Below are 56,318 nucleotides of genomic sequence, written 5' to 3' on the forward strand. Positions count from 1 at the left end.
CCATTCCGTCGTGGCCGGGCTTGACCCGGCCACCCACGCGGCAGCCGCAGCGCCGCGGAGAGCCGCGGATGGCCGGGTCAAGCCCGGGCAAGACGAGTTGATGGGAACAGACGCGCCGCGGAACAGACACGCCGCGGAACAGACACGCCGCGGAACAGACGCGCCGGCCTCTTCCCGTAGTGGCCGGGCTTGACCCGGCTACCCACGTAGCAGCCGCAGCTCCACGGAGAGCCGTGGATGCCCGGGTCAAGCCCGGGCAAGACGAAGTAGGGAACAGAAGCGCCGCGGAACAGACGCGCCGCGCTCAGTCGCCCGGCTGGTCCTGGCCCTCGCGCTTGCCCTCGGCCTCGTCGGCTTGGCGGTCCAGGCCCGCGGCCATGTCGAGCGCGGAATGCCGCATATCCCGGCGGCTCATGATGCCGGCCGCGGCGCGGGCGCTGTCGGCCTGGCGCCTCAGGCGGTCCGATGCATGGGACATGATCTCAACTCGTTGAAATGCCTCACACCGCCAAAGAAATGCGGCAGCGCGGCAAGGGTTCCAAGCTTGGCCGGCGCGTCAGATCACGATTTCCCGCGCCACCCCCCGGCAATCCATCTCGTATTCCAGCTCGACGACCGGCGGCCGGGCGAAATGCCAGGTCAGCCCCCCGGACGCCGCCCCGCGGGCGACGATCTCTCCGGCCAGAAAAGGGTGCAGGTCGTGCACGGTATAGGCCTGGGTCTCCGTCACATCGGCCCAGCCCTTGCCCAGCGCGCCGAGCCTGCGCTCCATCTCGCTTAAGACCCAGCGCGCCTTGGTCTTCAGCCCGGCCGGGCTGATGTCGCCGCGCGCGGTGATGTGGTCGCGGTAATTGGCGTGGCCCTCCGGCGCCTCGCCGGAGCCGGCGACGACGAAATCCTCCGGCCCTTTCCGGGTGGCCGGCACCGTATAGGTGAAGGCGTAGAAGGCGGGCTCGGCCGGCTTGTCGATCTCCGGGCAGACATTGCTGCGCGCCACCGGGTTGACGCCGTCGCGGAAGATCTTCCACTCGGTCAAGGTGCCGACATAGAGCCGGTTGAAGGCGACGAAGCCCTCCTCGGTGAAGGGTGCGGGGGAGCGCAGCTCGCAGGCGGCGAAGGCGGTCTTCGGCCGGCCGAGGCCTTCCAGATGCGCGGCGATGGCGCGGAAGCCCTCGGCGACGGCAACGGGCTTGCGGAACCGCGCCCGCTCCAGCCCGAAGCCGGGCAGGGCGGCCACGCCGGCGGAGTAGGGGAAGACGCCCTTGACGAAGCGGTAGTTGCCGTCCGCGAAACTCAACACCTCGGCCATGCTGTCCCTCGCCCTCTCGTGAAGCCGATTTCATGCTTCGGCCCCGATCTTGCCATTGTCGCCACCCATGAGTAGTGCCAAGTGACAGCCATGATGAGCCCCATGCGCCGCCTTCTCGCCGCCCTTGCCGTCACCGCCGCCCTCGCCGCGCCCGCGGCCGCGGTGCCGCTCACGGAACAAGACAAGGCCGACATCGCCCGCGTCGAGGCCTATCTCAACGGCTTCCGCTCGCTCGAATCCAAGTTCGTGCAGATCGCGCATGACGGCGGCATGGCCGAGGGCACCGTCTATATGGAGCGGCCGAACCGCATCCGGGTCGATTACGCGCCGCCGGTGCCGGTGCTGATGGTGGGCTCCGGCTCCTGGATCACCTTCTACGACAAGGAGCTGAAGCAGGCGAACCGCGTGCCGCTCGATTCCAATCCCTTGTCGGTGCTGCTGGCCAAGGAGGTCCGCCTCGCCGATCCGGTCGAGGTGACGCGCATCACCCGCGAGGCGCAGACCCTGCAGATCACCGTGCGCGACAAGAAGAACCCGCAGGAGGGCGAGCTCACCATGGTGTTCGCCGACAAGCCCCTGCAATTCCGCAAATGGGTGGTCAAGGACCGGGCCGGGCAGGAGACCACAGTGGCGCTGGCCGACGCGCATTTCGACGTAGCGCTCGACCCTAAGCTCTTCACCCATGCCCGCGAGCTCGAGGATCTCCGCATCAAGTGAGAAGCGGCGGCGATTGACAAGCCGCCCGGGTGTGCGAAATCTCGGCCGGAGCCCATGTCTGCCCAGGGGGACCGGCCCGATATGAAGCTGCGTTTCGGCCTCGCCGTGCTCGCCGCCATCGCCCTCGCGCTGCCCGTGGCGGCCGAGGACAAGGTGGTCCACGTCTATAACTGGTCGGATTACATCGACAAGGACGTGCTGGCGGACTTCACCAAGGAGACCGGCATCAAGGTGGTCTACGACACCTACGATTCGAACGAGGTGCTGGAGACCAAGCTGATGGCCGGCAAGACCGGCTACGACGTCGTCGCGCCGACCTCCTACGCGCTGGCGCGCCAGATCCAGGCCGGCGTGCACCGCAAGCTCGACAAGGCCAAGCTGCCGAACCTCAAGCACATGTCGCCGGTGATCGCCGAGCGCATGGCGCGCTACGACCCCGGCAACGCCCACGCCGTGGTCTATATGTGGGGCACCACCGGCATCGGCTACAACGCGAAGAAGATCGCCGAGCGGATGCCGGACGCGCCGACCGGTTCGCTCCGCATGCTGTTCGATCCGAACGTGGTGAAGCGCTTCGCCGATTGCGGGGTCAACGTGCTGGACGATGCGGCCGAGCTCTTCCCGGCGGCGCTGAAATATCTCGGCCTCGATCCCGACAGCAAGCAGATGGCCGATCTGGAGAAGGCCGAGAAGGCCCTGATGGCGATCCGGCCCTATATCCGCAAGTTCCATTCCAGCCAGTACATCGAGGACCTGGCGAACGGCGATACCTGCCTCGCCTTCGGCTGGTCGGGCGACATCCTGCAGGCCAAAGCCCGCGCGGCGGAGGCGAAGTCGGGCGTCGAGATCGTTTACAAGATCCCGCGCGAGGGCGCGCAGATGTGGTTCGACAGTTTCGCGATTCCTGCGGACGCGCCGCATCCCGACGCCGCGCATGCCTTCATCGACTACATGATGCGGCCGGAGGTGATCGCCCGCTGCACCAACGCCGTCTCCTACCCGAACGGCAACAAGGACGCCGACAGGTTCGTCGAGGCCGCGATCAAGCAGGACCCGGAGATCTATCCGCCGCCGGCGCGGATCGCGACGCTCTTCACCATCTCACCCTACGCCCAGCGCCAGCAGACCCAGCTCAACCGCATGTGGACGCGGATCAAGGCCGGGCAGTGAGGTGACCGCCCATGTGGAGCTGGCGGGCGTCACCAAGCGCTATGGCCGGGTGACGGCGGTCGATCGCGTCGACCTGCAGATCCCCAAGGGCGAGTTCTTCGCCCTGCTCGGCCCCTCGGGCTCGGGCAAGACCACCTTGCTCCGCCTGCTCGCCGGCTTCGAGCTGCCGGACGAGGGCCGGGTGGTGATCGCCGGCCGCGACGTGGCGCAGGTGCCGCCCTATCACCGGCCGGTCAACATGGTGTTCCAAGCCTATGCGCTGTTCCCGCATCTCTCGGTGGCGCGGAACGTCGCCTTCGGCCTGGAGATGGAGCGCGTGGGCAAGTCCGAGATCCAGGCCCGCGTCGCCGAGGCCCTGGCGCAGGTGGAGCTGTCGGGCTTCGAGGACAGGAAGCCCGACCAGCTCTCCGGCGGCCAGCGCCAGCGCGTCGCCATCGCCCGCGCCATCGTCAAGCGGCCGGAGCTGCTGCTGCTCGACGAGCCGCTCGCCGCGCTCGACCGGCGCCTGCGGGAGAAGACCCGGGCCGAGCTGCGGGCCTTGCAGCAGCGCCTCGGCCTCACCTTCGTCATGGTGACGCACGACCAGGACGAGGCGCTGGCGCTGGCCACCCGCATCGCCGTGCTGGACCGCGGCCGCATCGTCCAGGTCGGCACGCCGGCCGAGCTTTACGAGCGCCCGGCCAGCCGCTTCGTCGCCGAGTTCCTCGGCGATTGCAACCTGCTGGAGGCGGCCATCGTCGAGCCGGGCGTGGCCGCGCTTCCCGGCGGTGCCCGCCTGCATTTCGCCGGCGACGCGGCGCCGGGCAGCCGCGTCACCCTGGCGATCCGGCCGGAGAAGATCGCCATCGGCGCCGATGGCCGCAACACCGCGGTCGGTACGATCGAGGCGGTCGAGTATCTCGGCGATATCAGCCACCTGCAGGTCCGCCTGCCGGACGGCACCGCGCTCGAGGTGACCCGGGTCAACGGCGCCGGCCCGCCGCTCGTGGCCGGCGACCGGCTGATGCTGACCATTCCGCTCGAGGCCATCACCGTGCTGCCGGCATGAGCGCGAACTGGGGCCTGCGCCTCGCCGTGCTGCTGCCGGCGCTCTGGCTCGTGCTGTTCGTCGCCTGGCCGCTCCTGATCGTGGCGGAGATCAGCTTCTCCGAGGTCGTCTCCGCCATCCCGCCTTACCTGCCCGTGTTCGGCTGGAGCGAGAGCGGGCCGAGCGTCAGCGGCAATGTCGAGAACTACCGCCTTCTCGCCTCCGACGCGCTCTACACCGCCTCGCTCTTGACCAGCCTCCGCATCGCCGCCGTCGCGACCGCGCTCACCTTGCTGATCGGCCTTCCCATCGCGCATGGCATCGCGCGGGCTGAGCCGCGCTTCCGCGGCGCGCTGCTGCTGCTGGTCATCCTGCCGTTCTGGACCTCGTTCCTGATCCGCGTCTATGCCTGGATCGGCATCCTGAAGAACGAAGGCCTGCTGAACGAGCTGCTGCTGGCGCTCGGCCTGATCGACCAGCCGCTGACCATCCTCACCACCGAATGGGCGATCCATCTCGGCATCGTCTACGCCTATCTGCCGTTCATGGTGCTGCCGCTCTACGTGGCGATCGAGCGCATCGATCCCGCGCTACGCGAGGCCGCGGCCGATCTCGGCGCCCGCGGCACCGCCACCTTCTTCCGCATCACGCTGCCGCTGGCCCGGCCCGGCATTGCGGCGGGCTGCCTGCTGGTCTTCATCCCGGCGATGGGCGAGTTCGTCATCCCCGATCTGCTCGGCGGGCCGAACACGCTGATGATCGGCAAGACGCTCTGGGTCGAGTTCTTCGCCAACCGCGACTGGCCGGTCGCCGCGGCGCTCGCGGTCGTGCTGCTGGTCCTGGTGCTGGTCGGCATCGCCGCGCTCGACCGCGCGCAGCGCCGCGCCGGCGAGGGCCTGGCCTGATGCGGCGCGGCAACAGTCTGTTCGGCGTCACCGTGCTGACCGCCGGCTTCGCCTTCCTCTACCTGCCGATCGTCCTGCTGGTCATCGGCTCGTTCAACGCCGGCCGCCAGGTCAATGTCTGGGCCGGCTGGTCGGCGCGCTGGTATGGCGAAGCGCTGCGGAACGAACAGCTCGTCGCCTCCATCTGGGTCAGCCTGCAGGTCGCGCTCGCCGCGGCGACGCTGGCGACCGTCGTCGGCACGATCGGCGCCTTCGTGCTGACCCGGCTGCCGCGCTTCCGCGGCCGGGCGCTGTTCCGGATCGGCTTCCTCACGCCGCTGGTGCTGCCCGAGGTGATCCTCGGCCTGGCGCTGCTGCTGCTCTTCGTGCGGCTCGATCTCGACCGCGGCATCGGTACGGTGATCCTGGCGCATGCGACCTTCGGCGCCGCCTTCGTCGCTGTGGTGGTGTCGAGCCGGCTCGCCAGCTTCGATCCGGCGCTGGAAGAGGCGGCGATGGATCTCGGCGCCACGCCGATGCGCGCCTTCCTCCGGGTGACCTTGCCGGTGATCGCGCCCGCGGTGCTGGCCGGCTGGCTGCTTGCCTTCACGCTGTCGCTGGACGACCTGGTGATCGCGTCCTTCGCCAGCGGGCCCGGCGCCACCACCTTGCCGATGCGGATCTACAGCCAGGTCCGCCTCGGTGTCAGCCCGGAGATTAACGCCATATCAACCATGATGATCGCGGCGGTGACCGTCGCCGTGATCGGCGCGAGCCTGGCGGCCAAGCGGCGCCGCTGAGCGGTCGCGCGCCGATTGCATCACTTCTGGCGTGAGGGCGGAATTTCGTTAGGGATTGCGCGCGATCCTGCCGCCATGAATTCTTTGAACTCCCCCGCGCGTCGCAACCGTTCCGAGTGGCTGCTGGCCGCCATGTTCGTGCTGGTCGCCGCTGCCGCCATCGGCGTGGCCTGGGGCAATTATCGCCGCAGCGTCGAGTGGTTCGAAACGACGAAGCTCGAGGAGAAGCTGACCGCGCTCAAGCTGGTCGAGGCCTTCGTCGGCACCTATACCGACTATCGCATGCGGCACCTGGCCAAAGGCGCGCCGGTGCCGGCGACCTTCCGGGCCCACTCGATCGACCTGTTCAACAAGAAGAACACCAGCCTGAACGCGCTGCGCATCGAATGGCTGGGCATCCCTGGTCGCGAGATCGCCATCGCGCCGCGCGATCCCGATACGATCGACGCATTGAGCGAGGCGGCGCGCACGCGCGATGCCGCGCCGATATCGCATTGGCGCATAGCCGGCGGCGAGACGTTCTTCCGCACCATCTCGCCCTCGGTGGCGACGCAGGCCGCCTGCGTCGAGTGCCACAACCAACATCTGAACGGCCGGCCCGCCTGGGCGCTGAACGACGTCATGGGCGCCTTCGTGATCGATGTTCCGGCCGACCGCTTCCTGGCCGAGGCGCTGCGCGACGCCGTCGCGATCGGCTGCCTGGTGTTCCTGATCGGCGTCGCCGTCCTCGCGGCGGCCGTCTTCCGCCTGCAGTACCAGCGGCGCCATGCGGCCGTCGCGGCGGCGATCGCGGCGGAGCGCGAGCGCGCGGCGGTCGAGGCGAAAGACGCGGCCGAGGCGGCCAATCGGGCCAAGTCGGAATTCCTCGCGCTGATGAGCCACGAGCTGCGCACGCCGCTCAACGCCATCAACGGCTTCTCCGAGGTCATCGCCAAGGAGCTGTTCGGGTCGATCTCCGAGCGCTACCGGGGTTATGCCAACGACATCCACCAGAGCGGCAAGCACCTGCTGACCGTCATCGGCGACATCCTGGAGATCGCCAAGGCCGATGCGGGACGCCTCGAACTGGTCGAGGAGACGGCGCATCTGAACGACATCGTCGTCCCCTGCCTGAAGACCTTGGCCGGCCGCGCCATGGCGGGCGGCGTGCACCTCGACGCCGCCGACCGGCCCGACGTGCTGGTCACAGGCGACATCACCAAGCTGCGCCAGATCCTGCTGAACCTGGTCTCGAACGCGGTCAAGTTCACGCCGCCGGGCGGCAGCGCCACGGTGCGCGCCGGGCTCGACCGGGACGGCGCGCTGCGCCTGGTGGTCGAGGATACCGGCATCGGCATCGCCGATTACGACCTGCAGCGCGTGCTGCGTCCGTTCGAGCAGATCGAATCGCAATTCCAGCGCAAGCACGAAGGCACCGGCCTCGGCCTGCCGCTCGCCAAGGTGCTGACGGAGCTGCATGGCGGCACGCTCGAACTTGCCAGCACGCCGGGCGAGGGAACCCGCGTCACCGTCATTCTGCCGGCGACGCGGATCCGACTGCGCGAGACCAAATCGGCAGCGAACGAGCGCACCGATCCGCCGATAAGCGCCTTGGCGCGGGCTTAGCCTGCGCCCAGCGGCTACTCCGCTGCGGCCGCCGCCTGGTCGGAGAGCGGGTGCGCCAAGCGATGCACCATCTCCTTCGGGCAGACCTGCCAGAACCGGTCGCGCTCGCGCTCCCAGTCGGCGAGCAGGCTCTGGGCGAAGATCGAGCCGGTCTCGCGGGCATGCTCCGCGATCAGCTCGCGCAGCACGCCGTCCCAGTGCGCCGAGGCGATGCGCTGGTAGACCACGCTCTCGTCGTTGATCAGCACCGGCAGCTCGTCCTCCGGGTCGTAGACATAGGCCATGCCGCCGGTCATGCCGGCGGCGAAGTTGTCGCCCACCGGGCCGAGGATCGCCGCTACGCCGCCGGTCATGTACTCGCAGCCATTGGCGCCGCAGCCTTCCACCACGGTCAGCGCGCCGGAATTGCGCACCGCGAAGCGTTCGCCCGCCTGGCCGGCGGCGAACAGCTTGCCGCCGGTCGCGCCGTAGAGGACCGTGTTGCCGATGATGGTATTGTCGCGCGCCACCAGCTTGGACGAGGCCATCGGACGCACCACGATGGTGGCGCCGGAGAGGCCCTTGCCGACATAGTCATTGGCATCGCCGCGCACTTCGAGCTTCATGCCCTGCACCGCGAAGGCGCCGAGCGACTGGCCGGCGGAGCCGCGTAGCCGGACGGTGACATGGCCTGGCTGCAGCCCGGTCATGCCGAACTTCTGCGTGACCAGCGAGGCGAAGCGCGTGCCGATGGCCCGGTGCGTGTTCCGGATCGTGTAGGCGAGCTGCATCTTCTCGCCATGGGCGAACAGCGCTTCGGCATCCTTGATCATCTGGGCGTCCAGCGTGTCCGGCACCTCGTTGCGGCCTTGGAGCGTGCAATGCCGCGCATTGTCGCCGGCATCGGCCATGGTGAGCAGCGGGTTGAGGTCGAGGTCTTCCAGATGCGCGCTGCCGCGGCTCACCTGCTTCAGGAGGTCGGCGCGGCCGATCACCTCGTTCAGCGAGCGATAGCCGAGCGATGCCAGGATCTCGCGCACCTCCTCGGCGATGAAGCTGAACAGGTTGATCACCTTGTCCGGCGTGCCTTCGAACTTCTTGCGCAGATCCTCGCGTTGCGTGCAGATGCCGACCGGGCAGGTATTGGAATGGCACTGCCGGACCATGATGCAGCCCATGGCGATCAGCGCGGCGGTGCCGACGCCGAATTCCTCGGCGCCCAGCATCGCCGCCACCACCACGTCGCGGCCGGTCTTGATGCCGCCATCGGTGCGCAGCAGCACGCGGTGGCGCAGCTTGTTCAAGGTCAGCACCTGGTTGACCTCGGAAAGGCCCATCTCCCAGGGGATGCCGGCATACTTGATCGAGGTCTGCGGGCTGGCGCCGGTGCCGCCGACATGACCTGAGATCAGGATCACGTCGGCCTTCGCCTTGGCGACGCCGGCGGCGATGGTGCCGATGCCGCTCTCCGCCACCAGCTTCACGCAGACCTTGGCCTCCGGGTTGATCTGCTTCAGGTCGTAGATCAGCTGCGCCAGGTCCTCGATCGAATAAATGTCGTGATGCGGCGGCGGCGAGATCAGCATCACGCCGGGCGTGGCGTGGCGCAGCTTGGCGATCAGCTCGGTCACCTTGAAGCCGGGCAGCTGGCCGCCCTCGCCGGGCTTGGCGCCTTGCGCGACCTTGATCTCCAGCTCCTTGCAGTTGACCAGGTATTCGGCGGTGACGCCGAAGCGGCCGGAGGCCACCTGCTTGATCGAGGAGTTCGCGTTGTCGCCGTTCGGGCGTGCCTTGAAGTTGGCCGAGCTCTCGCCGCCCTCGCCGGAATCCGACTTGGCGCCGATCCGGTTCATCGCGATGGTCAAGGTCTCGTGCGCCTCGGGGCCGAGGGCGCCGAGCGACATGCCGGGCGTGACGAAGCGCTTGCGCAGCTCGGTGATGCTCTCGACCTCCTCGACATCGATCGGGGCGCGATCCGGCCGGAAGTCGAGCAGCGAGCGGATCGACACCATCGGGCCGTCGCGCAAGGCCTGGCTGTAGCGCTTGAACAGCGAGAAGCTCTCGGTGCCGACTGCCGTTTGCAGCATGTGGATCAGCTCGCCTTCCCAGGCATGCCGCTCGCCGCCGCGGCGGTACTTGTAGAGCCCGCCGATCGGCAGGACGTTCGATTCCTGCCAATAGGCGTTGCTGTGCAGCTCCAGCACCTTGGTCTGCAAGCCGGGCAGGCCGATGCCGGAGATGCGGCTGACCATGCCGGGGAACAGATCGGCGACCAGCGCGCGCGACAGGCCGACGGCCTCGAAGTTGTAGCCGCCGCGATAGGACGAGACGAGCGAGATGCCCATCTTCGACATCACCTTGAGCAGGCCCTGGTCGATCGATTCCTTGAACCGTGCCACGCATTCCTTCAGCGGCCGCTGGCCGAACAGGCCGCGGGCATGGCGATCGGCGATCGAGGCCTGGGCGAGATAGGCGTTCACCGTGGTCGCGCCGACGCCGATCAGCACGGCATAGGCATGCACGTCCAGGCAATCGGCCGCGCGCACGTTGAGCGAGGTGAAGGTGCGCAGCCCCTCCTGGACGAGATGCGAATGCACTGCGCCGGCGGCCAGGATCATCGGCATGCCGGCGCGCTCGTCGGAGACGTGCTCGTCGGTCAGGATCAGGTGGACATGGCCGCCGCGCACGGCGATCTCGGCCTCCTTGCGAATCCGCGCGACCGCGCGCTTCAACGCCTCCGGCCCGCCCTCCACTTCGAAGGTGCAGTCGATCTCGGCCGCGCTCTCGCCCATGCGCTCGCGCAGGATCCGGTACTCGCCATTGGTCAGCACCGGACTCTCGAGCAGCAGGATGCGCATCTGGCTCGCATCCTCGTCCAGCACGTTGCCGAGATTACCGAGTCGGGTGCGCAGGCTCATGACGCGCCGCTCGCGTAGCGAGTCGATCGGAGGGTTGGTCACCTGGCTGAACTGCTGGCGGAAATAGTGGTGCAGGCCGCGATGGCGGTCCGACAGCACGGCGAGCGGCGTGTCGTCGCCCATCGAGCCGACCGCTTCCTTGGCATCCTCCACCATCGGATGGAGAATCATCTCCAGGTCTTCCAAGGTATAGCCGGCGGCGATCTGGCGGCGGCGCAGCTCGCCCTTGTCGAAGCTGCCGGCGGTCTCGTCGGCCGCGGCGAAGAAGGAGGCGAGCTCGGCCACGCCCTTGACCCAGTCCTCATAGGGCTGCTCGGCGGCGAGCTTGTCCTTCACCGCGCGGTCGCGATAGAGCCTGCCTTTCTTCAGGTCGACAGCGAGCATCTGGCCGGGGCCGACGCGGCCCTTCTCGATGATCTCGCTCTCGGGCAGCGGCACCATGCCGGTCTCGGAGCCGACGAAGAGCAGCCCGTCCTCGGTGATCGAATAGCGCATCGGCCGCAGCCCATTGCGGTCCATGCCGGCGATCGCCCAGCGGCCGTCGCTGGCGCAGATCGCCGCCGGTCCGTCCCACGGCTCCATGACCGAGTTGCAATAGGCATAGAGCGCGCGGTGGCTCTCCGGCATCGACGGCTTGTTCGACCACGCCTCCGGAATCAGCAGCGTCTTGACCAGCGGCGCGGTGCGGCCGGCGCGCACCAGCACCTCGAACACCGCGTCGAGCGCGGCCGAGTCGGAGGAGCCCGACTGCACCACCGGCTTGATGTCCTCGCCATGCTCGCCGAAGGCCTCGGAGGCCATGCGGATCTCGTGGCTGCGCATCCAGTTGATGTTGCCGCGCACGGTGTTGATCTCGCCGTTATGGGCGAGCATGCGGAACGGCTGCGCCAGCCGCCAGGTCGGGAAGGTGTTGGTCGAGTAGCGCTGGTGGAAGATGGCGAAGGACGAGATGAAGCGCGCGTCGTTCAGGTCGGGATAGAAGACGGCGAGCTGCTCGGCCAGAAACATGCCCTTGTAGATGACGGAGCGGCATGACAGCGAGCAGATGTAGAAGTCGGTGATATGCGCGCGCAGCACCGCCTTCTCGATGCGGCGGCGGATCAGGTAGAGCTCGCGCTCGAAGGCCTGGTCGTCGAGACCCTTGCGGTTCTCGATCATGATCTGCTCGATCTCGGGCCGCGTGGCGTTCGCCTTCTCGCCGATCACCGAGACGTCGCAGGGCACCTGGCGCCAGCCGAAGATGCCGTGGCCGAAGGCCAGGATCTCGGCCTCGACGATGGTGCGGCAGGTCTCCTGGGCGGCGAAATCGGTCTTCGGCAGGAACACCATGCCGACGGCGAGCTTGGCCTCCGACGGGGTGAAGCCGGTGGAGCGGATGTGTTCCTTGAAGAAATCCTGCGGGATCTCGACATGGATGCCGGCGCCGTCGCCGGTCTTGCCGTCGGCGTCGACCGCGCCGCGATGCCAGACCGCCTTCAAGGCCTGGATGCCGGCCTCGACCACGCGGCGCGAGCGCTGGCCGTCCAGCGCGACGATCATGCCGACGCCACAGGCATCGTGCTCGTCGCGCGGGTCGTACATGCCATCGCGTGCCAGGCGGGCGGTCTCGGATTGCCACTGGGTGACGTAGTCGGTCATGGCCGGGTCTCCCCTTACTCGGCGGCCAGCGCCGCGCCGGACATGGCACGGGCGGAAATGTAGCGGTGCATCGCCTGGGCGGCGTCGCGGCCGTCGCGGATCGCCCAGACGACCAGCGAGGCGCCGCGCACGATGTCGCCGGCGGCGAACACGCCGGGCAGCGAGGTCTCGAACTTGCGGAAGTCGATCTTGAGCGTGCCGGCGCGGGTCACGGCGAGATCGGGATCGGCGAACATGGCCGGCAGGTCTTCGGGATCGAAGCCGAGCGCCAGGATGGCGAGATCCGCCTTGAGGTCGAATTCCGAGCCCTCGACCGGTTTCGGCGCGGCGCGGCCGGCGGCATCGGCGAGGCCGAGCTTCATGCGCTGCACCTTCAGCTTGGTGAGCTTGCCGGTGCGGCCGCGGAAGCCGAGCGGCTGGGTCAGCCACAGGAACTCGACGCCTTCCTCCTCCGCGTGCTTCACCTCGCGCAGGCTGCCCGGCATGTTGGCGCGGTCGCGGCGATACAGGCACTGCACCGACTTCGCGCCCTGGCGCACCGCGGTGCGCACGCAGTCCATCGCCGTGTCGCCGCCGCCGATCACCACCACGCGCTTGCCCTCGGCATCGAGCGTGCCGTCCGCGAAGGCCGGCACGGCGTCGCCGAGGCCCGTGCGGTTCGAGGCGGTGAGATAGTCCATGGCCGGCACGATGTTGCCGAGCTCGCGGCCCGGCGCCGCGAGTTCGCGCGCCCGGTAGACGCCGGTGGCGACCAGCACCGCCGCGTGGCGGTCGCGGAGCGTGGCGAGCGAGACGTCGCGGCCGACTTCGCAGTTCAGCTCGAAGCGGATGCCGCCCTCGACCAGCAGCTTCGTGCGGCGCTCGACCGCCTGCTTCTCCAGCTTGAAGTTCGGGATGCCGTAGATCAGCAGCCCGCCGACCCGGTCGTATCGGTCATAGACGGTGACCTGATAGCCCATGCGGCGCAGCATGTCGGCGGCGGCGAGTCCGGCGGGGCCGGCGCCGACGATGCCGACGGATTCCTTGCGCTCGCGGCGTGGCTTGGGCGGCTTCACCCAGCCCATCTCGAAGGCGTTCTCGGTGATGTACTTCTCGATCGAGCCGATGGTGACCGCCTCGAACCCCTTCTCGATGACGCAATTGCCTTCGCAGAGCCGGTCCTGCGGGCAGATGCGGCCACAGATCTCGGGGAAGGTGTTGGTTGCCTGGGCGGTCTCGTAGGCCTCTTCCAGCCGGCCCTCGGCGGTCAGCTTCAGCCAGTCCGGGATGTTGTTGCCGAGCGGGCAGTGCACCTGGCAGAACGGCACCCCGCATTGCGAGCAGCGGGACGATTGCTGCGCTGCCTGGTCGGTGCTGAAGGCCTGATAGATCTCGCCGAAATCGCGCCGCCGCTGGTCGGCCGGGCGCTTGTCGGGCATCCGTTGCGGCACCGACACGAATTTCAGCATCTGCTCGGCCATCTCGACCCCCGAACTCTCGGAAACTGGCGTGATCCGAGCGCCCGGAAGCGATCGGGACCCGCACCTTAATCGGTGCGGGTCCCTGTGGCTATGGCTAAAATGCCATTTAGGTCAGATTATATGTCCTATTTTTCTGCAATCGGACCGGCTGGTCCCTCCCGGGGTCGCCACTGCCCTCCCGGACAGATATAAAAGGTCCGGATCGGTTCATTTTTCCCCTACTTCGAGAGCCGCAGGGTGGAGATGCTCTTGCCGATGGCGCGGAACGCGTCCTGCAGCTCCACGCCGTCATTGGGCAGATAGACGTGGGCCGGGCTGGTGGCGCAGTTCTGCACCAGGCTTGTTGCCGCCGGGGTGTCGATCACGTCCAGGCCCACAGTGTAGACGGTGATCCCCTGCGCCTTCATGGCGGTGCAGAGCGCCTCGGACTGTGCGTAGGAGCTGCCGTGATTGGAGTTCTCGTTGATCTTGTATTGGTTGGCACCGCTGCCGCTGATGGAGTTCTTGGCGATGACGCCATTGTGGTAGATGCTGTTGTACTCGCCGTCCGTCATGATCACGACGGCCTTCAGCAACTTGTCGTCGCCATAGGAGCCCGCCGTGCTGCTGGCCGGAAGGCCGGCGCCCATGCCGGCGGTGAAGGTCGGGGACACCAGATACCAGCCCCAGGCCACGCCGATCTGGCCACCGGTCGAGCCGTTGGCGTTCATGGCGTCGATCCAGGCGTGCAGATCCGCCTTGTTACTGGTCAGCGGCCGGATCGGGCTCGACTGGCAGGGGTTGTACCCGCCGGGGTCGGTGTAGTTCTTGCCGACCGGCGAGACCGCGGGCGATGCGTCGGTGAGGGCGTTGGCCCCCTCACGCTCGGTGACGCAGGTCGAGATGTTGAACGTGACGTTGGAATTGTCGGAATAGCGCCGGAAACGATACTGGGTGCAGCCGAAGGTGTTGCAGCCAGCGGTGGGCGTCCCGCGGACGGCGTTGGCATAGACGCCGGCATTCACCGCGGCCGAATAGGGCACCAGCGCCACCTTGCTGTAGCTCGGCGTCTGCTGGTCCTTCACCACGATGTCGACCAGCTCCTTGGCGGCGGCGCGAAGATCCTCCTCGCGCTGGCCGTCCATGGACGAGGTCAAGTCGAGGACGAGAGACACCTCGACGTTCTGCGAGGCGCGCTTCACCTCCGTCGCCGCGGTGACGGGGATCGCCTCGACGCCCAGCACCCGTGTGAAGGTGGACGGCAGGGTCGCGGCCGCGGTCAGCGTCAGCGTCTCCTGGTCCACAGATGCCTGGATCGACGGCTGCTGCAGGGTCGCACCCAGATAGCCGGGCTGAATGTTGGCGAAGTAGAACTTCGCAATGTCTGCGTCCCGGCTCTCGTGATACATCACCCGCGCACCGGCCAGGGCGGCGGCGTCGAGCGCCTGCGACATGCGCTGCTTGAGCATGTAGCCGCGGGCGGTGTCGACGCCCACGCCGGCAATGCCGATGATGGGAACGGCGGCGACCGCCATCACGGCCGCCATGGTGCCCCGCCTGTCGTCGCGCAGGCGACGCAGGAGATTCCGAATCGAATTGGTTCGCTTGCTCGTCATGGCCGCGACCTCACGCTCTACCTGTCCCTGCCGATACTGGCGAGGTGTCATAAAGAATTGTTAAATCCAGGAAGGTTGTGCAAGTGAAATCGACCTTAATACTTGAGTTTGTCTTGGATTTATATTGGATTTTATGAAATTCGTTTGCATCCGGAGCAGGCGGGGCAGCGCGCAAACCTGCCGGGACGGTGACATTCATCACGCGTTAAGCTTGATGACCGCCACAGCGGGCGGGCGGGGCGCGGGTTACTCTCCCACCATCAGAACAAGGCCACCGGGGACGGCGGCCGGCAGAGACAGGGGAAGAGCCATGACGATCCAGATCACCAGCCGCGAAGCGCTGTACAGCTATCAGAACGCCGATTACGGCAGCACCCGGCCGAGCTTTGCCGGCATGGTCGGCGGCCTCTGCATCTGGCTGGTGGCGGTTACCGTGGTGGTTACCAACCTGATCTGAGCGGCGTCAGGCGACAGAACGGGCGGGCGCATCCTTGACGGCCCCGCCCGGTTTCGGGCCGGTCAGGACTTCCATCGCCGCCTGCACCCCGCCCTTGGCGTGCGGCACCCCGGCCAGCGACAGCCCCATCTCCACCCCGCCCAGCGTGCCGAGCAGCATCAGGTCGTTGAAGCTGCCGAGATGGCCGATGCGGAACACCTTCCCCGCCACCTTTGACAATCCGGCGCCGAGCGACAGGTCGTAGGCCTCCAGCGTCTGCTTGCGGAACGCGTCGGCATCGTGGCCGGCCGGCATCAGCACGGCGGTCAGCGCGCTCGAATACTCGGCCGGGTTGACGCAGAGCAGCTCCAGCCCCCAGGCGCGGACGGCGCTGCGCGTCGCCTCGGCATGCCGGTCGTGCCGGGCGAAGACGTTGGCCAGGCCCTCCTCCATCAGCATCTCGATCGCCTCGTGGAGGCCGTAGAGCAGGTTGGTGGCCGGCGTGTAGGGAAAATACCCGTTCTTGTTGGCGGCCAGCATGGGCCCCCAATCCCAGTAGCTGCGCGGCAGGCCGGCCTGCTTGTGCGCGGCCAGCGCCTTGGCGCTGATCGCGTTGAACGACAGGCCGGGCGGCAGCATCAGGCCTTTCTGCGAGCCGGCGACGGTGACGTCGACGCCCCATTCGTCGTGCCGGTATTCGATCGAGGCGAGGGATGAGATGGTGTCGACCATCAGCAACGCCGGGTGCCCGGCCGCGTCGATGGCGCGGCGCACCGCGTCGACCCGCGTCGTGACCGCGGTCGAGGTCTCGTTATGCACCACCATGACGGCCTTGATGGCGTGCCCGCGGTCCTCCTTGAGGCGGGCTTCGACCAGCCCGGCATCGACGCCGCGGCGCCAGTCGCCGGCGACGAAGTCGACCTTCAGGCCGAGTCGCTCGGCGAGCTCACGCCACAGCGTGGCGAAATGCCCGGTCTCGAACATCAGCACGCGGTCGCCGGACGACAGCGTGTTGACCAGCGCCGCCTCCCAGGCGCCGGTGCCGGAGGCCGGATAGATCACGACATCGCACTCCGTGCCGAAGATCGGCTTGATCCCGGCCAGCACCTTGCGGCCCAGCACGCCGAATTCCGGGCCCCGGTGGTCGATGGTCGGGTGGTCGATCGCGCGCAGGATGCGGTCGGGCACGTTGGTCGGCCCGGGAATCTGCAGGAAGTGCCGCCCGCTCGCCGCGTTGCTGTACCGGATCATCGCGCTCCCCGTCGCTGGTCGACCCCTCGATAGGTCATCAAAGCGCTACGCCGCGCGAAGTCAACGACACGTTCCGGTGTGCCCGGCCGGCGTGCCCGGCTGGTGCGCGCGGCTGGTGCGCGCGGCGCGGGGCGACGTAAGATGCAGGTCGCGCGGGAGGCGCCCGAATGGCGATTGCGACGACGGCTAGGACGCGGCTGCAGGCGCGGCTCGAACGCGAGCTGCGGGGCGCCGTGATGTTCGACGCGGCGAGCCGCGGCCGCTATGCGACCGATGCGTCGATCTACCAGATCGAACCGATCGGCGTCGTCGTCCCGGTCGATCAGGCCGATGCGGCGGCGGCACTGGCCATCGCCATCGATGAAGGCGCACCCGTGCTGCCGCGCGGCGCCGGCACCTCGCAATGCGGCCAGACGGTGGGCGAGGCGGTCGTCATCGACCTCTCCCGGCACGTGAACAAGATCGTTGCCTTCGACCGCAGCCAGGCGACGGTGACGGTCGAGCCCGGGATCGTGCTCGACAAGCTCAACGCCTTCCTGCGTCCGCACGGGCTCTGGTTCCCGGTCGATGTCTCGACCAGCGCGCAGGCGACGATCGGCGGCATGGCCGGCAACAATTCCTGCGGCTCGCGCTCGATCCGCTACGGCAACATGGTGCACAACGTCCTCGGCATCGACGCGACGCTCGCCGATGGGACGGAAGCCTATTTCGGCCAGATCGACGGCAACCTCTCGAATCTCAGCGGGCCGTCGCGCCTGCTCGACATTGCGGGGCGCGTGCGCGCCATCGCCGCGCGCGAAGCGGCCGAGATCGAGGCGCGCTATCCGAAGCTCTTGCGCCGGGTCGGCGGCTACAATCTCGAGACGGTGCGGCCCGAGGGCCACAACCTCGCGCATCTTCTGGTCGGCTCGGAAGGCACGCTCGCCTTCTCGCGCCAGCTGCACCTGAAGCTCGCGCCGCTGCCGAAGCACCGCACGCTCGGCGTCTGCCACTTCCCGACCTTCTACCAGGCGATGGACCTGACGCGGCACATCGTGACGCTCGGGCCGACCGCGGTGGAGCTGGTCGACCGCACCATGATCGAGTTGGCGCGCGGCAACCCGGCCTTTGCCGGCACGGTCGCGAAATTCCTGAAAGGCGAGCCGGATGCGATCCTGCTGGTCGAGTTCGCCGGCGAGGACCCGGCGGAGCAGCTCGGCAAGCTGAAGGACCTGGTCGTGCTGCTCGGCGATCTCGGCCTGCCGGGCGGCGTGGTCGAAGTGACCGACGCGACGCTGCAGCGCGATATCTGGGAAGTACGCAAGGCCGGCCTCAACATCATGATGTCGATGAAGGGCGACGGAAAGCCGGTCAGCTTCATCGAGGATTGCGCGGTGCCGCTGGAGCACCTCGCCGAGTACACGGCGCGCCTGACCCGCGTGTTCGAGAAGCACGGCACCAGGGGCACCTGGTATGCCCACGCCTCCGTCGGCACGTTGCACGTGCGGCCGATCCTGAACATGAAGACGGAGGACGGGCCGCGCCAGATGCGCGCCATCGCCGAGGAGGCGGCGGCCATGGTGCGCGAATACAAGGGGGCCTATTCCGGCGAGCACGGCGACGGTCTCGTTCGCTCGGAATGGATCGCGCCGTTCTTCGGCCCGCGCCTCACCTCGGCCTTCGAGGAGATCAAGGATCTGTTCGATCCGAAGGGGCTGATGAATCCGGGCAAGATCGTACGGCCGAGCAAGATGGACGACCGCGCGCTGTTCCGCTTCAGCGAGCGCTATCGCCCCGAGCCGGTCAGGCCAGCGCTCGACTGGCCGGATGCCGGCGGCTTCCTCGGCGCAGTCGAGATGTGCAACAACAACGGCCATTGCCGCAAGTTCGATGCCGGCACCATGTGCCCGTCCTGGCGCGTCACCGGCAATGAGCGCGATCTCACGCGCGGCCGGGCCAACACGCTCCGTCTTGCGCTTTCCGGTCAGCTCGGGCCGGACGCGCTCACCTCGGATGCGATGTACGAGACGATGTCGCTCTGCGTCGGCTGCAAGGGCTGCAAGCGCGAATGCCCGACCGGCGTCGACATGGCGCGGATGAAGACCGAATTCCTGTACCACTATCGCCAGCGCCGCGGCCTGCGCCCGTTCGACCGGCTGGTCGCCTATCTGCCGCGCTACGCGCGCTATGCCTCGCGGCTCGGCGGCCTGCTCGCCTTGCGCGACAAGGTGCCGGGCCTCGCCGCACTCTCCGAGAAGCTCGCGGGTTTCGCGCGGCAGCGCCCGCTGCCGCGCTGGAGCCGGCGGCCGTTCCGCGCCGTAGCCGATGGCGCGGCGTCGGCCGATGTCGTGCTGTTGGCCGACACCTTCAACACCTGGTTCGAGCCGGAGAATGTGGAAGCGGCGCTGGCGGTCTTGCGTATCGCCGGCTATCGCGTGCATGTGGTCGGCGGCGCCGGCGGGCGGCCGCTCTGCTGCGGCCGCACCTTCCTCGCCGCCGGCCTGGTGGACGAGGCGCGCGCGGAGGCGACGCGGCTTACCGACGCCCTGGCGCCCTATGTGGCGCGAGCGCTGCCGATTCTGGGGCTCGAGCCATCCTGCCTGTTCACCTTGCGCGACGAATTGCAGGCCCTTCTGCCCGGACCGGCCGCGCGCGAGCTCGGCCGGCGCGCGCTGCTGTTCGAGGAGTTCCTCGCCGCCGAGCTCGCGGCCGGGCGCTGCACCTTGCCGCTCGTCGCCTTGGCCCAGAAGCGCGCGCTGATCCACGGCCATTGCCACCAGAAGGCCTTCGATACCGTGCAGCCGACCGTGGCGCTGCTGAAAGCGATCCCGGAACTGCAGGTCGAGGTGATCGAGACCAGCTGCTGCGGCATGGCCGGCGCCTTCGGCTACGAGGCGGCGAATTACGACATGTCGATGCAGATGGGCGAACTCGCGCTGCTGCCGCGCATCCGGGCGAGCGACGCGGAGACGCTGCTGGTGGCCGACGGCACCTCGTGTCGCCACCAGATCGCCGACGGTACGGGCCGCGAGGCCCAGCACATTGCGCAGGTGCTGCTCAAGGCGTTGCGCTAGACTGCGGCAAAGCCATTCGGGGAGAGGCGCTCACATGCAGCGGCTCGCAGTTTTCTGTGTTTTGATCGCCGCTGCAGGCTGCGCCGAGCCGCGCGGCTGGCGCGGCAACCTCGCCGGCGATTACCAGCTGGTGGCGACCTGCGCCGCCGACCTGCTCGGCCCGCAATACGGCGCCATCGGCACCATCCGGGACGACCAGCGCATCGCCATCCTGGCGAGCCCGGCGCGCGAGGGCGCTGTCGTCTACGAAGCGCGGCTGCAGGAAACCGCGCCGCAGCGCATCTTCGCGGAAGTGCGCGAGGGGGGCGACAGTCCGGCCGCGCTGGCCGCCTGGCGCGCCATCCAGGCCTGCGCCCCCGGCGGGCCTGACCGCGTGCACGAGCCCGGACAGCCGGGACAGTGGGACTGGATCACCGGCTGAGCCGAGCACGGAAGGACGTAGCGTGCCGCTCACCTATCGCGAGTTCAACGCGTTCTGCGGCGGCCTGCCGGCAGCCACTTATGTCGTGCAATGGGGCGGGGCGCATGTCTGGAAGGTGGGCGGCAAGGTCTTCGCCATCGGCGGCTGGGCGCGCGGCGAGCATCCGGGCATCACCTTCAAAGTGTCCGATATCGGGTTCGAGATGCTGCGCGAGGCACCGGGCTGCCGGCCGGCGCCCTACCTCGCCTCGCGCGGCATGAAGTGGATCCAGAGCTTTGAGCGCGGCCTCGGCAAGAAGGAGCTGAAGCTCTACCTGAAGGGCTCGCACGCGCTGGTCGCGGCGGGGCTGAGCAGGAAGAAACGCGCGGAGCTTGGCCTCTAGCGATCTCTCACGCGAGCCCTGCCTTCCGGAATCCGTCGATCAGGCGCTCGCGGTCGTCGGGACGGAATTCGAGCAGCTCGTCGGCGGGAAGGCGCATCAGGATGCGAAAGGCCTCGCCGAACTTCTCCAGCGCGTCGTCCATCACGGCGCGGGCCTTGGCCGCATTGCCCACCTGACCAAGAGCCGCGATCAACGTGTAATAGGGCAGGCGGAAATCGGGGAACGACTGGCGCAGCCGCCGTGCCGCGGCGACCGCCCGCTCATAGTCCTCGCTCCAATATTGCGCGAGGGCAACGAAGTGTCGCCAGAGCGGCATGAGGGGATCGAACGGGCTCAGCCGCATGGCGGTCTGCAGCGGTTCGATCGCGTCGCGCGGCAAGCCACCCCAAAGACGGGCGCCACCGCAGGCACCGTGCGCCGCGGCGGAATTGGGGTTGCAGCGCACCGCGATATCGGCCTCGGCAAGGCTCTCGGCATGCCGTCCCGACATCCAGAAAGCGCGGGCCAGCGCGGCGTGGGCTGCCGCGTCCGTCGCGTCGATGCTTACCGCATGCCGCGCATGATCGCGTGCCAGCGGAATGTTCACCGCGCGCAGGTCAGGGCGGAAGATGGTCATCTCGTTCATGTAGTTGAGGGAAAGAGCGGCAGCCGCCGGGGCGAATCGCGGGTCGAGGTCGAGGGCGCGCCGGAAGAAGGTCCGCGCATTCTCGATCTCGACCGCCTCGATCTTGGCGAAATGCCACATCCCGCGGTAGTAGCAGTCCCAGGCGTCGAGGCTGTCGGGCGGCTTGCGCGCGGCGCGCTCGCTCTCGCTGCGTTCCATGGCGGGCAGTATCGCCGCCGAGACGCTGGCCGCGATCTCGTCCTGCACGACGAAGATGTCGGTGAGATCGCGGTCGTAGCGCTCGGCCCAGAGGTGGCTGGCGGTCGCCGCCTCGACCAGCTGCCCGGTCACCCGGACGCGGTTGCCGGCCTTGCGCACGCTGCCTTCCAGCACATAGCGCACGCCGAGCTCCCGGCCGACCTGCTTCATGTCGACGGTGCGGCCCTTGTAGATGAAGCTCGAATTACGGGCGATGACGAACAGCGCGCGCGATCTCGACAGGAGCGTGATGACATCCTCGGCGATGCCGTCGGCGAAGTAGTCCTGCTCGATATCGCCGCTCATGTTCTCGAACGGCAGCACCGCGATCGACGGCTTGTCAGGCAGCGGCAGCGCGGCTTCCAGCCTGGCCTGCTCGTGGCCGGCTCCGTTGGCTTCGCGCAACGGATGCGCGATCGTCTTGAGCCGGTATCTTCCGTCGACTTCACCGGTCGCGGCGTCCGGAGTTCCGGGACGGTCCGATAGCGGCGTTTCGCTGACGGCGCCGACGAACCGGAAACCCTTGCGGGCGACGGTTCGGAGCAGCCGCTGCTCCTGGCCGCTGTCGCCGATCGCCCTGCGCACCGCATTGATGTGACTGGTGATGGTCGATTCGGAAACAATCCGCCCGCCCCAGACGGCATCGAGCAGGTCGTCCTTGCTGACCACGCGCTGGCGGTTGCTGACCAGGTAGACCAGCAGGTCGAAGACTTGCGGACCGATGGCGACGACCTCTGCCCCGCGCGACAGCTCCCGCCGGCCAGTGTCGAGCACGCAGTCCTCGAATATGAATGGCACTCAGGACTCCCCAACCTTGGTGCACAGGCGCACATAGTCGAGGCAACCGGGCGGACACCCGGCCAGGACAGAAGTTGATAGCACGCGATCCGGCCCGCTCCGGAAAAATTCCAGGCGAGCGTGCCCGCCGAGGTGTGCCGAACATCGAGCTGGCTTGAGCCCTACCATCCCTGCGGCGGCCGGCCCCAGGCTCAACGCGTCTTCCTGGTTGGCGGGAAGAGGCCGCAAAAGCGAGTGGCGCACTCGACAGGATTCGAACCTGTGACCTCTGCCTTCGGAGGGCAGCGCTCTATCCAACTGAGCTACGAGTGCGCGATGGCGGCAACCTAGCCGGTCGGCCGCGATTTGCAAGGCACAGCACCCCGGCCGGCGGGCCCGATTGCGCGCGAGGGGGCCGCTGCCTACAGTCGCCGCCGGGTCTCGCGGGGAGGCGGATATGCGGCGATTCTGGCTGATTCTGGCGTGTGTTATCGGCGTAGCCGTACCGGCTGCCGCGGCCGATCTCAATATCTCCGCCTTCTATGGCCGCTGGCAGGGCAACGCGATCTCGGAGACCGACAAGTCGATCACCTTCGCCGTCACCGCGCGCGACATGGACGTGCTGATCCAGCCGGCCGGCAACGGCTTTCGGGTGAGCTGGACCACGATCCGCCGGCAGAAGGGCGATCCGCGGAACCCCACTCTGGAGAAGCGCGCCGCGGAGCTGGTGTTCCGGCCCGCGGCCCAGCCCGGCATCTGGCGTGCCGAGGGGTCGGCGGACCCGATGCAGGGCCAATTCGCCTGGGCCGGCATTCAGGGCCGCACCCTGACCGTGAACGTGATGGTGATCGGCGCCGGCGGCTCCTACGAACTGCAGAGCTTCGCCCGCCGCCTGACCGATATGGGCATGGAGCTCGAATTCGACCGCATCGTCGACGGCGACAAGGTGCGCACCGCCAAGGGCCGCCTCGTCAAGGTGGCCAACAACTGACGTCGCGGCGGCGCGTTCTGGGTCTCGATTTTTCCGGCGCGCAGGATTGCGGCCGGCGCATCTGGATCGCCGAAGGTACACCGGGCCGGCGCGGGCTGAAGCTCGACGCGCTGGCGACGGCGTCCGACCGCCTGCAGGTCGGCTCGATGCCAGGCCAGGTGTTTCCGGCGCTGCGCGCGCATCTCGCCGCGGCGCGCGACGCCGCGATCGGCGCCGATTTCCCGGTTTCGCTCGCCGCCGCGCTGATCGGGGATGGCGGCTGGCAGCGTTTCGTCGCCGGATTTCCGGCGCGCTTCGCTGACCCAGAATCCTTCCGCGCCTGGTGCGCGGGGCAGGTCGATGAGCGCAGCGCCCGGCGCGCTTGCGATCGGGAAGCACGCACGCCCTTCGCCGCGCACAATCTGCGCCTGTTCCGACAGACCTGGTCCGGCCTTGCGCATCTCGTCGGGCCGCTGGTGGCGGATGGGCTGGTGGCGGTGCCGCCCTTGACCGTTGCATCGCCCGACCGCGCCTGGCTGCTCGAAACCTGTCCGGCCTCGGCCTTGCTGCATCTCGGCCTGCGCGAACCGTACAAGGGCCGCGAGCCGGCACGCCGGGCGGCGCGCCGGCGTATCCTCGACGCGCTGGTCGATCGTGCCTGGATCGACGCCCCGGCGCGACGCCTGCGGGATGCGATGGTGGCAGATAATGGCGGCGACGCGCTGGATGCCGCCATCGCCGCCGCCGCTGCGGCGCGGGCCATCGCCGAACCATCCAATCTGCTGCCGCGCGATGGCGCCGAGTCGATCGAGGGCCGCGTCTACTTCACCTGAGCGGCGGCTTCCCGGGCGCGGGCGAGCAGGCCTGCCTTGCCCGGCCTGAAGCCGCCGGCGATCCATTCGCGCTCCAGCCGCTGCAGCAACTCGCCGACCGCCGGACCCGGTGCGAGGCCGAGCTTCAGCAGATCGGCACCGCGCAGCGGGAAGGCGGGCGGGCGCCAACTCCCGGCCGCATCGAGCGCCGCGCGCCAGTCGGCACCGTCGGCGCCGGCCAGCAGCACGGCATCGCGAAAGCCCTCGGCGCCGCGGCGATAGCGCTCGACGCGCGCGGCGATCGGCGGCGACGGCAGATGCGTCATCGCTGCCAGCCGTTCGCGCTCCTTGACCGAGAGCCTCAGCCGCTCGGCGAGGGCGAGGGCCGCCGCTTCATCGGTCGGGAGCAGCGCGGCGAGGCGCCGCATCGGCTCGGCCTCGCCCAGCTCGCGCTCGATCGCGACCAGCCGGTCCAGCCGTTCGAAGCGGGTGAGTGCGGGGCTGACCGGCGCCAGGATGCCGCGCGCCGACATCAGCCATACCGTCTGCGGCGCCGCCTCGGCCTTGAGCAGCTTGCGCATTTCCTGGGCGACGCGCTCGGCCGACAGGCCGGCGATCCTCGCGGCGGCGGCGGCGCAGGCATCGAGGCCGGCCATGTCGGGCTCGCCCTGGCCGTAATGCGCGTGGAAGCGGAAGAAGCGCAGGATGCGCAGCGCATCCTCCTCGATCCGCTGCGCCGGTGCGCCGACGAACCGCACCCTGTGCGCGGCGAGGTCGGCAAGGCCGCCGGTCGGGTCGTAGACCGTGCCGTCGGCATCGGCATAGAGCGCGTTCATGGTGAAGTCGCGCCGTGCCGCATCCGCCGCCCAGTCGTCGGTGAACTCGACCCTGGCGTGGCGCCCATCGGTCTCGACATCGCGCCTGAGCGTCGTGATCTCGTAGGGGCGGTGCTCGGAAACGGCCGTCACCGTGCCATGGGCCATGCCGGTCGGCACCGCCTTCAGACCGGCCTGCTTCAGCGCTGTCATCACCGATTCCGGCGCAAGGTCGGTTGCGATGTCGACATCGGTGACGTTGCGCCCGATCACCGCGTCGCGCACGCAGCCGCCGACGAAGCGGGCCGCGCCGCCGGCACGCGCGAGCGCGCCCAGCACCGCGCCGGCGGCCGGTGCCGTCATCCAGTCCGGCGGCGCGATTTTGCGGGCCGGCGTCATCGCGCGATGTGGCTCCCCTGCTCAGCCGCCATTCAGGCGGCGGTACAGGTTCAATAGCATGCCGGCGGTGGCGCCCCAGATGAAATGCCCGCCATAGGGAATGGCGAGGAAATGGCGCACGCCGTTGTTCCAGCTGCGCGAGCCGCGCTTGTGGTTCTTCGCCTCCATCAGGAAGGCGAGCGGCGCCTCGAAGATCTCCGCCACTTCGTGCCGGTCCGGCGTCAGCTCGAAACCCGGCGTCACGAAGCCGACCACCGGCGTCACCGCATAGCCGGTGACGGTGACGTAAAGGTCGAGCTGGCCGACGACATCGACGAAGCTGCGGGCGAGGCCGATCTCCTCTTCCGTCTCGCGCAGCGCGCAGGCAACCGCATCGGGATCGCCCGGCTCCTCGCGGCCGCCGGGAAAGCTGATCTGGCCGGCATGGCTGGAGAGATGCGCCGTGCGCCGGGTGAACAGCACCGAGAGGCCCTCCGGCCGCTCGATCACCGGCACCAGCACGGCGGCGCGCTTGGTCGGCCTGGCCGGCGCCTGGCCGGGATTCAGGGCATGATCCCCGTTGACGCGCATCTGCGGTTCCGGCGGCATCTCGGCCCAGCCGGCGGCGGGGGCGAGACGGGTGGCGATGATCTCCTTCGCCAGCACGGATTTCGCGATCGGTTCCGATTGCATGGCGCTCACGCCGCCTCCAGCTGGCCGATCGGGAAGAAACGGCCGCTGCTCCAGACGCCGAACTTCGTCTCGCCGTCGACCGCCTCCTCGACACCCAACTCGACCAGCTCGTAGAAGACCGAGCGGGCGATCAGCGCCTCCAGCCGGTCGCGCACCAGGATATAGGGCGAGGGCTCGCCGTCCGCGGCGGTCTCGACGCGAATCGGATGCGCGGCATCGGCGGTGACCACGTCGTCGACATGGGTGCGGAAGGTCAGCACCTGGTCGCGGCCTGCGCCGGTCACCGCCAGCTCGACGGCGAGGAAGGGCGCATCGTCGACCTTGATGCCGAGCTTCTCGACCGGCGTGACCAGATAATACCTGTCGTCGGCATCGCGGCGGATCACGCTCGAGAACAGCTGCACCATCGGCTTCCGGCCGATCGGCGTGCCCATGTAGTACCAGGTGCCGTCGCGGGCGATGCGCATGTCGATATCGCCGCAGAAATCCGGATTCCACTTGCGGACCGGCGGCGGCCCCTTGGTCTTCTTCAGGTCGGCGAACAGCCGGGTCGGATCGATCGTCGTCGTGGTCATGGGCGGATTCTAGTCCTACCCGGCCTCATCGCGGGAGAGGCTTGGGCATCAATCCTCTGATTTCCCTCGCCGTGCACAGACGAAGGCCGGTGGCCCGTTCTCTGCATGGCTGCCTTACGCGAACGTGAATTCGCAAGCGCAGCATGCAGGCTTTCGTTAACCACTCGGGAACATATAGTGTGGGTGCCATGCGCAACCTGAGCGAAGCGAGCGACACACTGCTCGCGGAGGTCGAAGCGGCCGGACGCAAGCTCGCCGCCGCCAAGGCCGAGATCGGCAAGGTCATTTTCGGCCAGCACGAAGTGGTCGAAGAGACCCTCATCACTCTCCTCGCTGGCGGCCACGGGCTGCTGATCGGTGTTCCGGGCCTCGCCAAGTCGAAGCTGGTCGAGACGCTCGGCACCGTGCTCGGCCTCGACGACCGCCGGGTGCAGTTCACCCCCGACCTGATGCCGGCTGACATCACCGGCTCGGAAGTGCTGGAGGAGGCCGAGCATGGCCGCCGCGCCTTCCGCTTCATCGCCGGGCCGGTGTTCTGCCAGCTCTTGATGGCGGACGAGATCAACCGCGCCAGCCCGCGCACCCAATCGGCGCTGCTGCAGGCCATGCAGGAGAAGCAGGTTTCGGTGGCCGGCCAGCGCCACCAGCTGCCCGCCCCGTTCCACGTGCTGGCGACGCAGAACCCGCTCGAGCAGGAAGGCACCTATCCGCTGCCCGAGGCCCAGCTCGACCGCTTCCTGCTGCAGATCGACGTCACCTATCCCGATCTCGAGGCCGAGCGACGCATGCTGCTGGCGACGACGGGTGTGGGCGAGGAGCAAGTGAAAGGCGTGCTGACCGCCGCCGAGCTGCAGGCCATCCAGCGCCTGGTGCGCCGGGTGCCGATCGGCGAGAGCGTGGTGGAAGCGATCCTGGCCCTGGTCCGCTCCGGCCGCCCCGAGAATGGCGGCGGACCCGAAATCGAGAAGCATGTCGCCTGGGGGCCGGGGCCGCGCGCCAGCCAGGCGCTGATGCTGGCGGTGCGCGCCCGCGCGCTGCTGCAGGGCCGCCTTGCCCCGTCGGTCGACGATGTGGTGGCGCTGGCCCCGCCGGTGCTGAAGCACCGCATGGCGCTCAATTTCGCGGCACGCGCCGATGGCGTCACGCTCGACGCCATCATCCAGCGCCTGCTCGAGCCGATCCGATAAGCACGATGCGCGCCGACGCGCTGACCGCGCGACGGCAGCGGGCCGAAGAGCTCGCGCAACGCTTCCCGCCGCTGCTGGTGGCGGCCGATCGCGTCGCCGCGACAGTGGCACAGGGCGTGCACGGCCGGCGCCGTGTCGGCATCGGTGACGCCTTCTGGCAGTTCCGCGCCTATGAGCAGGGCGATCCGCTGCAGATCGTCGATTGGCGGCAATCGGCCAAGCGCGAGCGCCTCTATGTCCGCCAGAACGAGTGGGAGGCGGCGGAGAGCGTCTGGCTCTGGCGCGACGGCTCGCCGTCGATGGATTACCGCTCGCGCCGAGTCGCGACGACCAAGCGTGAGCGCGCCGAGGTGCTGCTGCTTGCCGTCGCCTCGCTGCTGGTGCGCGGCGGCGAGCGCATCGCGCTGCTGGCCGGCGGGGCGCCGCCACAGACCGGCCGCGCGACTTTGGAGCGGATCGCGGCCGAGCTCGATGGCCGGGTTGGTGCCGGGACCGAGAGCCTGCCGTCATGGCGCGAGCTGCCGCGCTATGCCGGCCTCGTCCTGGTCGGCGACTTCCTGTCGCCGCTGGCGGAACTGGAAGCGACGTTCCGGCGTTTCGCCGCCGGCGCCGTGCGCGGACATCTCTGCCAGGTGCTGGACCCGGCGGAGGAGGAATTGCCGTTCGACGGCCGCACCCGGTTCGAAGGGCTGGAAGGCGAGGGCGAGTATCTGGCGAGCCGCGCCGAGCGGCTGCGCGGCGCCTATCACGCCAGGCTGGCGGCGCATCAGGAAGGATTGCGCGAGATCTGCCGGCGGCTCGGCTGGAGCTATGCGACGCACCGCACCGACCGCCCGGCCGAGACGGCATTGCTGGGGCTCTACACGGCGATTGCGGGGGCATACGGACGATAGATTGATCTCAGCCGGTTCGTTTTCGAGATAGGCCGACGGTTTCTGGATAGGATTGGGTTCATCCATGTGGTCGCTTGGTGCCATCGGTTTCGTAAATCCCTGGTTCCTGGTCGCGCTGGCCGGGCTGCCGGTGATCTGGTGGCTGATCCGGGTGACCCCGCCGGCGCCGCGCCGGGTGGCCTTTCCGGCGATCCGCCTGCTGTTCGGCCTGCGCGTCGAGGAGACGACGCCGGCCCGAACCCCGCTCTGGCTGCTGCTCTTGCGCCTGTTCCTGGCCGCGCTGGCCATCCTGGCGTTGTCGGGCCCCGTGCTGGATCCCGGCGCGCGGCTCGCTGGCAATGGCCCCGTCGTGCTGGTGGTCGACGACGGCTGGTCGGCGGCACGCGGCTGGGCGGCGCGCAAGACCGCGGCCGGCGCCATCCTCGACCAGGCCGAGCGAGCCGATCGGCCGGTACTGCTGCAGACCAGCGCGCCGACTGCCGGCAGCGAGGGCGTCGCCGTGGGCAAGCTCGGGCCGGTGAGCGAGGCACGCGCCCGGCTCGCCGCGTTGGAACCGAAGCCCTGGGATGCCGATCGGCTGCGCACCGCCCGCGCGCTGGTGGAGACGCGCCTCGACGACCGCGCCGAGGTGATCTGGCTCGCCGACGACCTCGACGAGGGCGGCGCGGTGGCGCTGGCCGAGCGGCTGCAGGGGCTGGGCGATGTGCGCATCCTGATCGAGGCGCCGGAGCGCGCGCCGCATGCGCTGTTGCTGCCCGAGCTCGAAGGCACCGCCTTCGGCCTGAAGGCGCTGCGGGCGACTCGCGCGGGCCCCGAAGCCATCTGGGTGCGCGCCATTGCCGATGGCGGCCGCGTGCTGGCACGCCAGCCGCTCGCCTTCGAGGAAGGGTCGACCGAGGCGACCGCCCCGCTGGAGCTGCCGACCGAGCTGCGCAACGCGCTGCAGCGGATCGAGATCGAAGGCGAGGCGACCGCCGGCGCCGCCGTTCTGCTCGACAGCCGCTGGCGCCGGCGGCCGGTCGGGCTCGTCTCCGGCGCCGCGGCCGAGGCCGACCAGCCGCTGCTCTCAGAGCTCTACTATCTCGACCGCGCGCTGCAGCCCTTCGCCGAAGTGACGCGCGGCACGATTGACGCCCTGTTGCAGCGGCCGCTCGCCATGGTCGTGCTGGCCGATGTCGGCAAGATCCTCGCCCGCGACCGTACGGCGCTGGAGCGCTGGATCGGCCAGGGCGGCGTGCTGGTGCGCTTCGCCGGCCCGCGCATGGCCGACGGCGCCGACGAGCTGGTGCCGACCCGGCTCCGCATCGGCGGCCGTGCGCTGGGCGGCGCGCTGACCTGGGAGCAGCCGGCCCGCATCGCACCGTTCGGCGACCACACGCCCTTCGCCAGCCTCAACGTGCCCGGCGACGTCATCATCAACCGGCAGGTGCTGGCCGAGCCGGCGCTCGATCTCGCCGACCGCACCTGGGCGCGCCTCACCGACGGCACGCCACTGGTCACCGCCGAGAAGCGCGGCGAAGGCTGGCTGGTGCTGTTCCACACCACCGCCAATCCGGAATGGTCGAACCTACCGATCTCCGGCCTGTTCGTGGAGATGCTGCGCCGGCTGGTCGATCTCGGCCGCGGCACCGCGGTCGACGAAGGCGCCTTGCCGCTGAAGCCGGTCAGCGTGATGGATGCCTATGGCCGCATGTCGCAGCCGGGTGCCACCGCGCTGCCGATCGCCGCGCGCGACATCGTCACCGCGCGCCCCTCGCCGGTGCATCCGCCCGGGCTCTACGGGCCGCCGGAGGCGCTGCGGGCGCTCAACCTCACCAACGGCGTGACGGCACTGAAGCCGCTGCCGCCGATGCCGAACGGCGTCAACGTCGCCACGCTCTCCACCGAGGCGGAGATCGATTTGATGCCCTGGCTGCTGGCCGCGGCCATCGCGCTCGGTATTGCCGACACGGTGATCGGCCTGGCGCTGCGCGGCCTGCTCGGCCGTCGCCGCGCCGTCACCGCGGCGGCATCATTGGCGCTGGCGATCGTCTCGATCGCCGGGTCCGACCGCGCGCAAGCTCAGAGCGCGTCCGATCAGGCAGCGCTGCGCGGCACGCTCGAACTGCGCCTCGCCCATATCCTGACCGGCAATGCGCAGGTGGATCAGACCGCGAAGGCGGGCCTCGCCGGCCTGACCCTGATCCTGGCGCGCCGCACCTCGGTGGAGGGTGGCGAGCCGGTGTCGCTCGATGTCGAGCGCGACGACATCCTGTTCTATCCGCTGCTGTACTGGCCGATGGCCGATCAGCAGCCGAACCTTTCCGACGCCGCGGTGGCCAAGGTGGCGCAGTTCATGAAGACCGGCGGCACCATCCTGTTCGACACCCGCGACCAGGACATGGCCGGCGGTGCCGGCGGGTTCGGCGCGCAGGGCGTCGTCGGCCCCGGTGCGCAGCGGCTGCGCCAGCTGCTCGGGCGGCTCGACATCCCGCCGCTGGCCCCGGTGCCGGCCGATCACATCCTGACCAAGGCGTTCTATCTGACGCAGGAATTTCCCGGTCGCTTCGCCGGCGGCAAGGTCTGGGTCGAGCGGCATGGCCGCGGCAGCAATGACGGCGTCTCGCCGGTGGTGATCGGCGGCAACGACTGGGCGGCCGCCTGGGCGATCGACGGCGAGGGCCGCGCCCTGCATGCCGTGGTGCCGGGCGGCCAGCGCCAGCGCGAGATGGCCTATCGCTTCGGCGTCAACCTGGTGATGTACGCGCTGACCGGCAACTACAAGGCCGATCAGGTGCATGTGCCGGCGCTGCTCGAACGGCTGGGGCAATAGCGCATGACCGCCTATTCCGGCCTCACCTTCTCGCCGCTGCTGTCCTGGTGGCTGATTGGCGCGCTGGGCGCCGCGCTGGCGGTGGTGATCGGCCTCGGCCTCTGGCGCGGCGCCCGCGGCACCTGGCTCCGCCTCGCCACGCTCGGCCTCGGCCTGCTCGCGCTCGCCAATCCGATCCTGATCGAGGAGCAGCGCGAGCCGCTTTCGGACGTCGCCGTGATCGTCGCCGACGAATCGCCGAGCCAGGGCCTGGGCGAGCGCAAGGCCCGCACCGATGCGGCGATCAAGGCGCTGCAGGACAAGCTCGCCCAGTTCCCCAACATGGAAGTGCGCGTGGTCGGCGCCGGCGGCGCCAACCGCAGCGACGCGACCGAGGACGGCACGCGCCTGTTCGGCGCGCTGGAGCGGGCGATCGGCGACGTGCCGCGCGAGCGCATCGCCGGCGCCATCCTGCTGAGCGACGGCCAGGTGCATGACGTGCCGACGCCGGAAGCGGCGGAGCGGCTGGGCTTTCCGGTGCACGGCCTGCTGACCGGCGATCGCGACGAGAGCGACCGCCGCCTGGTGGTGGAGAAGGCGCCGGGCTATGGCATCGTCGGCGAGGAGCTCGTCATCGAGCTCCGGGTCGAGGACGGCAAGAAGGCTGGTCAGCCGGTCACGCTGACCGTCCGCGTCGACCAGGGCGCGCCCGAGGTGATGACGGCGCAGACCGGCACGACGGTGAAGATCCCGTTCAAGCTCGAGCGCGCCGGCCGCACCGTGGTCGAGATCGAAGCCTCCGCCGGCGAGAACGAGCTGACCTTGCGCAACAACCGTGCCGCGGTCGCGGTGAACGGCGTGCGCGACCGGCTGCGGGTTCTGCTGATCACCGGCGAGCCGCATGCCGGCGAGCGGATCTGGCGCAATTTTCTCAAGGCCGATCCGGCGGTCGACCTCGTCCATTTCACCATCCTGCGCCCGCCGGAAAAGCAGGACGGCACGCCGATCCGCGAGCTGTCGCTGATCGCCTTCCCGATCCGCGAGCTGTTCGAGATCAAGCTGACCGACTTCAATCTGGTGATCTTCGACCAGTACCGCCGCCGCGGCGTGCTGCCCACGGCGTATTACGAGAACATCGCCAACTACGTGCGCAAGGGCGGCGCGGTGTTCGAGGCGGCGGGGCCGGCCTTCTCCGGCCCGCTCAGCATCTACCGCACGCCGCTCGCCGAAGTGCTGCCCGGCCGGCCGACCGGCGGCATGGCGACGGCCGGCTTCCGGCCGATGCTGACCGATCTCGGCAAGCGCCATCCGGTCACCGCCGACCTGCCCGGCGCCGATGCCGAAGGCGGGCGGCCGACCTGGGGCCGCTGGTTCCGCCAGATCGAAGTCGAGCCGGCCGGCGGCACCACCTTGATGAGCGGCGCCAGCGACCAGCCGCTCCTGATCCTCGACCGCGTCGGCCAGGGCCGCGTGGCGCAGTTCCTGTCCGACCATCTGTGGCTCTGGGCCCGCGGCTACGAGGGCGGCGGCCCGCACCAGGAAGTGCTGCGCCGCGTCGCGCACTGGCTGATGAAGGAGCCGGAGCTGGAGGAGGACGTGCTGGTCGCCGATGTGGAGGGCGACCGGGTGCAGATCACCCGCCGCTCACTGGAGCCGCGCGACAATCCGGTCCAGGTCACCGCGCCGGACGGCACGACGACGCAGGTGGAACTGACTCAGGCCTCCGGCGGTCGGCGCACCGGCACCTATCGCGCCAAGGAGCCGGGCCTGCACAAGATGACCGATGGCGCTAAGGAAGCGACGGCGATCGTCGGCGCGATCAATCCGGTGGAGTTCTCCGATGTGCGCACGACGGAAGCGGTGCTGGAGCCGGCCGTCAGCGCGACGCGCGGCGCCGTGCGCTGGCTCGCCGACGGTCTGCCTGATATCCGCCGCCTGCCGGCCGAGCGCGACCCGCAGGGCCGCGGCTGGCTCGGCCTGATCGGCCGCGGCCAGTATCTGGTCACCGGCGCCTCGCAATATCCGCTGATGCCGGCCCTGCTGGTGCTGGCCCTGCTGCTCGCCGGCCTGCTCGCCGTGTGGCGGCGCGAGGCGAAGTAGGGCGCTGTCGCGTCACTGCGGCGGATGGCTTGCGTCCGCTGCCGATAGCGGCCGGGCCACAGCCTCCAACGGGCGCCGTTCCGCCGCGACGCCGAAGCGCGCCTGCACCACGGCCGCGACCAGCATCAGCCCGGCACCGAACAGATAGCCCGCGAACACGTTGCCGCGCGACCCTGTCTCGATCAGCGCGCCGAACAGCCAGGGCGCGGCCACGCCGCCGAGCCCGGTGCCCAGCGCATAGAAGAGCGCGATGGCGAGCGCCCGCACTTCCAGCGGAAAGGTCTCGCTGACGGTCAGATAGGCGGAGCTCGCCGCCGCCGAGGCGAAGAAGAAGATCGTCGACCAGGCAATCGTCTGCGTCGTCGCGCTGAGCAGATCGGCGGCGAAAAGCTGCCCCGTGGCCGCGAGCAGCAGGCCGGAGATCGCATAGGTCGACGCGATCATCGGCCGCCGGCCGAGCGTGTCGAATAACGGGCCCAGGATGATTGGCCCCGCCACATTGCCGGCGGCAAAGGGCAGGATGTACCAGCCGACGCTCTCGGCCGGCACGGCGTAGAAGTCGGTCAGCACCAGCGCATAGGTGAAGAAGATCGCGTTGTAGAAGAAGGCCTGCGCCGTCATCAGCACGAGGCCGACCAGCGCGCGGCGGCGATGGGCGCGGAAGATGGTCTCCGCAACCTCGATCAGTCCGGTAGCGCGGCGCGGGCGCAGGTGGATGACGGCATGCGATTCCGCCGGAAGATGACGGCCGCGCGCCGCATAGCCGCTCTCGATCGCGGCCACGATCGCCGTCGCCTCGTCGGCGCGGCCATGCGTGGCGAGCCAGCGCGGGCTTTCCGGAATCCAGAGCCGCATCAGGATGATCGGCCCGGCCAGCACGCCGCCGATCAGGAAGCAGGCGCGCCAGCCGAGCTCATGGCCGAGCCAGGCCGGGTCCAGCAGCACGACGGAGCCCGCGGCGCCCAGCGCCGCGCCGACCCAGAAGGTGCCGTTGACGGCAAGGTCGGTGCGGCCGCGATAGCGCGCCGGGATCAGCTCCTGGATGGTCGAGTTGATGGCGGCATATTCGCCGCCGATGCCGGCACCGGTCAGGAAGCGGAACAGCGCGAAGCTCCAGATGTCGAAGGCGAAGGCGGTGGCGATGGTGGCGAGCGCATAGACGCCGAGCGTGACAAAGAAGAGCAGCCGGCGGCCCATGCGGTCGGCGAGCCAGCCGAACAGCAGCGCGCCCAGCACCGCGCCGAGCAGATAGGCGGTGGCGGAGAGGCCGACCTCCGCATTGCTGAACTGCAGGCGCGGGCTTTCCTTCAGCGCGCCGGCCACCGCACCGGCGAGCGTCACCTCCAGCCCGTCCAGCACCCAGGTGATGCCGAGCGCCAGCACGATCAGCGTGTGGAACCGGCCCCAGGGCAGCCGATCGAGTCTCGCCGGAATGTCGGTCGCGATGACCGGGGCGGCGCGCTGCATCGCGTCCCTCTTGTTCGTTGTCCCCTCCCGCCCGGCATCCTGCGCCGGAGTGCCGCGCCGGCACAACCCGTTCAGGCCTTGGACAGCAGCTTGTGCGCCTTGTGCCAGTCCTTCAGCGATTGCGAGGGGTATTCCGGCTCGCGCTCTTCGCCGCGCTTGGCATCGACCCGCACCCAGCTGGCCTTGGAGCCCAGCATCATGTGCACCTGCGCGGGCGGCGCCGGCAGGTCGGTGTCGATGGCGCTGGCAAAGGGATGCACCAGGTCCGGCCAGCGCGGGTCCCAGACCCACAGCGCCGAGCCGCAGCGGCCGCAGAAACGCCGTTCGCCGGGACTTTCCTCGCCGTCGATCCGGGCATGGAACTTGCGGATGTGGCGCTCGCCGGTGATTTCCAGCGTGTCGGCCCTGGCGCCGAGGTTGATCGCATAACCGCCGCCGCCCGCCGTCTTGCGGCAGATCGAGCAGTAGCAGCGCAGATACGGCACCGGCGCATAGGCGTCGCAGGCAAAGCGGACCGCCCCGCAATAGCACGACCCTTCGATCCGCATGGGACCTCCCTCACGACGACAGCGGCGCGAGATGATAGATCAATCGGCAACGCCGATCCGGGAGGAAACCAGATGACCGCGTTCCAGTTGCTCGACTACGCCGTGACCGAGCGCGTCGCCGAGATCACCCTCAAGCGCGCGCCGGTGAACGCGATCAATCACGCCCTGATCGACGAGATCCTGGCCGCCTATGCCCGCGCCAAGGAGGATGACGGCGTGCGCGCCGTGATCCTGACCAGCGCCTTCGAGCGCGCCTTCTCCGCCGGCATGGACCTCGCGATGATCCGCGGCGGATCCGGCCTCGATCTGCGGCGCTACCTGGAAAAGCTCTATATGGGCATGCACGATGCCCAGTACCGCCTGGGCAAGCCGACCATCGCGGCGCTGACCGGGCCGGCGCGGGCTGCCGGCGTGACGCTCGCCGTCTCCTGCGACGTCATCGTGGCGAGCGAGCGGGCGTCGATCGGCTATCCCGAGATCGAGGTCGGCGTCATCCCGGCGATGCACTTCGTGCATCTGCCGCGCCAGATCGGCCGCCACAAGGCGTTCGAACTGTTGTTCACCGGCAAGAGCATCGGGGCCGCCGAGGCGGAGCGCCGTGGCCTGGTCAACCACGTCGTGCCGCAGGCGGAGGTGCTGCCGAAGGCGCGCGCGCTTGCCCGCGATTTCGCCGAGAAGTCACCCGTGGTGATGAAGCTGGCCCGCGACGCCTATATGCGGGTCAACGATTTCGAGTACCGGCGCGCCATCGAGAGCACGGTGGAGACGATCTGCAACATCATCGCCACCGCCGACGCGCAGGAGGGCCTCGACGCCTTCAACGAAAAGCGCAAGCCGAGATGGTGAGCTCGGCTGAAACGAAATGCGGCCCCTTGCGGGGCCGCATTCCTTAGTCCTGACGAGACCGACCAGAGGGGCCGGTCGCTCCGCCGATTAGCGGCGGCGACGACGGGCCAGCAGGCCGAGGCCGAGCAGGCCGCCGCCGAGCAGCGCCATCGAGGCCGGCTCGGGGACACTCACCGTGATGGTGACCAGGAAGTCGTCATGGTTGTCGTCCGGGCCGGCGCCGGCGTCGTCCAGGAACACATAGACGGTGTCGCAATCCGTCCCGGTGCCCACGCCGGTCGGGTCGCAGCTCAGGAAGAAGTTCGGGGAATCGGCGGTGCCCGCCGAGTCGTCCGGGTTCGTACCGTTGCTCACCGATCCCGACGGCCCATCGACGTTGGTCTGGTCGGTCAGGAACGAGAAGGTCAGAAGGCCGACACCGCTGCCGACGACCGAGTCGCTGTCCAGCGGCGACGCAAGGCTGCCGGCGATGACCGAGTCCGGACCGGTGCCGCCGTTGTGGGTGAACGTGATCAGGCCGCCGCCGAGACTGAACGTGTTGGTGTAGCCGGCTTCGGCACCGTAGAAGTTGACGGTCACCGTGCCCTGCACGGGCAGGTTGATCAGCAGGTCCGACCCGAAATAGCCGTTCAGCTGCGACGCGCCGCCGAACAGCGGATTCAGGAAATCATTCTCGCCGGTGCCGCCCGGGATCTGCCCGAACGTGCCGCCGTCGATGCTCAGAAACGCCGCGTTCGCCGGCGCGGCGACGGCAAGGCCGACACCGAATGCCGCTGCTGCGACCATGCCCGTGAACTTGTTCATCTGGTCCTCCACGGTAAGGGCAGCGAACACAACGCGGCCCGTTACAACAATCCCGATCCACCTGTAAGCAGCAATCGTGCCAGAAGTAACTATTCCCGTTAATACAGAGGGTTAGCTCTCCACCAAAGTCCGCACTCATCGTGATTGTAAACCCGTTTGACAGAATGCGGCGGATCTCCACCCCTTGTTAACCGACCGGGCGGCCGGCCCCGACCACACGTTTATGGGGAATGAACGAATAGGGTCTGCCGGATAATTGTGCCCGCCGCGGCGGTGCGGCCGGCGTCTGCCGGCTCTGCCTGCGTCATCGCCGTTGCGCCGTCCCTGCCCGACCGTTAAGACCGTCGCGGGAGGTTGGCGGCGGACGAGCCCCTCGCCAACCCGGTCAGGTCCGGAAGGAAGCAGCCGTAACGAGCTCCGGTTCGGGTCGTTGACAGCCTCCCACCCCGTTTCTCTTGCCATTGACGGCGTGCCGCCCCGCCGATGAACGAGCCCGCCGCCTATCGCGTCCTTGCCCGGAAGCACCGTCCGGCCGATTTCTCGAGCCTGATCGGCCAGGACGCCTTGGTGCGCACGCTGACCAACGCCTTCGAGAGCGGGCGGCTCGCCCATGCCTTCATCCTCACCGGGGTGCGCGGGGTGGGGAAGACGACCACGGCCCGCATCATCGCCCGCGCGCTCAACTGCGTCGGGCCGGACGGCACGGGCGGGCCGACGATCAATCCCTGCGGCATCTGCGAGCCGTGCCGCGCCATTGCCGAGGACCGCCATGTCGACGTGATCGAGATGGATGCGGCATCCCGCACCGGCATCGGCGATATCCGCGAGATCATCGAGGCGGTGCGCTATGCGCCGGCCTCGGCGCGCTACAAGGTCTACATCATCGACGAAGTGCACATGCTCTCCACGGCCGCCTTCAACGGCCTCTTGAAGACGCTGGAAGAGCCGCCGCCGCATGTGAAGTTCGTCTTCGCCACCACCGAGATCCGCAAGGTGCCGGTGACCGTGCTGTCGCGCTGCCAGCGCTTCGACCTGCGCCGGGTGGAGGCGGAGCGGCTGGTCGCGCATCTCGGCAACATCGCCAAGGCGGAAGGCGTCACCGTCGCGCCGGAAGCGCTCGCGCTGATCGCCCGCGCCGCGGAAGGCAGCGTGCGCGACGCGCTCTCGCTGCTGGACCAGGCGATCGCGCATGGCAACGGCGCGGTCGAGGCCGAGGCGGTGCGCGACATGCTGGGCCTCGCCGATCGCGGCCAGGTGCTCGACCTGTTCGAGGCGATCATGCGGGGCGATGTGCCGGAGGCGCTTCGCCTCTATGGCCAGCAGCACGAGGCCGGCACCGACCCGGAAGCCGTGGTGCGCGACCTGCTGGAGCTGACGCATTGGCTGACCCGGCTCCGCATCGTGCCGGCGCTGGCCGACGACCCGAGCGTCCCCGAGGCGGAGCGCGGCCGCGGCCGTGCGATGGCGCAGAAACTCGGCATGGCGGTGCTGCAGCGCGCCTGGCAGATGCTGCTGAAGGGGCTGGGCGAGGTGCAGCGGGCGCCGCGTCCCGCCGCGGCGGCGGAGATGCTGATCCTGCGCCTCGCCCATGTGGCCGAGCTGCCGCCGCCCGGTGACCTGGTGGCGGCGCTGACCCAGGGTGCCGCCGCGGCTCCCGCCGCGGCCCCGGCTGCCATGCCGGCCGGACGCCCGGCGCCCGCCCTCCCCTCGCGCCCAATGGCGAAGGCGGTTGGCGAGAGCGCACCCAGCGCCCCGCGCGCGGCCCCCGCCGCATCACCGGCCCCGGCGGAGGCGAAGCTGCCGAGCAGCCTGAGGGAGATCGTGGAACTGGTGGCCGCCCGCGGCGATTCACGTCTCAGGGCCGAGATCGTTCTCTATGTGCGACCGGTCCGGATCGATGCCGGCCATGTCGAGTTCTCCACCGCGCCAGGAGCGCCGCCCGACCTTGCCAACCGTCTGCAGCTGAAGCTCAGGGAATGGACGGCGCGGCCCTGGGCGGTGGTGGTTTCGACACAGCCGGGCGAGCCGTCGATCGACGAGAGCGAGAAGGCAGCCAAGGCGGCCGCGCGGGCCGAGGTCGAGCGCCACCCGTTGGTACAGGCGGTGTTCGCGGCCTTTCCCGGCGCCGCGATCCAGACGGTGACGCCGCCCGCGCCGGCGGCGGATCCGGTCGAGACGGAGGAGGAAGCGCCGGCGGAACCGACGGAAGCGGAGGATTAGGCCGTGAAGAACCTCACCGAGATGCTGAAGCAGGCGCAACAGCTGCAGGGCCGCATGGCGGAAATGCAGGCCAAGCTCGAAGCGCACGAGCTGACCGGCAGCGCCGGCGGCGGCATGGTCACCGTCACCCTGAGCGGCAAGGGCGAGATGCGGCGCGTCTCGATCGACCCGGCGCTGTTCAAGCCGGAGGAGCAGACCGTGGTGGAGGATCTGATCGTCGCCGCCCATCACGATGCCAAGACGAAGGCCGAGGCCTATATGGCGGAGCAGATGGCCCAGGTGACCGGCGGCCTGCCGCTGCCGCCCGGCTTCAAGCTGCCGTTCTGAGCGGGGTGAGATCGCTTCCTTGACCGAGCTCGAGCGTCTGATCCAGCTGCTCGCCAAGCTGCCGGGCCTCGGGCCGCGCTCGGCGCGCCGCGCCGCGTTGCACCTGATCGACCGCCGCGAGCAGCTGCTGCGCCCGCTGGCGAGTGCGCTGACCGAGGCGGCCGAGCGCGTCAAGGCCTGCTCTGCCTGCGGCAATCTCGACACCCGCGATCCGTGCGGCATCTGCGCCGATCCGGAGCGCGATGGCACGGCGATTTGCGTGGTCGAGGATGTGCGTGACCTCTGGGCGCTGGAACGCGCCGGTGCCTTCAGGGGGCGTTACCACGTGCTCGGCGGCACGCTGTCGGCATTGGACGGCCGCGGCCCGGAATCGCTCCGCATCGGCGAACTGGTCGAGCGGGTCCGGGCGACCGGGGCGGCGGAGGTCATCCTCGCCATGAACGCGACGGTCGAAGGCCAGACCACGGCGCATTACGTGGCCGAGCGGCTGGAGCCGACCGGCGCGAAGCTGACGCGACTCGCGCAGGGCGTTCCGCTCGGCGGCGAGCTCGATTATCTCGATGACGGGACGCTGAAGGCCGCGCTCAGGGCGCGGCGGCCGGCCGGCTGATCAGGCTGCCTGGCGCAGCCCGAGCTCCTGCCACACGGCGGAGAGTGCATTGACCAGGTCGCGCATCATGGCGTCGTCGTGCAGCGGCGTCGGCGTGATGCGCAGGCGCTCGGTGCCGCGCGGCACGGTGGGATAGTTGATCGGCTGGATATAGATGCCGTGCTCGTCCAGCAGCCGGTCGGAAGCCTGCTTGCACATGGCCGGATCGCCGACGAAGACCGGCACGATATGGCTTTCGGAGGGCATCACCGGCAGGCCGGCTCTGGCCAGCATGGCCTTCAGGGTCGCGGCGCGCTCCTGGTGCCGCTCACGCATCTCGTCATGCGCGCGCAGATAGCGGATGCTGGCGCGCGCGCCGGCGGCGACCGCGGGCGGAATGGTGGTGGTGAAGATGAAGCCCGGCGCGTGGCTGCGCACCGCATCGACCAGGTCGGCCGAGGCCGCGATATAGCCGCCGACCACGCCGAAGGCCTTGGCGAGCGTGCCTTCGATCACGTCGATCCGCGCCATCACGCCGTCGCGCTCGGCGACGCCGGCGCCGGTCCGCCCGTACATGCCGACCGCATGCACCTCGTCGAGATAGGTCAGCGCGTTGTACGTCTCGGCGAGATCGCAGATTGCCGCCAACGGCGCGATGTCGCCGTCCATCGAATAGACGCTCTCGAAGGCAATGAGCTTGGCGCGATCGCGGCCGGCCGCCTTGAGCAGCTCTTCCAGATGGGCAAGGTCGTTGTGGCGGAACACCTGCCGTTCGCAGCCGGCATGGCGGATGCCCTCGATCATCGAGGCGTGGTTCAGCGCGTCCGACAGGATCAGGCAATCGGGCAGCAGCTTGCCGAGGGTCGACAAAGCCGCCTCGTTGGCGACGAAGCCCGAGGTGAAGACGAGGGCCGCGGGCTTGCCGTGCAGGCCGGCAAGCTCGGCTTCCAGCTCGATCACGGCGTGATGCGTGCCGGAGATGTTGCGGGTGCCGCCGGCCCCGGCGCCGTAGCGGTCGATCGCCTCGTGCATGGCCTCGATCACCGCGGGATGCTGGCCCATGCCGAGATAGTCGTTCGAGCACCAGATCACGATCTCCCGGCCGTTCGCCGTGCCGTGGTCGACGGCGCGCGGAAAGCGGCCCGCCTTGCGCGCCAGGTCGGTGAATACGCGATAGCGCCGCTCGGCCTTCAGCCGCGCGATCGCATCGCCGAAAATCCGGTCGTAGTCCATGACCCCGCTCGACCCTGCATGGCGCCCATCCTCCGGATGAACGCCCCAACCGGGCGGCATCATCCGCCCGGCCGGACCGGCTGTGAAGCCGGAATCGCGCGACAATTGGTCTCTTTGCCGCGATTTCGGTTAGCCCTTAGGCCGCCCGGCCTAGCGGGGCGCCGCCGATTTCGCGCGGTCGAGGCTGCGCTGAATGGCCTTGGCAAGGCCGCTTTCCACCTCGCGGCCGAGCGACCCGCCATCGCCTTTGACGCCGTGGCCGATGACGGCGCGCAGCGCGTCGACATGGGCGCCGACGATCTCGGGATCGGCCGGCACCTCGGCACCGCCGATCTCGGCCGTGCGTTCGAGATAGCGGCAGAGCGAGCCGGCGATGCCGGTCACCAGCTTGAAATCGAAGGTGGCGCCCTGGCCCTTGATGTCGTGCACCACGCCGTAGACAGATTGCAGCGCCTCGATGCGGGAGGCGGGCGCAACGGCAGCGGTGAAGGCGGCCGCCCCGGCTTCCAGCGCCGCCAAGTCGTTCGCCACCCAGCCGAGATAATCCCCGGCCATGTCCTGCAGCGCCGCCTCGGCGCGGGCGATCAGCCCGGGATCGGTCGGCCTGGGCGGTCCGACCTTGGCGCGCAGCGGATTGACCGGTTGGATCACCTCATAGGCGGCGGGCTTGGCCATCGGGCTCAGCCGTCCAGCATCTCGAGCGTGCCGACGCCCGCACCGCCGCGCGGAATATTCGGACCCGCATCGATGCCGCGGCGCAGTGGCCCGAAATAGGCACCATTGCGGACGAAGGGCCGCGGCCGCTCGACGACGGCCATGACCCGCTGATAGAGCGCGGTGACGCTGAGCGGCTTGGCCAGGAACTCGGTCACGCCGGCATCCCGGGCGGCGACCACTTTGTCGGGCTCCGAATAGGCCGAGGTCATGATGATCGGCAGGAAGCGGTTGGGGCTGCGGCCGTCCTGGCGCACGGCATGGGTGAAGGCGATGCCGTCCATCGGCCGCATCATCATGTCGCAGACCACGATGTCGACCGCCTGGCCGCGCAGGAGGTCGAGCGCTTCTTCGCCCTCCGGCGCCTCGACAATGTCGTGCGAGCCCAGCTGGTGCAGGATGGTGCGCACCAGCCGCCGCATCGGTTCATTGTCGTCCACCAGCAGGAACGACAGGTTTTCGAAGCTGTAGTAACTCACGGCGCGTTGTGGCTCCCCCAAACCATGCCACCTTCCGGTTGCGCTACAATTGTGAGCGCCGAGGGGTTTATGAATTCCTAAGCGCCGGCCGATCACGCCCGGCGATCATGCCATGCCGAGCGCCTGCATGTAGAGGTCGAGCAGGGCTTCCTGCTCCTGGCGGTCGGCCTGCTCCACCTTCCGCAAGCGAATGATCTGGCGGATGATCTTGGTGTCGAAGCCGGCGCCCTTGGCCTCGGCGTAGACCTCCTTGATGTCGTCGGCGAGCGCCTTCTTTTCCTCCTCCAGCCGCTCGATGCGGGCGACGATCTGACGCAGCCGCTCGGCCGCGATGCCGCCCACGTCGTTCGCCGGTTGCTCGTTCTTCGCCGCTGCCGTCGCTGCCATCTGTTCCTCGAACACTTTCGAATAGACCTCAATGCTTCGGTGGCTTGAACGCCGCCAGCTTCTCCGGCGACGCCTCGGTCTGGTGCTTCGCCTTCCATTCCTCGTAGGGCATGCCGTACACGATCTCGCGCGATTCGTCCTTGCTCATCTGGACGCCCTTGGCTTCGGCCGCCTCGCGGTACCAGTTCGACAGGCAGTTGCGGCAGAAGCCGGCGAGATTCATCAGATCCAGGTTCTGCACATCGGTGCGCTCGCGCAGATGTTGCACCAGCCGGCGGAACGCCGCCGCCTCCAACTCGGTCTTCTGGTCCATCGCACTCTCCTCTCCGAGGATCGATCGCCACCCCTAGAGATAGCGCGGACCGGGCTTGCGGTCAGTAGCGCTCGACGCGGAACGGCGTGGCTTCGGCCATGATCTCCGCCAGCACGCGGGCCAGGCGCCCGGCCCAGCGCTCCACTCCGGCCGGCCGGTCGATCTCGTCCTGGCGCACCTCGATCAGCACATGCGGCAGTCCCGCCGATGCGCCGTGCCGGCCCATCGTGTAGCCGACATGGCTCTTGCCCGAATAGGGGTGGTTGTCGCCGACCTCGAGGCCCGGCTCGGCACCGAGCTTCGCCATCAGCGGCACGGCGAGCCGCGGGTCCTGATCCCACAGGATGCCGCAATGCCACGGCCGGGCGCGGCCGCGCATCGTCGGGGTAAAGCTGTGGATCGACACAATGGCCGGCGCCTCGACGCTGCGCCGCATGACATCGATCTGCCGCGCGATCGCGTCATGATACGGCGTGTGGAAGCGCGCGATGCGTCCCGCAACCTCGTCGGACGACAAACCGCGATTGCCGGCGATGACGGTGCCGTCGGACAGCTCGCAGATCAGCGTCGGGTCGTCCGGCGCGCGGTTGCAATCGACCAGCAGCCGGGAGAAGCCCGACAGCACGGCCGGCGCGTCGAGCCGCTCGACCAGCGCCTCGGTCAGCGCGGCGGCGCCGATATCCCAGCCGATATGCCGCGCGAGTTCCGCCTCGCCGATGCCAAGCGTGCCGTAACCCTCGGGCAGTACGCGGCTCGCATGGTCGCAGGTCAGCAGCAGATCGCGCCGGCCGCCTTCCAGCAGGCGGAAGGCGGCATCCCCCGCCACGGCTACACGATCTGGCAGGCTTCGTCGAAATCGAGCCGCGGGTTGCGCGGGAACACGCCGGAGGGATCCCCGTAACCGATGTTGCAGAGGAAGTTGGACTTGATGCGGCCGCCGGGGAAGAACGCCGCATCCACCTTCGCGTTGTCGAAGCCCGACATCGCGCCGCAATCGAGACCGAGCGAGCGCGCGGCGATGATGAAATAGCCGCCCTGCAGCGAGCCGTTGCGGAATGCCGTGATCTCGCGCGCCGGGCCGTTGAACCAGTCCTTGGCCTCCGGCTTCTGCGGGAACAGCTTGGGGATCTGCTCGTTGAAATCCAGGTCGTAGGCGATGATGGCGCAGACCGGCGCCTGCATGGTCTTGTCCAGATTGCCGGCGGAGAGCGCCGGCGCCAGCTTATGCTTCGCCTCCTTCGATTGCACGAAGACGATGCGCGCCGGCGAGCAGTTGGCCGAGGTCGGGCCCCAGCGCATCAGATCGTACAGCGCTCGTAGCGTGATCTCGGAGACGGGCTTGTCGCTCCACACGTTGTGCGTGCGCGCGGCGCGGAAGATGGTGTCCAGGGCGGCGTCGGTCAGCATGTCGGCCCTTCTTGAAGGTTGGTCTGCCGGTCGAGGCATGGCCCCGGGGAAGCAGGGGAAGTGACTTCATTCACGAACCGTTCCAGACTAGTCATTGGTCCCGTTCGCGCAACCTCACTCCCCGGATGACCATTAACCGTCCCACCCTCCGCGCCGCGTTCGCGCTCATCTGCGGCGCGATGACGGTCGCCTCGCCGGCTGTCGCATGGGACCATCTGCCGGTGCTCGCCTATGGGCGCTTCGGCGCCGATGGCGGCCGCGGCATCCGCATCGAGCAGTTCGAGGCACATCTTGCCGAAATCACGAGCGGCGGTTGGAGCGTGCTGCCGCTGTCCGAGGCGCTGGCGGCCCTGCGCGAGCGGCGGACGCTGCCGGAGCGCTCGCTCGCCATCACCATCGACGGCACGCATGAATCGGTCTTCCTCGAAGCCTGGCCGCGGCTGAAACGGGCTGGCCTGCCGGCGACCTTGTTCGTCACCACCAACGCGCTCGACCGTGCGGTGCCGGGCTACATGAGCTGGGCGCAGCTTCGCGAGATGGCCGAGAGCGGCATCGAGATCGGCAGCCTGACGGTGGCGCATCCGCATCTGGCCGACCAGTCGCCCGCACGCATCGCGGAGGAACTGGCGCAGGCGCGGCGCCGCATCGAGGCCGAGATCGGCCGGCCGGCGGCCTTCTTCGCCTACCCCTATGGCGAGTGGAATGCCGGGGTGCGCGATGCCGTGGTCGGCTCCGGCCACGTGGCCGCCTTCGGGCAGCAATCGGGCGTGGTGCATGCGGGCTCCGACTGGTGGGCCTTGCCGCGCTTTCCGATGAACGAGGCCCAGGGCGGCATGACGCGCTTCCTGGTGGCGATCAACGCGCTGCCGCTGCCGGTGACCGGTCTGGAGCCGGCCGATCCGGCGCTGAGCAGCGCGCGCCCCGAGATCGGCTTCACCGTCGAGCCCGCGGTCGGTGCGCTCGACCGGCTCGCCTGTTTCGCCTCGAACGAGACCGGCCCGCTCGACCTCGACATCGATGGCCGTCGCGTGGCCGTCCGGCTCGCCCGCGACCTGCCGGCGGGGCGCACGCGCGTCAATTGCACCGTTCCGGGTCCGGATGGCCATTGGCGCTGGCTCGGCCTGCAACTGCATCTCGCCAAGGGAGGACAATGACGATGTTCCGCAAGAATCCGATGAAGGCCAAGCTGAAGGCCGGCAAGCAGCTGATCGGCGTGTGGCTGAACGGCACCGGCGCCGACAATGCCGAAGTGCTGACCCATAGCGGGCTCGACTTCCTCGCCATCGACCAGGAGCACGGCCCCGGCACCATTCCCAACCTGATCGACCAGCTGCGCGCCATGCAGGGCACCGATACCGGCTCGATCATGCGCGTGCCGTGGAACGACCTCGTCTATTTCAAGCGCGTGCTCGACGCCGGCATCGAAGGCGTGATCTGTCCGATGGTGGAGAACGCGGCCCAGGCGAAGGCGGTCGCCGATGCCTGCTACTACCCGCCGGTCGGCATCCGCGGCGCCGCCGGCAGCATCCGCGCGGCGACCTACGGCTACACCAAGGACTACAAGCAGAAGATCGGCGAGGAGCTGATCGTCGCCGTGCAGGTGGAGAGCGCGGCGGCGGTAGAGCGCATCCCCGACATCGCGGCGGTGCCCGGCATCGACATGATCTTCATCGGCCCGCGCGATCTCTCCGGCTCGATCGGAAAGCTCGACCAGTTCGAGGATCCGGAGGTCAAGGCGCTGGTGCGCCGCGCCGAGGAGCGCATCCTGAAATCCGGCAAATGGCTCGCCTCGGTCTCCTATCACAACACGCCGGACAAGGAGCTGTTCGCCCGCGGCTACCACATGGTCATCGCCGGCGGCGATCTCGGGCTGCTGGTCTCCGGCGCGCGCAACATCCTCGCCGCCGTCGGGCGGTGACCGCGCGGGAAGCGGGCGGCCTCTACAGTGCCGTCCGCTTCACGCGGCTCACTTGCGCCGTTCGACCAGGGCGATGCCGTCGGCGATCAGCTTGTCGATATCGGGCGCGGCATAACCGGCTTCGCCCAGCACCTCGCGGGTGTGCTGGCCGAACAGCGGGGGCTTGCGCCGTACCTCGGCCGGCGTGCGGCCGAACTTGATGGGGATGCCGGTGCCGCGATAGCCGTCCTTCTCCACCACCATCTCGCGCGCCTTGGTATGCGGGTGGTTCAGCACGTCGGGCACGGTGAGCAGCGCGCCGGCCGGCACGCCGAGATTCATCAGCTGCATGGCGAGCGCCTCGCCATCCTGGGCCGCCACCAGCGGCTCGATGATGTCGGCGAGGACGTCGCGATTGGCCTGGCGGTCCTTGTTGGTGCGGAAGCGCGGATCGTCGGCCAGCTCGGGCCGGCCGAGCGCGGCGCAGAACTTCCGGAATTGGCCGTCATTGCCGGCGCCGACCAGCACGGCGCGGCCCTTGGCCTGCACCACCTGGTAGGGCACGACGGTCGGATGCCGGTTGCCGGTCGGCTTCGGCACGTAGGTGGGATCCATCAGCACGTTCGGCGCGTGCGGGTGCTGGAAGGTCAGCGCGGTGTCGAACAGCGTCGTCTCCAGGAACTGGCCCTTGCCGGAGCGGCCGCGCTCCAGCATCGCCATCAGGATGCCGCCGGCCGCATTGAGGCCGGTGCCGATATCGACCAGCGGCACGCCGAGCCGCATTGGCCCCGATTCAGGCGAGCCGTTGACCGACATCAGGCCCGCCCAGGCCGCCACCATCGCGTCGTAGCCGGGGAAGCCGCCGAGCGGGCCTTCCGAGCCGAAGCCGGTGATGCGGGCATGGATCAGCCGGGGGAATTTCGCCGACAACTGCGCATAGCCGATGCCCCATTTCTCCATCGTGCCGGCCTTGAAGTTCTCGATCAGCACGTCGGCGCCTTCCAACAGGCGCAGCAGCACGGCGCGGCCCTCGGGCCTGGCGATGTCGAGCCCGATCGAGCGCTTGTTGCGGTTGATGCCGGAGAAATACGCCGACAGGCCGTCCTTGAACGGCGGGCCCCAGTCGCGTGTCTCGTCGCCCTGCGGCGGTTCGACCTTGATCACCTCGGCGCCGTGATCGGCCAGCATCTGCGTGCAATAGGGCCCACCCAGCACGCGGCTCAGATCCACCACCTTCACGCCGGCCAAGGCGCCTGCGGGTTTCTGTTCGGACAACGTCAATGCTCCTCTTTTCACCACGGAGAGCGCGGAGGACTCGGAGGCACACGGAGAGTGGTCTTCCGCGCGAAGCGCCCTGAAATTCTCCGCGTGCCTCCGAGTCCTCCGCGTACTCCGTGGTTAAACTGATTTCTACGCCGCGAAGGCGGTTTCGGCGAAGCGGGGATAGGTTTCGGCGATCTCGCGCCGGATGGTGCCGCGCAGGGCGGCCAGCGTCGCGGCGTCCGGCGCCGGCGTCTCCGGCACCACATCCGGCCGGTCGAAATCGAAACCGGTGTTATCGAGCACCTCTTCCACGCTGTGGCCCGGATGCACGCTCTTCAACACGAAGCGCACGCGTGCGGGATCGAAGTCGAACAGCGCGAGATTGGTCACGAGGTGGCGCGGCCCGCCGGGGCGGTAGATGCCGGGCTCGCTCACCCCCGGCGCGCTGATGAAATCCACCTTGGGCACGAACACGCGCCGCGTGTGCTCTTCGCGGAACAGGATCACCTTCGGCACCACGAAATAGAGATAGGCGGATCCGAAGCTGCCGGGCCAGCGCACGTCGTTGCGCGGATAGGTGCCGCCGGCGCCGACCAGGTTGATGTTGGCCTGACCGTCGATCTGGCCGCCGCCGAGGAAGAAGGTGTCGAGCCGGCCGGTGCCGGCGACGTCGAACAGCTCGCCATTGCCGTTGGTGAAGAAGTTGTTCTTCTGCGAGCCCAGCACCGTCACCCGCATCTGCCCGTGCGAGCGCATCCGCGTCAACAGCGCGGCGGAACCGGGGATCGGCGACGAGGCGCCGCAGGCGACGTGGCGGCAGCCCGCGAGCAGCGGCGCGATCACCGAGATCAGCAGTTCCTTCGTCGTGTAGGCGATGTCGCTCATTCCGCCGCGGCCCTCGCAGCCCCCATCAGCCGATCGAGCATGCGGGCGAATCCGGCCTCGCTGCGGGCCAGCTCGACATAGTCGCGCAGGAAGCCGTCATCGACGCCATAGCGGCCGGCCAGTCCGAGCGGCGTGGCGCCGCGCTTCGCTTCGGCGACGGCGCCGAGATACATCGCCGGGATGGTGCCGGCGGCGAGCTGCTCGTCGTCGAGGAAGCTGCCGTCGCGCACTTCCTCCACCGTGACCAGCGTGGTCTTCGCGGCATGCGCCATGGTCAAGAGCTCGCGCCGCCGGCCTATCCAGACATTGCCTTCCGCATCCGCCATCGGCGCATGGAACAGGGCGATATCGGCGCGCATCGCCGGCAGCGCCACCACCTTGTCGCCGGGCAGGAAGGGGTTGTCGATCACCGCCCAGTCCGGCCGGTTGGCCAAGAGGTCGGTGCCGAGGATGCCGCGCAAGGTGGTGAAGGGCTGGCCCTTCTCGGCCGCCTGCAGCTGGGCGAAGACCGCCGGGCAGGTGGTGTCCTTGACCGTAATGGTGCCCCGGCGCACGGCATCGACGAAGCGCGGCGCGCCGCCATATTCGCCGAAGGTTACCCCGGCCGTCTCGATGGCGGCGACGCAGCCGGCCCCGATCAGCAGGTCGGCCTGCAGCCCGCTGTTCGGCGCCGTGATCAGATTGAGGCCGCGCGCGCCGCGGCGGATCAGCGCGAGCGTCGCCGCCAGGGCGACACCCGCGCCGTCGACCGGGACGGTGATGCTGGCGCCATCGGGAATCTGGCGGACGAGCTCTTCCAGGCTGGCAAAGGCGGCCGCAGGTTGCATTGCCGTTTCCTCCTCGCTGGTCCAAGGCTAGCAAGCGCCGCCGCCGCGGTCCAAGGCGCCCGGCGCATGGCACCTATCGCTGGGGCCGGGCGGTCAGACGCGCGGGCCCTTTTCCAGCAGCGCCACGACGTCATGCGCCTTGCCGGCGCGGATGCCGAGCTCGTCCAGGTGCCGCACGGTGTCGCGCAGATACTCGACATTGCTGCCGCTCTGGCCGCGGCTGCGGGCGATCACCTCGGCGATATGCGCGGGCGACAGGCGACCGGCATAGGCCGGGTCGGCCGGATTGGCGACGAACGTGACCGCCTGCACCGGCGGATGCCGCTCGAGGAAGACCGGCAGCACCCGCACGGCATAGACCTCGTAGACCATCTCGCGGTTCCACAGATAGGTCAGCACCATCTCGCGGTCGCGCGCCCCGATGCGGTGCGCGATGCCGCGGCAGGCCCCGCCGCGGTCGAGGCCGAGCACCAGGCCGGGCGCCTCCGGCGTGCCGCGATAGAGCGTGGAATGGATGCAGAAGGCCCGGTGATAGCCGCGCAGCAAAGCAGGCCGGCTCTCCACCGGCGCGAAGCCCGGATTCCACATCAGCGAGCCATAGGCAAAGACCCAGGCATCGCCCGGCGGCAGCGGCGGATAGCGCGGCGGGCTCGGCCTAGCGGCGGACATTGACCAGCGCCACGCCGACCGCGATCAGCACCATGCCGGCGATCGAGACCGGCGCCAGCCGCTCGTCGAACAGGAACCAGGCGATCACCGCGGTGCAGGGCGGCACCAGGAACATCAGGCTCGATACCTGCGAGGCGGCGCCGCGGCGGATCAGGAGGAACAGCAAGGTGATGGCGCCGAGCGACAGCACGAAGATCAGCCAGGTCATGGCGAAGATCAGCCGGCCCGACCATTCCACCTGCATGGTCTCGATGAGCCAGGCGAGGCCCAGCATGGCGATGGCCGCGGCGACGAACTGGACGGCATTGCCGCTGCGCAGATCCGCGGGACCGCAGAACTTCTTCTGGTAGAGCGTGCCGGCGGTCATGCCGAACAGCGCCAGCACGGAAAGCCCCATGCCGAACGGCGTGCCGAGGCCGAGCGCCAGTTTCTCCCACACCACCAGCACGACGCCGGCCAGCCCGAGCAGGAAACCAAGCCATTGCCGCGCCGTCACCGTCTCGCCGAGGAACGGGCCGGCGGCGAGCGCAACCAGCAGCGGCTGAATGCCGGTGATCAGTGCGGAGACGCCGGCCTCGACGCCGTGATGGATCGAGGCGAACACGCCGCCGAGATAGACGCCGTGCAGCAGCAGGCCGGCGACCACCTGATGGCCGGCCTGCGCGCCGCGCGGCCAGGGCGCGCCGACCGCGAGCGCGACCACGATCAGGATGGCGGCGACGATGGCGAAGCGGATGCCGAGAAAGGTCAGCGGCTCGATATACGGCAGGCCGAACTTGGCGCCGATGAAGCCGGTGCTCCACAGCACGACGAACACGCCGGGCATGGCGGCGAGCCAGATCGCTTGCGACGCGGGCGCGCTGGCGGGCGGCTTCAAGCCGGCATCAGTGGTCATGGTGAGTCTTCGCCCCCAAGAGCAGTAACGTGTCATGCCCGGGCTTGACCCGGGCATCCACGGCTCTCCGCTGAGCTGTCGCTACCGCGTGGATGGCCGGGTCAAGCCCGGCCATGACGATCCTGAATCGCCGCGGCCCATTCCGGCAACTCATTTCGCTTGCCGCGGCGCACTGCCGTCTACGAGACGCGCGGCTCGCTCGGTCCCGGCTGCTACGCCGCCTTCGCGCCCCTGATCGCGCGCCACACCGCTTCCGGCGTCGCCGGCATGTCGACATGCGTCACGCCGTACTCGGCCAGCGCGTCGACCAGCGCGTTCATCACGGCCGGCGCGGCGCCGACCGTGCCGGCCTCGCCGGCGCCCTTGACGCCGAGCACGTTGGTGGTGGCCGGCACCACGTTGAGCTGGAAGCCGATATCCGGCAGGTCGTCGGCGCGCGGCAGGCCGTAATCCATGAACGATCCGCTCAGCAGCTGCCCGTTGGCATCATAGGCCGTGTGCTCGATCAGGGCCTGGCCGACGCCCTGCGCGATGCCGCCATGCGCCTGGCCTTCCAGGATCATCGGGTTGATCACCCGGCCCATATCGTCGACCACGGTATAGCCGACGAGCTGCACGCGGCCGGTATCCGGCTCCACCTCCACCTCGGCGATATGGCAGCCGTTCGGGAAGGTGCCGGCGACCTTGAACACCTCGTCGGCGTCGAGGCCGCCTTCCATGCCGGCCGGCCGCTTCGCCGGGTCGCGCGCCGCCTGGGCGACATCGAACAGCGACAGGCCGCGATCGGTGCCGGCGATGCGGAAGCGGCCTTGCGCGAACTCGATATCGGCGGTCGCCGTCTCCAGCAGGTGGCCGGCGATCTGCCTGCCCTTGTCGATCACCTTGTCGGCGGCGCCGACCAGGGCGCCGCCCTCGGAATAGAGCGAGCGCGCGCCGCCGGTGCCGCCGCCCGACTTGATCAGGTCGCTATCGCCCTGCACGACGCGGATCTTGTCGTAGGGGATACCAAGCTTCTCGTTGACCAGCTGCATATAGGCGGTCTCGTGACCCTGGCCGGTCGATTGCGTGCCGACCAGAAGGATGACGCTGCCATCGGCCTCGAACTTGATCTCGGCGCGTTCCTCGGTTGGGCCGGCCGTCGCCTCGAGGTAGCAGGCGATGCCGAAGCCGCGGGCCTTGCCCTTGGCTTTCGATGCCGCCTTGCGGGCGGCGAAGCCCGCCCGGTCGGCGGCCTTCAGCGCCAGTTCCAGGTTCTGCGCGAACTCGCCGCTGTCGTAGTTGAGGCCGGTCGGCGTCGCATAGGGCATCGCGCTCGGCGGGATGAAGTTGCGCCGGCGCAATTCCACCGCGTCGATACCGGTGACGCGCGCCGCCTTGTCGATCAGCCGCTCGACCAGGTAGTTCGCCTCCGGCCGCCCGGCGCCGCGATAGGCGTCGATCGGCACGGTGTTGGTCAGCACGCCCTTCACCTCGACGTAGATCTGCGGCATGCGGTACTGCACCGACAGCACGCGCGAACCCGCCATGGTCGGGATAAACGGCGCGAAGTTGGAGAGATAGGCGCCGAGATTGGCGAGCGTGGCGACCCGGAGTGCCAGGATCTTGCCGTCGGCGTCCAGCGCGATCTCGGCCTGGCTCAGGTTGTCGCGGCCCTGGGTGTCGCTGAGGAAGGCCTCGGCGCGCTCGCTGGTCCACTTGACCGGTCGCCCGAGCTTCTTCGCCGCATAGGTCACCAGCACGTGTTCGGCATAGAGGAACAGCTTCATGCCGAAGCCGCCGCCGACATCCGGCGTGATCACGCGCAGCTTCTCGGACGGGACCTTCAGCACCATCTCGGCCAACATGCGACGCACCGAATGCACGCCCTGGGTGTTGGTGTGGAGCGTGTAGCGGTCGCTCGTCGCGTCGTAGCTTGCCAGCGCGGCGCGCGCTTCCATCGAGGCGACGACGACACGGTTGTTCACGACTTCGATCGCGACCTTGTGCTTCGCCGCGGCGAAGGCTTCGTCGACCTTCGCCTTGTCGCCCTGGTGCCAGTCGAAGCAGAGATTGCCGGGCGCCTCGGCATGGATCTGCGGCGCGCCGGGCTTGAGCGCATCGCGCATGTCGGCGACGCCCGGCTCCTCGGCATAGTCGACCATCACCTGTTCGGCCGCGTCGCGCGCCTCAGTCAGGGTCTCAGCCACCACGAAGGCGACGGCATCGCCGACGAAGCGGACCTTTTCGGTCGCCAGCACCGGAAAGACCGGGCTGGCGCGGTCGGTCCCGTCCTTGTTCTTCAGGGGTACCAGGCAGGGCCGGGGGCCGATGCCGTCGGCGGCCAGGTCCTTGGCCGTCAAGACTCCCAGCACGCCGGGCACGGCGGTGGCGGCCGCGACGTCGATACCCTTGATCCGTGCATGGGCATGCGGCGACCGCACTACATAGCCATACACTTGATCGGGCAGGTTGATGTCATCGACATAGCGGCCATTGCCGGTGATCAGCCGCTGGTCCTCGAATCGGCGCAGCGCCTGGGCGGTTCCGAACTTCTCCATACGAGTTCTGGACTCACTTTCTGAAAACTGGGCTGTGGCGATCTTAGGGCGCGGGGGAGGGGCGGCAAGCTGCCGGTTGCTCATGGCAGGGTTTCGCGGCAGCTTGCCGGTTGCGAAACCCCGCGAATCGCGCCGAGACGCCCGAATTGAGCGACCACGAGCAAGACCCGCTGGACGATATCGAGCCGGAACCCCGCCGCGGCCACACTGCCGTGATTGCCGGCGTGGTGGCCGTGGTGGCGCTGGTGGTGGCGGTGGCCGCGTGGTTCCTGCAGTTCGGCGGACCCACGCCGCCGCCCCGCGTGGCCGAGGCGCCGGCGCCGGTCACGCCCGCACCCTCTGCGTCCACTCCCGGCGGCGCGGTGAAGCCGCTCGATACGACGCCGCTGCCGCCGCGCATGGTCGACAGCTCGGCCACCACCTATCCGCTGTCCAACTGGCAGATCGCCCCGGTGCCGGCGCGGGGCGGCGCGATCGAGCGCGCCCGCATTCTCGGCCGTGCCGACGCGACCCAGCAGGGCAACCTGCGCCAGGATGACCTGCTCGAGATCACCGGCTGGGCCGGCGATCCGGCGCTCGGCATGCGGGTCGGCAAGGTCCTGCTGTCCGCCTGCGACCAGATCTTCGCCAGTGCCGCGGTCGGCCGGCCGCGCCCCGATATCGCGAAGAGCGTGCATCGCAATCTGACCGAATCCGGCTGGGTGGCGGAAATCCTGCTCGGCCACGTGCCGCGCTGCGACAACACGGTCATACGCGCCTGGGGCGTGGCGCCCGGGCGCCCGCTGTTGCTCGAGATGGAGGCGGAGCTGCCGCTGCCGGCGGAGCCGCGCCCGGTGGCGCCGCTGCCGGCCGTGACCTTGCGCGCGCCGCTCGCCGGCCCGCCGGCCGAGCCGATCAGCCCCTCGACATTCCTTGTGCTCGAGCGTGCCGCCCCGCTGCGCTCCTGTGGCGCCGCGGATTGCGCCACGGTCGCCACCCTCGCCCAGGGGCGCAACGACGGCTATCTGATCGAGCGCAGCGGCGAATGGGTGCTGATCGCGGTCGGCGGCAATGCCGGCTGGATCATCGACAGCGCGATCGAGATATTGCCGCTGCAGAAGGACGGCACACCGCCGCCGTCGCCCCCGGCCAACGGGCAGAGCAAGAATCCGGCCCGCGACCGGCGCTGATCGCCGGTGCGCGCCGCGGTCGTCGTCGTCACCTATCGCACCGGACCGCTGCTCTGGCGCTGCATCGCCTCGGTCCTCGCTGCGCCGGAGGCGGCGCAACTCGTTGTCGTCGACAACGGCAACGACGTGGCGACGGTCGACCGCCTGCGCGCCATGGCCGCGGCCGAGCCGCGGATCGACCTGCTCACCGGCCACGGTAATGTCGGCTTCGCGCGCGGCTGCAATCTCGGCGCCGCGCGCACCAGCGAACCGGTCATCCTGTTCCTCAATCCCGATACGGAGCCGGCACCGGCGGTGCTGCCGGCGCTGCTTGCCGCGCTTGCAGCCGATCCGGGCGCCTGGGTTGCGGCGCCACTCCTGGTCGACGGTCGAGGCCGCGTACAGCCCGGCACGCCGCGCAACGCCCTCACGCCGCGCAGCATGCTGGGGGAGGCACTCCGGCTCGACCTCGTGTTTCCCAAGGCGTTTCCCCGCCTGAACCTGCATCGCATGGCGATGCCGGCCGCACCCTTCGCCATCGCCGCCTGTTCGGGTGCCGGCCTGGCGATCCGGCGCGAGCGCCTGCAGGCGCTCGGCGGCTTTGACGAAGGCTATTTCCTGCATGTCGAGGATCTCGATCTCTGCCAGCGCATCAATGCGTCGGGCGGCCGCATTCTCTGTGTGCCGTCGGCGCGCGTGCTGCATTGCGGCGGCACCAGCGATGCGCCGGCCGTGACGGTGGAAGGCCACAAGGCACGCGGCTTCGTGCGCTATCTGCGGCGGCATTTCGGCGCCGGGCTGCCGCGCCCCGCGCTGGCGGCCCTGATCGCGCTGGTCTGGCTCAGATTCGCGGGGCGGGCTCTCGTGGCGACCATAGCGCCGGGGCGCGCCGGATCGCCTTGAGCGGCGACCAGACCAGTGCCGCGGCAATGGCGCCGGCCGGCACCCGGCGTGCCGCCTGAATATGTCGGCGCTCCGCCCAGCGCTGGGGCAGCCCGGCGCAGGCATCGCGCAAGCCGCGCAGAAAGGCCGGCGCCCGGCCGCGCAGCGCCGCTGCAGCGAGCAGGGCGAGGGTTGCGGCGACATGAGGTGTAAGCATCACCGCGAGCAGCGGCATCGGCATGCAGCGTAGCAGCAGCCATAGCCGGTTGCGGGCGCCGTGATAGACGGCGAAATCCGAGCGCCGGCCGGCGCTGGCGCCGCCCCAGTGCCGCACGATGGCATCCGGCACCAGCACGCTCTTTCCGCCCGCGAGGCGCAGGCGGAAGCCGAAATCGACATCCTCGCAGAAGCAGAAGAAGGCCTCCGCGAAACCGTCCAGGGCGCGGAAGCGCTCGGTGCGGTAGAGCGCCGCGGCAGCACAGG

Annotated in this window: 51 protein-coding genes, 1 tRNA gene and 1 other RNA gene (1 of these 53 running past the window's edge); 25 read left to right on the plus strand and 28 right to left on the minus strand. The window is 69.2% G+C overall.

Annotated elements, in window-relative coordinates; all coding sequences use genetic code 11:
• Positions 1-304 precede the first annotated feature (304 nt).
• Positions 305-478 (minus strand): hypothetical protein, encoded by a 174-nt coding sequence (locus DT074_RS28065; protein ID WP_162914895.1) that lies wholly within the window; start codon positions 476-478, stop codon positions 305-307.
• Between the two features lie 78 nt (positions 479-556).
• Positions 557-1,309, minus strand: a complete 753-nt coding sequence (gene cnbZ, locus DT074_RS14070; protein ID WP_119420494.1) for a 2-amino-5-chloromuconate deaminase CnbZ — start codon at positions 1,307-1,309, stop codon at positions 557-559.
• 102 nt (positions 1,310-1,411) lie between these two features.
• Between cnbZ and DT074_RS14075 the strand changes: the two genes are divergently transcribed.
• The 6 genes from DT074_RS14075 (at position 1,412) to DT074_RS14100 (ending at position 7,512) form a co-directional block, all read left to right on the plus strand.
• Positions 1,412-2,026, plus strand: coding sequence for a LolA family protein (locus DT074_RS14075; RefSeq protein ID WP_162914896.1), 615 nt, complete (start codon positions 1,412-1,414; stop codon positions 2,024-2,026).
• Positions 2,027-2,107: 81 nt separating this feature from the next.
• Positions 2,108-3,196 (plus strand): polyamine ABC transporter substrate-binding protein, encoded by a 1,089-nt coding sequence (locus DT074_RS14080; protein WP_119420496.1) that lies wholly within the window; start codon positions 2,108-2,110, stop codon positions 3,194-3,196.
• A 1-nt stretch (position 3,197) separates the two neighbouring features.
• Positions 3,198-4,244: an ABC transporter ATP-binding protein gene (locus DT074_RS14085; protein WP_119420497.1), complete on the plus strand. Its 1,047-nt coding sequence runs from the start codon at positions 3,198-3,200 to the stop codon at positions 4,242-4,244.
• Positions 4,241-5,128, plus strand: a complete 888-nt coding sequence (locus DT074_RS14090; protein WP_119420498.1) for an ABC transporter permease subunit — start codon at positions 4,241-4,243, stop codon at positions 5,126-5,128. Before DT074_RS14085 ends, DT074_RS14090 begins: the two co-directional genes overlap by 4 nt.
• Entirely contained in the window at positions 5,128-5,907 is a 780-nt protein-coding gene (locus DT074_RS14095) for an ABC transporter permease (RefSeq protein ID WP_119420499.1), read from the plus strand. Before DT074_RS14090 ends, DT074_RS14095 begins: the two co-directional genes overlap by 1 nt.
• A 75-nt stretch (positions 5,908-5,982) precedes the next feature.
• On the plus strand, positions 5,983-7,512 hold the full coding sequence (locus DT074_RS14100; protein ID WP_119420500.1) for an ATP-binding protein: 1,530 nt from the start codon (positions 5,983-5,985) through the stop codon (positions 7,510-7,512).
• A 14-nt stretch (positions 7,513-7,526) separates the two neighbouring features.
• On the opposite strand, the gene gltB is transcribed toward DT074_RS14100, so the two are convergent.
• The 3 genes from gltB to DT074_RS14115 all read right to left on the minus strand — a co-directional run bounded on the left by gltB (position 7,527) and on the right by DT074_RS14115 (position 15,102).
• On the minus strand, positions 7,527-12,047 hold the full coding sequence (gltB, locus tag DT074_RS14105; RefSeq protein ID WP_119420501.1) for a glutamate synthase large subunit: 4,521 nt from the start codon (positions 12,045-12,047) through the stop codon (positions 7,527-7,529).
• A gap of 14 nt (positions 12,048-12,061) precedes the next feature.
• Positions 12,062-13,507 carry an NAD(P)-dependent oxidoreductase gene (locus DT074_RS14110; protein ID WP_119420502.1) on the minus strand — a complete coding sequence of 482 codons (1,446 nt, stop codon included), beginning with the start codon at positions 13,505-13,507 and terminating at the stop codon, positions 12,062-12,064.
• Positions 13,508-13,725: 218 nt separating this feature from the next.
• Complete coding sequence (locus DT074_RS14115; RefSeq protein WP_162914898.1) at positions 13,726-15,102, minus strand: pilus assembly protein TadG-related protein; 1,377 nt, start codon at positions 15,100-15,102, stop codon at positions 13,726-13,728.
• Positions 15,103-15,412: 310 nt separating this feature from the next.
• Here DT074_RS14115 and DT074_RS28070 point away from each other — a divergent pair, with 310 nt between their 5' ends.
• A complete protein-coding gene (locus tag DT074_RS28070) occupies positions 15,413-15,559 on the plus strand; it encodes a hypothetical protein (RefSeq protein WP_162914899.1) in 147 nt (48 codons plus the stop codon).
• Between the two features lie 6 nt (positions 15,560-15,565).
• Here DT074_RS28070 and DT074_RS14120 read toward each other — a convergent pair whose 3' ends face one another.
• Positions 15,566-16,789 carry a pyridoxal-phosphate-dependent aminotransferase family protein gene (locus DT074_RS14120; protein ID WP_119420504.1) on the minus strand — a complete coding sequence of 408 codons (1,224 nt, stop codon included), beginning with the start codon at positions 16,787-16,789 and terminating at the stop codon, positions 15,566-15,568.
• A gap of 167 nt (positions 16,790-16,956) precedes the next feature.
• Here DT074_RS14120 and DT074_RS14125 point away from each other — a divergent pair, with 167 nt between their 5' ends.
• Genes DT074_RS14125 through DT074_RS14135 form a run of 3 tightly spaced genes read left to right on the plus strand, consistent with a single transcriptional unit; the run spans position 16,957 to position 20,645 of the window.
• A complete protein-coding gene (locus DT074_RS14125; protein WP_119420505.1) occupies positions 16,957-19,842 on the plus strand; it encodes an FAD-binding and (Fe-S)-binding domain-containing protein in 2,886 nt (961 codons plus the stop codon).
• A gap of 34 nt (positions 19,843-19,876) precedes the next feature.
• The gene (locus tag DT074_RS14130) at positions 19,877-20,263 is read left to right on the plus strand and encodes a hypothetical protein (protein WP_119420506.1); all 387 of its coding nucleotides are present in this window, start codon (positions 19,877-19,879) and stop codon (positions 20,261-20,263) included.
• Positions 20,264-20,285: 22 nt separating this feature from the next.
• Positions 20,286-20,645: an MmcQ/YjbR family DNA-binding protein gene (locus DT074_RS14135; protein ID WP_119420507.1), complete on the plus strand. Its 360-nt coding sequence runs from the start codon at positions 20,286-20,288 to the stop codon at positions 20,643-20,645.
• A gap of 7 nt (positions 20,646-20,652) precedes the next feature.
• Here the strand turns inward: DT074_RS14135 and DT074_RS14140 are convergent, their stop codons facing one another.
• Together DT074_RS14140 and DT074_RS14145 are read right to left on the minus strand one after the other, a co-directional pair.
• Positions 20,653-22,305, minus strand: a complete 1,653-nt coding sequence (locus DT074_RS14140; RefSeq protein WP_119420508.1) for a winged helix-turn-helix domain-containing protein — start codon at positions 22,303-22,305, stop codon at positions 20,653-20,655.
• A 235-nt stretch (positions 22,306-22,540) separates the two neighbouring features.
• Positions 22,541-22,617: transfer RNA gene (locus DT074_RS14145), tRNA-Arg, on the minus strand.
• A 124-nt stretch (positions 22,618-22,741) separates the two neighbouring features.
• Here DT074_RS14145 and DT074_RS14150 point away from each other — a divergent pair.
• Together DT074_RS14150 and DT074_RS14155 are read left to right on the plus strand one after the other, a co-directional pair.
• A complete protein-coding gene (locus tag DT074_RS14150) occupies positions 22,742-23,275 on the plus strand; it encodes a hypothetical protein (protein WP_119420509.1) in 534 nt (177 codons plus the stop codon).
• 146 nt (positions 23,276-23,421) lie between these two features.
• Positions 23,422-24,087 carry a DUF429 domain-containing protein gene (locus DT074_RS14155; RefSeq protein ID WP_162914900.1) on the plus strand — a complete coding sequence of 222 codons (666 nt, stop codon included), beginning with the start codon at positions 23,422-23,424 and terminating at the stop codon, positions 24,085-24,087.
• Here the strand turns inward: DT074_RS14155 and DT074_RS14160 are convergent.
• The 3 genes from DT074_RS14160 to DT074_RS14170 are packed head-to-tail and all read right to left on the minus strand — an operon-like array spanning position 24,075 to position 26,527.
• Entirely contained in the window at positions 24,075-25,280 is a 1,206-nt protein-coding gene (locus DT074_RS14160) for a CCA tRNA nucleotidyltransferase (RefSeq protein WP_119420511.1), read from the minus strand. The genes DT074_RS14155 and DT074_RS14160 overlap by 13 nt on opposite strands.
• Positions 25,281-25,301: 21 nt before the next feature.
• On the minus strand, positions 25,302-26,006 hold the full coding sequence (locus DT074_RS14165; protein ID WP_438503680.1) for a CoA pyrophosphatase: 705 nt from the start codon (positions 26,004-26,006) through the stop codon (positions 25,302-25,304).
• The gene (locus DT074_RS14170) at positions 25,958-26,527 is read right to left on the minus strand and encodes a DUF1285 domain-containing protein (protein WP_119420513.1); all 570 of its coding nucleotides are present in this window, start codon (positions 26,525-26,527) and stop codon (positions 25,958-25,960) included. The genes DT074_RS14165 and DT074_RS14170 overlap by 49 nt, the downstream gene beginning before the upstream one ends.
• A 188-nt stretch (positions 26,528-26,715) precedes the next feature.
• Between DT074_RS14170 and DT074_RS14175 the strand changes: the two genes are divergently transcribed.
• The 4 genes from DT074_RS14175 to DT074_RS14190 all read left to right on the plus strand — a co-directional run bounded on the left by DT074_RS14175 (position 26,716) and on the right by DT074_RS14190 (position 33,498).
• A complete protein-coding gene (locus DT074_RS14175; protein WP_162914901.1) occupies positions 26,716-27,714 on the plus strand; it encodes an AAA family ATPase in 999 nt (332 codons plus the stop codon).
• 5 nt (positions 27,715-27,719) lie between these two features.
• Positions 27,720-28,607, plus strand: coding sequence for a DUF58 domain-containing protein (locus DT074_RS14180; protein ID WP_119420515.1), 888 nt, complete (start codon positions 27,720-27,722; stop codon positions 28,605-28,607).
• A 64-nt stretch (positions 28,608-28,671) separates the two neighbouring features.
• The gene (locus DT074_RS14185; protein ID WP_119420516.1) at positions 28,672-31,419 is read left to right on the plus strand and encodes a DUF4159 domain-containing protein; all 2,748 of its coding nucleotides are present in this window, start codon (positions 28,672-28,674) and stop codon (positions 31,417-31,419) included.
• Between the two features lie 3 nt (positions 31,420-31,422).
• Positions 31,423-33,498, plus strand: coding sequence for a hypothetical protein (locus DT074_RS14190; protein WP_119420517.1), 2,076 nt, complete (start codon positions 31,423-31,425; stop codon positions 33,496-33,498).
• Between the two features lie 12 nt (positions 33,499-33,510).
• On the opposite strand, the gene DT074_RS14195 is transcribed toward DT074_RS14190, so the two are convergent.
• Both DT074_RS14195 and DT074_RS14200 read right to left on the minus strand, forming a co-directional pair.
• Positions 33,511-34,965: an MFS transporter gene (locus DT074_RS14195; RefSeq protein ID WP_119420518.1), complete on the minus strand. Its 1,455-nt coding sequence runs from the start codon at positions 34,963-34,965 to the stop codon at positions 33,511-33,513.
• Between the two features lie 71 nt (positions 34,966-35,036).
• Complete coding sequence (locus DT074_RS14200; protein ID WP_119420519.1) at positions 35,037-35,513, minus strand: GFA family protein; 477 nt, start codon at positions 35,511-35,513, stop codon at positions 35,037-35,039.
• Between the two features lie 72 nt (positions 35,514-35,585).
• On the opposite strand from DT074_RS14200, the gene DT074_RS14205 reads away from it, so the two are divergent.
• Positions 35,586-36,359 carry an enoyl-CoA hydratase/isomerase family protein gene (locus DT074_RS14205; protein WP_119420520.1) on the plus strand — a complete coding sequence of 258 codons (774 nt, stop codon included), beginning with the start codon at positions 35,586-35,588 and terminating at the stop codon, positions 36,357-36,359.
• A gap of 87 nt (positions 36,360-36,446) precedes the next feature.
• Here the strand turns inward: DT074_RS14205 and DT074_RS14210 are convergent, their stop codons facing one another.
• A complete protein-coding gene (locus DT074_RS14210; protein WP_368744670.1) occupies positions 36,447-37,163 on the minus strand; it encodes a PEP-CTERM sorting domain-containing protein in 717 nt (238 codons plus the stop codon).
• Positions 37,164-37,512: 349 nt separating this feature from the next.
• Between DT074_RS14210 and ffs the strand changes: the two genes are divergently transcribed.
• From ffs to recR, 4 genes are all read left to right on the plus strand, one after another.
• Positions 37,513-37,608, plus strand: an RNA gene (ffs, locus tag DT074_RS14215) — signal recognition particle sRNA small type.
• Between the two features lie 38 nt (positions 37,609-37,646).
• A complete protein-coding gene (locus DT074_RS14220; RefSeq protein ID WP_119420521.1) occupies positions 37,647-39,383 on the plus strand; it encodes a DNA polymerase III subunit gamma/tau in 1,737 nt (578 codons plus the stop codon).
• Positions 39,384-39,386: 3 nt separating this feature from the next.
• Positions 39,387-39,710: a YbaB/EbfC family nucleoid-associated protein gene (locus DT074_RS14225; protein ID WP_119420522.1), complete on the plus strand. Its 324-nt coding sequence runs from the start codon at positions 39,387-39,389 to the stop codon at positions 39,708-39,710.
• A gap of 10 nt (positions 39,711-39,720) precedes the next feature.
• Positions 39,721-40,320 (plus strand): recombination mediator RecR, encoded by a 600-nt coding sequence (gene recR, locus DT074_RS14230; protein ID WP_119420523.1) that lies wholly within the window; start codon positions 39,721-39,723, stop codon positions 40,318-40,320.
• Here the strand turns inward: recR and hemA are convergent, their stop codons facing one another.
• From hemA to DT074_RS14265, 7 genes are all read right to left on the minus strand, one after another.
• Positions 40,321-41,532 carry a 5-aminolevulinate synthase gene (hemA, locus tag DT074_RS14235; RefSeq protein ID WP_119420524.1) on the minus strand — a complete coding sequence of 404 codons (1,212 nt, stop codon included), beginning with the start codon at positions 41,530-41,532 and terminating at the stop codon, positions 40,321-40,323. It abuts the gene before it with no gap.
• A 150-nt stretch (positions 41,533-41,682) separates the two neighbouring features.
• A complete protein-coding gene (locus DT074_RS14240; RefSeq protein ID WP_119420525.1) occupies positions 41,683-42,207 on the minus strand; it encodes a hypothetical protein in 525 nt (174 codons plus the stop codon).
• A 5-nt stretch (positions 42,208-42,212) separates the two neighbouring features.
• Entirely contained in the window at positions 42,213-42,725 is a 513-nt protein-coding gene (locus DT074_RS14245) for a response regulator (RefSeq protein WP_368744672.1), read from the minus strand.
• A gap of 105 nt (positions 42,726-42,830) precedes the next feature.
• A complete protein-coding gene (locus tag DT074_RS14250; RefSeq protein ID WP_119420560.1) occupies positions 42,831-43,112 on the minus strand; it encodes a DUF2312 domain-containing protein in 282 nt (93 codons plus the stop codon).
• A 28-nt stretch (positions 43,113-43,140) separates the two neighbouring features.
• Entirely contained in the window at positions 43,141-43,425 is a 285-nt protein-coding gene (locus DT074_RS14255; RefSeq protein WP_119420526.1) for a DUF1244 domain-containing protein, read from the minus strand.
• A 61-nt stretch (positions 43,426-43,486) separates the two neighbouring features.
• Positions 43,487-44,251, minus strand: a complete 765-nt coding sequence (locus DT074_RS14260; protein ID WP_119420527.1) for an N-formylglutamate amidohydrolase — start codon at positions 44,249-44,251, stop codon at positions 43,487-43,489.
• A gap of 2 nt (positions 44,252-44,253) precedes the next feature.
• Positions 44,254-44,832, minus strand: a complete 579-nt coding sequence (locus tag DT074_RS14265) for a malonic semialdehyde reductase (protein ID WP_368744673.1) — start codon at positions 44,830-44,832, stop codon at positions 44,254-44,256.
• Positions 44,833-45,011: 179 nt separating this feature from the next.
• Here DT074_RS14265 and DT074_RS14270 point away from each other — a divergent pair, with 179 nt between their 5' ends.
• Both DT074_RS14270 and DT074_RS14275 read left to right on the plus strand, forming a co-directional pair.
• The gene (locus tag DT074_RS14270) at positions 45,012-45,986 is read left to right on the plus strand and encodes a polysaccharide deacetylase family protein (RefSeq protein ID WP_162914902.1); all 975 of its coding nucleotides are present in this window, start codon (positions 45,012-45,014) and stop codon (positions 45,984-45,986) included.
• Positions 45,987-45,988: 2 nt separating this feature from the next.
• Complete coding sequence (locus DT074_RS14275) at positions 45,989-46,750, plus strand: HpcH/HpaI aldolase family protein (RefSeq protein ID WP_162914903.1); 762 nt, start codon at positions 45,989-45,991, stop codon at positions 46,748-46,750.
• Positions 46,751-46,798: 48 nt separating this feature from the next.
• Here DT074_RS14275 and DT074_RS14280 read toward each other — a convergent pair whose 3' ends face one another.
• The 6 genes from DT074_RS14280 to DT074_RS14310 all read right to left on the minus strand — a co-directional run bounded on the left by DT074_RS14280 (position 46,799) and on the right by DT074_RS14310 (position 53,805).
• Positions 46,799-48,004, minus strand: coding sequence for a CaiB/BaiF CoA transferase family protein (locus tag DT074_RS14280; RefSeq protein WP_119420531.1), 1,206 nt, complete (start codon positions 48,002-48,004; stop codon positions 46,799-46,801).
• Positions 48,005-48,139: 135 nt separating this feature from the next.
• Complete coding sequence (locus tag DT074_RS14285) at positions 48,140-48,877, minus strand: CoA-transferase (protein WP_119420532.1); 738 nt, start codon at positions 48,875-48,877, stop codon at positions 48,140-48,142.
• The gene (locus DT074_RS14290) at positions 48,874-49,704 is read right to left on the minus strand and encodes a CoA transferase subunit A (RefSeq protein ID WP_119420533.1); all 831 of its coding nucleotides are present in this window, start codon (positions 49,702-49,704) and stop codon (positions 48,874-48,876) included. Before DT074_RS14290 ends, DT074_RS14285 begins: the two co-directional genes overlap by 4 nt.
• 93 nt (positions 49,705-49,797) lie before the next feature.
• Positions 49,798-50,373: a gamma-glutamylcyclotransferase gene (locus DT074_RS14295; protein ID WP_119420534.1), complete on the minus strand. Its 576-nt coding sequence runs from the start codon at positions 50,371-50,373 to the stop codon at positions 49,798-49,800.
• The gene (locus DT074_RS14300) at positions 50,360-51,268 is read right to left on the minus strand and encodes a DMT family transporter (protein WP_119420535.1); all 909 of its coding nucleotides are present in this window, start codon (positions 51,266-51,268) and stop codon (positions 50,360-50,362) included. Before DT074_RS14300 ends, DT074_RS14295 begins: the two co-directional genes overlap by 14 nt.
• 212 nt (positions 51,269-51,480) lie before the next feature.
• Positions 51,481-53,805, minus strand: a complete 2,325-nt coding sequence (locus tag DT074_RS14310; RefSeq protein WP_119420536.1) for a xanthine dehydrogenase family protein molybdopterin-binding subunit — start codon at positions 53,803-53,805, stop codon at positions 51,481-51,483.
• Positions 53,806-53,951: 146 nt separating this feature from the next.
• On the opposite strand from DT074_RS14310, the gene DT074_RS14315 reads away from it, so the two are divergent.
• Positions 53,952-54,974 (plus strand): hypothetical protein, encoded by a 1,023-nt coding sequence (locus DT074_RS14315; RefSeq protein ID WP_119420537.1) that lies wholly within the window; start codon positions 53,952-53,954, stop codon positions 54,972-54,974.
• A 6-nt stretch (positions 54,975-54,980) separates the two neighbouring features.
• Positions 54,981-55,856, plus strand: a complete 876-nt coding sequence (locus DT074_RS14320) for a glycosyltransferase family 2 protein (protein WP_119420538.1) — start codon at positions 54,981-54,983, stop codon at positions 55,854-55,856.
• On the opposite strand, the gene DT074_RS14325 is transcribed toward DT074_RS14320, so the two are convergent.
• A protein-coding gene (locus tag DT074_RS14325) for a glycosyltransferase family 2 protein (protein ID WP_368744674.1) crosses the window boundary here: on the minus strand, positions 55,795-56,318 show its 3' portion. Its footprint extends 472 nt past the window's final position; the window shows 524 of its 996 coding nt (coding positions 473-996); the start codon falls outside the window, past its right edge; it ends in the stop codon at positions 55,795-55,797. The two genes, DT074_RS14320 and DT074_RS14325, sit on opposite strands and share 62 nt — an antisense overlap.

The sequence above is a fragment of the Desertibaculum subflavum genome, from assembly GCA_003576705.1.
GTDB lineage: Bacteria > Pseudomonadota > Alphaproteobacteria > Ferrovibrionales > Ferrovibrionaceae > Desertibaculum > Desertibaculum subflavum.

What these genes read in the sequence shown, in the direction of transcription:
- DT074_RS28065 (WP_162914895.1), bottom strand. Translation starts at nt 478, where the DNA reads ATGTCCCATGCATCGGACCGCCTGAGGCGCCAGGCCGACAGCGCCCGC.
- cnbZ (WP_119420494.1), bottom strand. Translation starts at nt 1,309, where the DNA reads ATGGCCGAGGTGTTGAGTTTCGCGGACGGCAACTACCGCTTCGTCAAG.
- DT074_RS14075 (WP_162914896.1), top strand. Translation starts at nt 1,412, where the DNA reads ATGCGCCGCCTTCTCGCCGCCCTTGCCGTCACCGCCGCCCTCGCCGCG.
- DT074_RS14080 (WP_119420496.1), top strand. Translation starts at nt 2,108, where the DNA reads ATGAAGCTGCGTTTCGGCCTCGCCGTGCTCGCCGCCATCGCCCTCGCG.
- DT074_RS14090 (WP_119420498.1), top strand. Translation starts at nt 4,241, where the DNA reads ATGAGCGCGAACTGGGGCCTGCGCCTCGCCGTGCTGCTGCCGGCGCTC.
- DT074_RS14095 (WP_119420499.1), top strand. Translation starts at nt 5,128, where the DNA reads ATGCGGCGCGGCAACAGTCTGTTCGGCGTCACCGTGCTGACCGCCGGC.
- DT074_RS14100 (WP_119420500.1), top strand. Translation starts at nt 5,983, where the DNA reads ATGAATTCTTTGAACTCCCCCGCGCGTCGCAACCGTTCCGAGTGGCTG.
- gltB (WP_119420501.1), bottom strand. Translation starts at nt 12,047, where the DNA reads ATGACCGACTACGTCACCCAGTGGCAATCCGAGACCGCCCGCCTGGCA.
- DT074_RS14110 (WP_119420502.1), bottom strand. Translation starts at nt 13,507, where the DNA reads ATGGCCGAGCAGATGCTGAAATTCGTGTCGGTGCCGCAACGGATGCCC.
- DT074_RS14115 (WP_162914898.1), bottom strand. Translation starts at nt 15,102, where the DNA reads ATGACGAGCAAGCGAACCAATTCGATTCGGAATCTCCTGCGTCGCCTG.
- DT074_RS28070 (WP_162914899.1), top strand. Translation starts at nt 15,413, where the DNA reads ATGACGATCCAGATCACCAGCCGCGAAGCGCTGTACAGCTATCAGAAC.
- DT074_RS14120 (WP_119420504.1), bottom strand. Translation starts at nt 16,789, where the DNA reads ATGATCCGGTACAGCAACGCGGCGAGCGGGCGGCACTTCCTGCAGATT.
- DT074_RS14125 (WP_119420505.1), top strand. Translation starts at nt 16,957, where the DNA reads ATGGCGATTGCGACGACGGCTAGGACGCGGCTGCAGGCGCGGCTCGAA.
- DT074_RS14130 (WP_119420506.1), top strand. Translation starts at nt 19,877, where the DNA reads ATGCAGCGGCTCGCAGTTTTCTGTGTTTTGATCGCCGCTGCAGGCTGC.
- DT074_RS14150 (WP_119420509.1), top strand. Translation starts at nt 22,742, where the DNA reads ATGCGGCGATTCTGGCTGATTCTGGCGTGTGTTATCGGCGTAGCCGTA.
- DT074_RS14155 (WP_162914900.1), top strand. Translation starts at nt 23,422, where the DNA reads ATGCCAGGCCAGGTGTTTCCGGCGCTGCGCGCGCATCTCGCCGCGGCG.
- DT074_RS14160 (WP_119420511.1), bottom strand. Translation starts at nt 25,280, where the DNA reads ATGACGCCGGCCCGCAAAATCGCGCCGCCGGACTGGATGACGGCACCG.
- DT074_RS14170 (WP_119420513.1), bottom strand. Translation starts at nt 26,527, where the DNA reads ATGACCACGACGACGATCGATCCGACCCGGCTGTTCGCCGACCTGAAG.
- DT074_RS14175 (WP_162914901.1), top strand. Translation starts at nt 26,716, where the DNA reads ATGCGCAACCTGAGCGAAGCGAGCGACACACTGCTCGCGGAGGTCGAA.
- DT074_RS14180 (WP_119420515.1), top strand. Translation starts at nt 27,720, where the DNA reads ATGCGCGCCGACGCGCTGACCGCGCGACGGCAGCGGGCCGAAGAGCTC.
- DT074_RS14185 (WP_119420516.1), top strand. Translation starts at nt 28,672, where the DNA reads ATGTGGTCGCTTGGTGCCATCGGTTTCGTAAATCCCTGGTTCCTGGTC.
- DT074_RS14190 (WP_119420517.1), top strand. Translation starts at nt 31,423, where the DNA reads ATGACCGCCTATTCCGGCCTCACCTTCTCGCCGCTGCTGTCCTGGTGG.
- DT074_RS14195 (WP_119420518.1), bottom strand. Translation starts at nt 34,965, where the DNA reads ATGCAGCGCGCCGCCCCGGTCATCGCGACCGACATTCCGGCGAGACTC.
- DT074_RS14200 (WP_119420519.1), bottom strand. Translation starts at nt 35,513, where the DNA reads ATGCGGATCGAAGGGTCGTGCTATTGCGGGGCGGTCCGCTTTGCCTGC.
- DT074_RS14205 (WP_119420520.1), top strand. Translation starts at nt 35,586, where the DNA reads ATGACCGCGTTCCAGTTGCTCGACTACGCCGTGACCGAGCGCGTCGCC.
- DT074_RS14210 (WP_368744670.1), bottom strand. Translation starts at nt 37,163, where the DNA reads ATGAACAAGTTCACGGGCATGGTCGCAGCAGCGGCATTCGGTGTCGGC.
- DT074_RS14220 (WP_119420521.1), top strand. Translation starts at nt 37,647, where the DNA reads ATGAACGAGCCCGCCGCCTATCGCGTCCTTGCCCGGAAGCACCGTCCG.
- hemA (WP_119420524.1), bottom strand. Translation starts at nt 41,532, where the DNA reads ATGGACTACGACCGGATTTTCGGCGATGCGATCGCGCGGCTGAAGGCC.
- DT074_RS14240 (WP_119420525.1), bottom strand. Translation starts at nt 42,207, where the DNA reads ATGGCCAAGCCCGCCGCCTATGAGGTGATCCAACCGGTCAATCCGCTG.
- DT074_RS14250 (WP_119420560.1), bottom strand. Translation starts at nt 43,112, where the DNA reads ATGGCAGCGACGGCAGCGGCGAAGAACGAGCAACCGGCGAACGACGTG.
- DT074_RS14255 (WP_119420526.1), bottom strand. Translation starts at nt 43,425, where the DNA reads ATGGACCAGAAGACCGAGTTGGAGGCGGCGGCGTTCCGCCGGCTGGTG.
- DT074_RS14265 (WP_368744673.1), bottom strand. Translation starts at nt 44,832, where the DNA reads ATGCTGACCGACGCCGCCCTGGACACCATCTTCCGCGCCGCGCGCACG.
- DT074_RS14270 (WP_162914902.1), top strand. Translation starts at nt 45,012, where the DNA reads ATGACGGTCGCCTCGCCGGCTGTCGCATGGGACCATCTGCCGGTGCTC.
- DT074_RS14275 (WP_162914903.1), top strand. Translation starts at nt 45,989, where the DNA reads ATGTTCCGCAAGAATCCGATGAAGGCCAAGCTGAAGGCCGGCAAGCAG.
- DT074_RS14285 (WP_119420532.1), bottom strand. Translation starts at nt 48,877, where the DNA reads ATGAGCGACATCGCCTACACGACGAAGGAACTGCTGATCTCGGTGATC.
- DT074_RS14290 (WP_119420533.1), bottom strand. Translation starts at nt 49,704, where the DNA reads ATGCAACCTGCGGCCGCCTTTGCCAGCCTGGAAGAGCTCGTCCGCCAG.
- DT074_RS14295 (WP_119420534.1), bottom strand. Translation starts at nt 50,373, where the DNA reads ATGTCCGCCGCTAGGCCGAGCCCGCCGCGCTATCCGCCGCTGCCGCCG.
- DT074_RS14300 (WP_119420535.1), bottom strand. Translation starts at nt 51,268, where the DNA reads ATGACCACTGATGCCGGCTTGAAGCCGCCCGCCAGCGCGCCCGCGTCG.
- DT074_RS14310 (WP_119420536.1), bottom strand. Translation starts at nt 53,805, where the DNA reads ATGGAGAAGTTCGGAACCGCCCAGGCGCTGCGCCGATTCGAGGACCAG.